This window comes from Uniformispora flossi, from assembly GCF_049534875.1.
GTDB lineage: Bacteria > Actinomycetota > Actinomycetes > Streptomycetales > Streptomycetaceae > Yinghuangia > Yinghuangia aomiensis.
The window spans coordinates 1-56240 of the sequence record NZ_JBMULZ010000012.1 but is presented as its reverse complement, the minus strand read 5'-3'; the positions used below and the strand labels follow the sequence as shown (position 1 = coordinate 56240).

The window sequence follows — 56240 nt, the reverse complement described above, 5'->3', positions numbered from 1 at the left end:
CGCCGGCTCGGCCCGCTCGGCGGACGAGGCGGCCACCACGACGATGTACCAGGTCAAGGGCGTGAAGGTCGCGCACCTGGCCTGGACGTACGGCACCAACGGGCTCCCGCTGCCCGACGGCAAGCCGTGGACGGTGAACGTCGTCGACGTGCCGCGCATCGTCGCGCAGGCGCGGGCGGCCCGGGACGCGGGCGCGGAGGTCGTGCTGCTGAGCCTGCACTGGGGCTCCGAATGGCAGCGGCAGCCGGACGCCGACCAGGTCCGCTGGGCGCAGGAGTTGACCGCCTCGAAAGACCCGTCCGGGCACAAGGACATCGATCTGATCCTGGGCACGCACAACCACGTGCCGCAGCCGTACGCCAAGGTCAACGGCACCTGGGTGGTCTACGGCATGGGCGATCAGATGGCGAACTTCCCCGGTGCGGACAAGCTCCAGGGCAACTACAGCTCGATCGCGCGCTTCACGTTCACCCGCGGGCCCGCCGGATGGGCGGTCGACCGCGCCGAGTTCCTGCCGCAGTACTCCGACCCGGGGCCGCCGTTCCGGGTGGTGAACCTCAACGCGGCGCTCGCGGGCGGGACCGCGCGGGCGGACGCCTACCGGACGCCGCTGGAGACCATCCGCGCCGCGGTGCTGTCCGAAGGCGCGGCCGCGGACGGGCTCGTCGAGTCGACCGATGGCCGGTGAGCCCCGACCCTGCCGACGCCTGACCGAATTGCCCCGTTCGGCCAGGTTGTTCGCTTCCGCTTACCCGGGATTTACCGCCCGGATCTGGGCATGGACGCGCGTAGACCCTAGGGTGCACGCCATGACTGGGACACGACGTCGCAGCCGCCGCTTGATGGCGCTCACGGCCTTCGTGGCCGCGAGCCTGGTCAGCAGCGCGGCCACCATCGGCACCGCCGCCGCAGCGTCCGGCCGGGGCCCCGCCCCGGACCCGACGATGAACGTCCAACTCCTCGCCCTCAACGACCTGCACGGCAACCTGGAAGACCCGCAGGGCAGCGCCGCGAACATCACCACCGGCATCGACCCGGCCACCGGCAAGCCGGTGACGGTGCCCGCGGGCGGGGTCGCCCGGCTGGCCACGCAGCTGCGCGAGGCCCGCGCGAAGAACCCGAACTCGCTCACCGTCGCGGCCGGCGACATGATCGGCGCCAGCCCGCTGCTGTCCGGCCTGTTCCACGACGAGCCGACCATCGAGGCGCTCAACGAGATCGGCCTCGACGTGACGTCCGTCGGCAACCACGAGTTCGACGAGGGCCGCGCCGAGCTGCTGCGCATGCAGAACGGCGGCTGCCACCCCACGGACGGCTGCTACGCGCCCGGCCGCACGTTCTCCGGCGCCAAGTTCCCGTACCTCGCCGCCAACGTGCTCGACGAGAAGACCGGCTGGCCGATCATGGCCCCGGTCAGCATCAAGTACGTCAACGGCGCCTGGATCGGCTTCATCGGCATGACCCTCGAGGGCACGCCCGACGTCGTCACCGCCGAGGGCGTGAAGGGCCTCAAGTTCGAGGACGAGGTCAAGACCGCCAACCTGTACACCAAGCTCCTCAAGGCGGTCGGCGTGAAGTCGATCGTCGTGCTGCTGCACGAAGGCGGCATGCCGACGAGCGGCATCTACAACTACGACTGCAACGCGGGTGGTTCGCTCGGGCTGAGCGGCCCGGTCGTGGACATCGCGAAGAACCTCGACCCGGAGATCGACGCGGTCGTCACCGGCCACACGCACCAGTCGTACGTGTGCAACATCCCCGACCCGAAGGGGCAGCCGCGGCTGGTCACGTCCGGCGCGTCGTTCGGGCGGCTCTACACCGAGATCAACCTGACCTACGACAAGCGCACCCGCGACATCGTGCGCACGCAGGTCAGCGCGGTGAACCGGATCGTCAGCCGGAACACCACCCCGGCGGACGACGTCCGGACGCTGATCGAGAACTGGCAGAAGCTCGCCGCACCGGTCGGGAACCGCAAGGTCGGCTACATCCAGGGCGACATCCTCGGCCGCGGCGCCCCCACATCGGAATCCCCGATGGGCGACCTGATCTCCGACGCGCAATTGGAGGCGACCGCTGCTGCGGACAAGGGCGCGGCGCAGATCGCGTTCATGAACCCGGGCGGGATCCGCTCGGACTTCCAGTTCAAGCAGGCGAACGGCGAGGGCGACGGCGTGGTCACCTACGCCGAGGCGTTCACCGTGCAGCCGTTCACCAACATGATGGTGACCCAGACGCTGACCGGGCAGGCGGTGCTCGACGTCCTCGCCCAGCAGGTGTCCGGCGGCAACGAGGCGAGCCCGCGCTATCTGCAGATCTCGAAGGGGCTGACGTACACCGTCGACCTCAAGCAGACAGGTGCGGCGCGGATCGTCGCGGGCAGCGTGAAGCTGAACGGCGAGCCGATCGACCCGGCGAGGACGTACCGGGTGTCCGCGAACGAGTTCCTCGCGGCGGGCGGCGACGGGTTCCCGGCGTTCAAGACCGGCACGGCGAAGCTCAACGGCGTGTCCGACCTGGACGCGCTGACCGCCTACCTGGCCGCGCACTCGTCGCCGGACGCGCCGCTCGCGGTCCCGGTGGCCGACCGGATCACCTTCCTGCGCTGAGCCCCCTCCGTCACTCCGGGCATGCCGAGGCCCCGCACACTCGTGGTGTGCGGGGCCTCGGCGGGGGTGTGCCGCGGGGTGCGCGGGCGCTGGGGGCGCGCCTTAGGCCGCTCGGCGCAGGGCCGCGGTGACGCGCGTGGTGGCGACGGACCGGGCATACCGGCGGCGGCGCGCGATGATCGCGAGCAGCGGGCCGTGGGCGTACCCGGCGGGGGCGTCGTCGTGGCTGCGGGTCGGGGCGGCGTCGGTCCGGGCGGCGCTGGTCGCGCTGGTCGTCATGGCACATCTCGATTCGTTCGGTGCCGCTCTTTTTCGGGAGCGGCTCGCACTACCCCCACGTTATGTGCCGCCTCGGACAGCGGCGTCCGCCGCAGGTCGGCGATCTCGAGGCCTTCCCTGGGCGGCCGCCGGCACATCGCCTACGACCTGAGGAGGAGGCCGAAAGGGTGCGCGTCTCGGGGTCGTCCCGGGGTGCCGGGCGCACCGGGAGGCGGGGGTCCGGCTTGAACCGGACGGGTGCGGACGGTATCTCTGTTCGCGGGCGCGTTCGAACGACGGGAGCAGGGGAGTCTCAATGAGCGTGGATCCGCGTACACCGGTACTGGTCGGAGTGGCGGCGGTCCGGCAGCGGGTCGACGAGCCCGGCGGCGGCCGGGACGCCCTCGAACTGATGGCGGACGCGGCCGAGGCCGCCGGCCACGACAGCGGCGCCGCGGACCTCCTCGGCGCCTTGGACATGGTCCTGATACCCCGCGGCATGTGGGGGCAGGGCGACCCGGGGCGGCGGATCGCCGACCGGTTCGGCGCCTCGAAGGCCCGCACGCTGGTCGCGGAACTCGGGGTGCTGCAGCAGACGCTGCTGACGCGCGCGGCGGCCGGCATCGCGGCGGGCAACGAGGACGTCGTCCTGGTCGTCGGCGCCGAGGCGGCCTACCGCGACCGCCGGCTGCGCGGCACCGGCCTCCCGCCGATCCACCAGCCGCTGCCGCCGATCGAGCCGGACGTGTCGCTGCGGCCGACCGGCGACATCCTGCACCGCGTCGAGATCGACCGCGGACTCCCGGTCCCGGTGCGGCAGTACGCCATCCTCGAATCGGCGCTGCGGCACGACGAGGGCCGGTCGCTCGACGAGCACGCCGCCGACGTCGCCGCGCTGTGGTCGAAGTTCGCCGACCGTGCCGTCGGAAACCCGGACGCGTGGCACCGCCGCGCCGTCGCGCCCGAGGCGATCGCCGAGGCGTCCCCGGCGAACCCGATGCTGTCCCGCCCCTACACGCGCTCGCACTGCTCGCGCGCAGGGGTCGACCAGGGCGCCGCGCTGATCCTGTGCTCGGCGGAAGCCGCCGAGCGGTTCGGGGTGCCGCGCGACCGCTGGGTGTTCCCGTGGGCCGCCGCCGAGTCGAACCTGATGGTGCCGATCGTCGCGCGGGCGCAGCTGCACCGGTCGCCGGGGTTCGCCGCGGTGGGGTCGTGGCTGTCCGCGTACACCGGCGTCGCGCCCGCCGACGCGAAGTACCTCGACCTGTACAGCTGCTTCCCGGCGGCCGTGCGCATCCAGCGGGCCGAACTCGGGCTCGGGGACCGCGACGACCTGACGGTGACCGGCGGCATGTCGTTCGCGGGCGGTCCCCTCAACAGCTATGTGCTGCACTCGACGGTGTCGATGGCCAAGACGCTGCGTGAGGACCCGGACGCGGTCGGCGTGGTGACGTGCATCTCCGGGATGGTCACCAAGCAGGCGGGCATGGTGTGGTCGGGCACGCCGACCGCCACGCCGTTCCACGGCGAGGACCTGTCGTCGCGGACCGCGGAAGCCGCCACGACGTGCGAGGTCACCCCCGATTACAAGGGTGTCGGCGTGGTCGACGGCTACACCGTGGTGGAAGGCGCGAGCGGGCCGTCGAAGGCGATCGCCGTGGTCGGCGTGCCGGGCGGCGGTCGCACGGTGGCCGCGTCCGAGGACATGGGCGTGGTGGCGGCGTTCTGCACCGGCGAGTGGGTCGGCAAGCACGTGCATGTGGACGGGGCCGCGCTGGCGCTGTGAGAGGGCGGAGGCAGTCGGAGGCAGCCGGAGGCCAGTGTCCGGTTAGCGCAGGCCCGGGCGGCCCGGCCGGGGCCCTGCTAGCCTCCTTCCTTCCTGCGGCCCGTCTTTCGGGCCGCTGTGCTTTCGGGATCCCGAAAGTCTCCGGAGACTCCGACCGTGAGCCTCCGCACCACCGCGAGATCCCGAAGCACCGCCTTGCCTCCGACCCGCAGAACGGATCGCGATGCCAGCCTCCGCTCGGACCCGCCGGACCCGGCGGGGTCCCCTCCCGAGCACCCCGGCCCCGCTGCTCGACACCACCCTCGACCAACTCCGCACCCTGCTCGCGGTGCACGCCACCGGCACCGCGCTCGGCGCGGCGCGCTACCTGCGGCGCGAACAGTCCAGCGTGCAGAAGCAGCTCGACACGCTGAACCGCAACTTCCAGGAGATGTGCGGCGAACCGCTGGTCCTCAAGCAAGGCCGCGGCAAGGATGTGCTGTTCACCGGCACCGGCGAAGTCCTCGTGGAGATGGCCGAGGCGACGCTCGGCGAATGGTCCGACACCATCCGGGACTTGCGCAGCAAATCCGCGGGCACCCTCACCGTCGGCGCGACCCGCTACACGCTGGGCATCGTCGCCGACGCCATCGCCGACATCGAAGACGAGCTGGCGGACCGCGGCATCGACCTGAAGGTCGACCACATCCGCACCCGCGACCTGCTGTCCCGGCTCGCCGGGAACCAGGTCGACCTGGTCTGCGGCAGCGTCGCCATCCGGGCCGGGGGAGACGCCGCACCGGACGGCTGCGACGTCCTCGAACTCGCCCGCGGCGGCCTGAGCCTGCTCACCAACCTGCCGGCGGACCGGCTCCCCGACGGGCCGATCCCGGTCGGCGCTTTGCCCGACGTCCCGCTCGTCGTCCCGTCCGACGGGCTGATCGCCGACTTCCTGCGCGGCTGGTTCGGCCCCGGCTACGCCGAGCGTCTCACCATCGCCGCGGAGATCGACGCGGTGCCGTTCGGCCTCGAACTCCTGCGCTCCCGGCTGCCGCTGCACGGCGCGATGCTGGTCACCGAAGGCATCGCCGACGCGGTCCGGGACGGCCGCCTCGGCGGCGGGACACCGCTGCGCGCCGTCGACATCGCCGATTCCGACTGGGAGGTCCTGGTCGGGGTTTTCGCCCGAAAAGGCGAAATCGACCGGCTGCCGGCCGGTCATCCCCTGCATTTGCTGTGGCATGCGGCCGCCCGCCGGGCCGACCGCGGATATCCTGCGAGGGATATCCGGGAAAGCCCGACGGGCGGAATTTGACAAACGGACGAATACACGGGGACGAGTCCGTGCGGGGCGGTGCTGCCGTGCGGCGTTGCGGTGCCGCGCGGTGTCAGCCGCGGCCGCGGAGGTAGGCGAGGACGCCGCCCGCGACGGTGACGAGCGCGCCGATCAGCACGATGTAGATGCCGTAGCTGTTGGACAGGTCGAGGCTCTGCAGGGCCTCCTTGATCGTGTCCGAATCCGCGCCCTTGTCCTCCGCCTGCTGGGTCGGCAGCCGCTCCTTGTCGACCATGTTCAGCACCGCGAACACCAGCGCCACCAGGCCCGGAAGGGCGCCGGCCGCGCTCACGGCCGCCTTGCGCATCGCCACGCCGACACCGAACAGCACGATGGCCGCGATGGCCGCGACGAGCGTGATGATGCCGTCGCCGTCGTTGCCCTTGACCGTCTCGGACAGCCCCTCCGTGGACAGTTTCACCCACGGGAGGAACGAGCCGACGAGGACGAGGACCGCCCCGAGTACGCCGATGTACGAGGGGTTGGCGTGCCCCTGCCCGGCCCCGGCGACCGGGGGCGAGCCGTGCTGGGCACCATAAACCGGTGAAGTCATGGCATCGGACTTTAGTGGTCCGCGGCTATGCGGATAAACCCCTTCGGAAACATATTCCGGAGAATATTTGAAATGTCCGCGGGGTTATTTTCCCGGGGTTCCCCGGGGCCTGAACCGCCGCCCCCTTCCCGGGGCTTCGCGGGGCGGGCGGCTCCGGTCCGGCCGTGGTTCAGTGGCCGAGGTCCGCCGGATAGCGGACCTGGACCTGCCAGCCGGCGGCCGGTGCGGCACCGGCCGCGGTCAGCCGCTGCTCGGCCATCCGCCGGGTGATCTCGGCCGGCACCAGGCACTCGGCGCACGCGCCGTCGAGTGCCACGACGGTGAGCGTCACCGCGAAGTCGCCGTCGCGCGCCACGTCCAGGCGGTAGTCGTCGGCCGCCAGGGCGTCCGACAGCGGGCGCAGCGCCGCGGCGACGTCCGCGTCGGTGAGCGAGCTCATGCCGGGACCTCCGGGTTCGCCGCCGTGCCGGTGAACAGGCCCAACGTACGCTCGACGGCGTCCGCCGCCATCGCGTCCAACTGCGCGTCGCTGGAACCGCCCAGGGGGCCCGGCACGCTGAGGATGCGCGCCTCCGGCAGTCCGTACAACGCGCACACCTGCTCCGCGAGTTCCGTGAACCCGGCGGTGGACAGCAGCACCGTCGGGATGCCGAGCTGCTCCAGCTCCACCGTGTCGTGCGCGCTCCACGACGTGCACGAGCCGCAGTCCGCGGAACCGGTGATCACCAGATCGGCCTCGGCCAGGATGCGTTCGACGACCTCGGGTTCCGCGGGCAGCGCCGCCGACACCTTGGGGATCTCCAGCGTGACGGTCGCGCCGGTGCGTTCGGCCACGAGGCGGGCGATGGCACCTTGGATCTGGCCCGCGTGCGGCTTCAGGTTGTCCAGGACGGCGATGCGCTTGCCCGCCAACAGCTCGGGGGACGGTGCCAGGTGCTTGGACGGCGCGCCGACCCGGCCTTCCGGGGACAGGATCTCGATCATGCTGCTGCCTTTCTGCTGCCGTTCCGGTCCTTTTCGCGGGTGGCCGCTCACGCGACGGGGACGGTGACGCTGCGGGTGCGGCCCCAACTGGGCAGCACGAACGATTGCTTGCCCGGACCGCCGGACACCAGCACGCGGATGTTCTCCGGGTGGTCGGTCATCGGCTGGAGGTCGTCGTCGCGGAGCGCCTTCATCCACGGCCGCCACAGGTTGGACTGGAAGTGCGCGCGGAAGTCGCCGGCGGGGCGGCGGGCCTTCTCGAACAGGTACGACTGCACGTCCTGCCGGGCCCAGCCCGCGCCCGCGATCGTCGCGGCGTGCTCGGGGCCGAGGACGACGAAGTACTCGGCGTCGGAGACCACGGCGTTGTTGGTGCCGAACGTCGCCATGACGGTGGCCGCCTTGTCGAGGATCCCGGCGGGGTCGCGGCTCTCCATGTCGTGGAAGTTGTGCGGGTTCTCCATGCCGGCCACGGTGACCGCGCTCGGCGCGTCGATGCCGAGGCTGCGCGGGTAGGCGGGCCACGGGCTCGCGGCGGTGTTCTCGGCGAAGCAGAAGGTGTACTTGGACGGCTGGCCTTGCGTGGCCGCGTCGCCCAGGCCGCCGCCGTCGTGGCCCTTCGCGGTGCCGCCGGCGACGTGCATCATGACGAACCGGACGGCGCGGCCGAGCGTCGCGTTGGCACGGTTGCCGGGTCCGAGCGTGCCCGTGCCCGCGTTGAAGCCGTGGCGTTCCACCGCTTCGCCGTGCACGAGGACCATCGCGGAGACCGGGTGGGTCGTGGAGTTGACGCCCCGCAGGTTGAACTCGGGAGCGACGAGGCCGCGCACCGCGGCGACGAGGACGGGCAGCAGGTCGGCGGGACAGCCGGCCATGACGGCGTTGACCGCGAGGATGCGCGGGGTGGCTTCGCCGAGGCGGGGGGCGAGGGTGCCGATGACCTCGTCGGGGTCGCCGGAGTACCCGGCCAGCATCGCGTCGACGCGGGCACGGGTCGGGGCGACGATCGGCAGGCCGTCGCCCCAGCCGCGGTCGGCGAGGAGGGCGTAGAGCGCTTCGGGGGATTCGTCGGGGAGGGTGAGCGGCTCTTTGTCCGCTGCTGTGTCTGCCGTCTGCTGGTCGGTGTCGGCCACGACCGCCCCTTTCGGTTTCGCTGTCGCCCGCGGGGGTTCGCCGCGGCGGGTGCCGGGCTTTGCCTCTCGGTGCTTCACGCTGCCTCTCGCTGACTTGCGGGCATGAAGCTAGCCTGACGGCTCGTCAGAAGCAAGGGGTGAGTTCGAAAGTTCGAACCAGGTATGGTCAATTTTCGAACGACTGGGTGTGTGGGAGGTTGACGTGGCGATCGGCATCGACTTGAGCGGCCGGACGGCGCTGGTGACGGGCGGCGGCGCGGGCATCGGCCGGGCGATCTGCCTGCGGCTCGCCCGGGCGGGAGCGGATGTCGCGGTGGCGGATCTGCGGGAGGAAGCGGCGGAGGAGACGGCCGAGCTGGTGAAGGGCGAAGGCGTGCGGTCCCTCGCCGTGCGGGCCGATGCGACGGACGCGGGGGCCGTGGCGGGGATGGTGGAAGCGGTGGTGGCCGGTCTCGGGAGTCTGGACATTGCCGTCAACAACGTGGGGATGACCGCGGGGCACGGGGCGGCGGCGTTCGTCGACTGGACGCCGGACGCGGTGCGCGACGTTGTGGGAGTCAACCTGCTGGCGACCGCGTACTCGTGCCAGGCGGAGGCGCGGGCGATGATCGCGGCGGGCGGTGGAGGATGCATCGTCAACGTGAGTTCGGGGGAGACGACCCGGCCGGCGCCGGGCCTGGCGCCTTACGGAGCGGCCAAGGCGGGAATCAACCACCTGACGCAGACCCTGGCGGTGGAACTCGCACCGCACCGGATCCGGGTGAACGCGGTGGCGCCGGGAACGACACTGACCGCGCAGGTGGCGGCGACACTGTCGGAGGAGTTCCAGGCGGGGCTGCTGAAGGCGATTCCGCTGGGGGCGCTGTCGGAGCCGGACGACATGGCGAAGGTGGTGCTGTTCTTGTGCTCGGACCTGGCGGGGCATACGACGGGGCAGTTCGTACTGAGCGACAACGGGGCGTTCTTGTCGCGGAGCCGGCCGACTTACGAACTCTGAAGCCCTGTTTGTCGGATGTTCACCGCCGGGTCGGCAACGGATCGCGCTTCCCGCGCGTCGACACAGCTGTGCACACCTCGGCAAAGACCCGGCGATGCCGCGTTTCCGGCGCCGCGCTCGCCGCCCTCCTCGTCGCCGCCCTCCTGGCCGGCTGCGGGGGTGACGGGAGCGGCGGCGGGGGCGGCGCGGCTGCCCGGTCGCCCGCATCTCCCTCGGCCGGTTCGGCCTCGGCGGGCGGTGCGCCGCCCGCCGCCGCCCCAGCGCCGACCCCGCGGACCGGACCGCCGTCCCCGACCGGCCCGCCCGCGGCGTTCACGCAGGTGCTGACGCAGGCCGGCCGTCCCGTGATGAAGACCTCCCTGCACGGTCCCGAGTCCGACGTCACGATGAACGTCTGGACGTGGACCCCGCCCGAGTACGACGACCCCACATACGCCGGCTCGGGCTTCCCCGTGCTCGTCCTTTTCCCCGGCGGCGAGGGCAACAACTACAACACCTGGGTCGACAACGCCCAGCTCGGGCTCCAGACCGCGCTCACCGACATGGCCAAGACCGGCAAGTCCCATCCGTTCATCCTGGTCATGCCATCGATGCAGCTCTCCAAGGGCCTGGAGACCGAGTGCTCCGACATCCCCGGGCAGCCGAAGGTCGGCACGTGGATCACCGAGGACGTGCGCGACATGGTCCTCGCCAACTTCCGTGCGAACCCCGACCCGAAGGCGTGGGGCATCATGGGCGGCTCGTCCGGCGGCTTCTGCGCCGCCAAGCTCGCCTTGCAGCGACCGGACCGCTTCGCCGCGGCGGTGCCGATCGGGGCGTACTTCATCCCCGACTCGAAGCTCTGGCACGGCAAGGGGCCCGAGTGGGAGGCGAACAACCCCAGCCTGCTCGCGGGGAAAGCCGGCGGCCCGACCAAGCTCCTGCTCGTCGTCGGCGGCAACGAACCCGAGGAACGACGCGTCGCCGACAACTTCGCGCCTCTCGTCAAGCCGCCGGCCATCGTCGAACGCTGGGACAACCCCGGCGGCCGGCATTTGACCAGGGACTTCAAGAAAGCGGTGCCGTTGGCGTTGGAGTTCTTCACCAGGAACCTCCCGGGCCCGACCCCGCCTCCGGCGAACTGAGCTGCCCGGCCGGCGGGCTCCCCCGGCGAACTGACGTTTTCGGCAAGCAGGTTCCCCGTCGACCCGGCTGCGCTCACGGTCCGTGACGCAGCATCATGAAGTCTGTGCCGCCCGCCCGTCAGCTCCCGTACGGGCGGGCGGCGCGAGCGGCGTTACGCCGCGACGACCTCGGCCGCCGGGTAGTCGACGTATCCCTCGGCGCCTCCGCCGTACACGCCCTGTGTTGCGGTCGGTGCCAGCGGAGTTCCGGACGCCAGCCGCGCGGGCAGGTCCGGGTTGCTGAGGAACAGCCGTCCGAACGCGAACAAGTCCGCATGTCCCGCCTCGATGAGCCGTGCGGCCGCCTGCGGGTCGCTGGGTGTGGGGCCGTTGTGGTTGGCGACCAGCGTCCCCGACCACCGCGGACGCAGATCTTCGATCGCGCGGTAGCGGCCGCGCTCGAGGACGTGGAGGTACGCGAGGCCCAGCGGGTCGATCGCGTCCACGAGTGCTCGGTATGTCTCCTGGGGGTCCGCCTCGGCGAGCTGGTTCTCGTCGTTGTCCGGCGAGATCCGCAGCGCCACGCGGTCGGCGCCGACGGCGGCGACGACCGCCTCGACGACCTCGATCGGGAAGCGGAGCCGGCCCTGCAGCGAGCCGCCGTAGCCGTCCGTGCGCCGGTTGGTGTTGTCGGCGAGGAACTGCTGGATCAAGTAGCCGTTCGCGCCATGGATCTCGACACCGTCGAAGCCCGCGGCTACGGCATTCTCGGCGGCTCGGGCGAAGTCCCGGACGGTCTGGTCGATTTCGCCCGCCGTCAAGGCGCGCGGCGTGACGTGATCGACCCACCCGTCCTGCGTGAAGATCGACGCCCCGTCGATGCGTACCGCGGACGGTGCTACGGGGAGTTCCCCGTCGGGCAGGACGCGCGGGTGGCTCATGCGCCCGACGTGCCAGAGCTGGGCGAAGATCGTCCCACCCTCGGCATGCACCGCGTCCGGGACGGCGCGCCATCCGTCGGTCTGTGCGTCCGTATGGATGCCGGGGATGCCCGGCCCGCCCTTTGCGAGGGGGTTCACGTAAGCCCCCTCGGTGATCAGCAACCCGGCCCCGGCGCGCTGCCGGTAGTACGTCGGCGCGAGCGGGCTCGGCACGCCGGTGGCGTCGTCGGCTCGCCCGCGCGTCATGGGCGCCATCGCGATGCGGTTGCGGAGGTCGAGACGGTGGGAGCGGTGGGGGCGGAAGAGGGGGGCGAGGGAGGTGAGGGAGGTCATCGGGAGTCTCCGTTGCTGCTGCGTGTGGTGGGTGTGCGACGTCAGGTCAGGCTGCGGTGTGGTGGCCCCCGCCGTGCCCGTCGCCGCTTCCCCCGTGGAGGTATCCGCGGTCGAGCGCCAACGCGTCGATCTCGATCAGCCAGTCCGGCTGCGCCAGCGACACCACTTCCATGAGCGTGTCGGCCGGATACGGGTGATCCAGGAACTCCCCGCGTAGCTGGATCACTTCGTCCAGATGATCGGCCATGCCGCGGACCAGGATCGTCACCTTCACGACGTCCGCAAGCGATGCCCCCGCCGCGGCCAGCACCCGCTCGATGTTCGCGAACGCCTGGCGTCCCTGCGCCAGGAACCCACCCTCGACCGTCCGCCCCTGCTCGTCGATACCTGCCTGTCCGGAGACGTGCACGAATCCGCCGGCGCGGACGGCCTGGGAGATCTTGTACGGCTCGTACCAGTCGGGGGTGGTCGCGACCTGGCGGATGGCGGTGTCGGGGGTGCTGGTGCTGGTGCTGGTGCTCGTGCCGGCGGCGGCGCTGGCGGTGTTGGTGGTGACGGACATGGTGGGTTCCTCCTCGGAATCGGTCGCTGTGCGGTGCTGCGGGGTGCCCGGGCCTGCATGCCGGGAATATGCATCCGCATCAATTGCTTGCACATGCATATGTTGCTCACGCACGTAAGATCTTGTCAACAGCACGTGAAGGAGGACCGGCCATGGACCCGGAATGTTGGGACCGCCTGGTCACACTGCACGCCCGCGTCGAGAACGACCTCTCCAGAGCTCTCCAGCGCGCCCACCACCTGGGGCTGTCCGAGTACCGGGCGCTCTGCCACCTCGCCACCGCGGCCGACGGCGAACTGCGCATGCAGGAACTCGCCGACCGGCTCGGCCTCAACCAGAGTTCGGTAAGCCGCCTGGTCGCCCGCCTGGAAGCCGACGGCCTGACCCGCCGCGACCTCTGCGCCAACGACCGCCGCGGCGTCTACTCCGTCATCACCGACACCGGCCGCGCCCGCCAGACCGAATCCGCCCCCACCTACCGCGAGGCCCTGACCCGCTCGCTGGCGGCAGCCGCTACTGAGCCGGACTTGGCGCAGTTGGTGGGGGCGCTGACGGGGACAGCGCGAGTCTGACGGGCGGTGCGGGTTTGGCCGGCGGCACGGGTCTGACCGGCGGCCGGGCGAAACGTTCAAATCCGGTGGGGATTCCAACCCTTTCGGGTGGAACTCGGCTCGTCCGCTGAGGCTCCCCGTACCCTGCCGCCCACCGGCATCGTTGGGTATTCCGGCGGCACGGGGGACGCGGCCGACACTCGCGGTGATCAGGGGAAGGCCACCGGGGAGGCGAGCCGCCGCAGCCGCCACCGGTGCGCCTCGGGCCCGACGGGAGACGGTCCGAGGCACACCGGTGACAGGCGGCAGAGGGCGTGTTGGTGCGCGAGTTGCCTACTGACTGCTACTTCGCCAACCCACTACTTCGCGACTGCTCGCACTGCTTCGGTACTTCGGGACTGCTTCCCTACTCCCCCACTCCCCTACTTCGCGACCCAGCGATTCACGCTTCCGTCGCGGACGCAGGTGATCCACTCGCCATCCCGGTCGTGAGTGGAGCGGCCGATGTCGGCCTTACGGCAGAACTGCCCGTCGTTATAACAGTTCCCGGCGTTGGACACGATCTCGCACGCGCCGACTTTAGCGGTGGCTGCCTGGGGTGCGGTGGTCCTGGGCGCGGTGGTTTTCGGGGCGACGGGCTTGGTCGTGGCCGGCTTGGCCGTCGCCGGACGGGTCGGCGCGGTGGACTGCGCGGCGTCGGTGCCCGGGGGCGTCGTCGATGCCGTTGTCGGCGGCGATGTCAGCGGTGTTGCCGATGGGGGTGCGGTCAAGGCCGAGCTTGCGGAGGGCGTCGCCGTGTCCGATGCCGTCGGCGTTGCGGAGGGCGACGTCGAGGCGGTTGCCGCTACGCCGCCTTTCCCGTCGGCCCGGCCGTTGGTGTCCGTCGGCTCGCAGCCAACCACCCCCAGGAGTACGACTATTGCTGCCGCGGCCACGCGTATGTGCTTCATGCTCCCCACCCCCGACATCCCGGTTTGCCGGACGCCGAAGCAGACGCTTCGCGTCGTAGTGCCGCGAGGCCGATCCCCACCCGCCGTCGCGTAGGCCCATCGACGTGGCACGTGGCCCCGCCGATGAGCGGCTTACGGTAGCCGCTCCGGGAGTGACACGGAACCGCCTCAACGAAATCGTTTCTCGGGGCGCCCGCCTCGGCCGTGCGCGGCCTCTGGATCGCGCCTCAGTCCGCAGTGCTCCCCGCATCCGCCCGAACCGGCACCGGCAGCTGATTGAACGCGTAGTACACCGCCAGCACTCCGTGCAGAATCAACGTCCCCACCGCCGACACGAACGCCAGCCCCACCGTGCACGGGTACAGCAGCATGCCCAACGCGAACCGGCCGCGGGTGGCGCGGGCGCCCTCGGTGTCGACGTAGTCGTGGAACAGATGCCCGCGACGCGTCACGTACCACCAGAACAGCGAGAACGCGGCGGAGAACAGCACCATGAACCCGCCGTACACGGCCATCGCGATCTTCGCGTCGTCCCCGTCACGCAGATACGCCGCCACCACCGACGTCGGCCACGGCAACGCCGAAACCGTCATCAGCAGCAGCAAGTTGAGGAACAACGCCACCCGGTCCACCCGAGCCAAATGCGTCAGGAACTGGTGGTGATTCATCCAGATGATCCCAATAACCAGAAAGCTCACCACGTAGGCCGCATACGACGGCCACAGATGCCCCAGAGCCCCCCACAGCGACTGCCCCGGCTCCACTTCGGGCACCTTGATCTCCAGAATCAACAGCGTGATCGCAATAGCGAACACCCCGTCACTGAAGGCTTCCATCCGCCCGGTCTCATTCACGCCCGACTCCACATCCGCCTCCGCCGTCCACCACGGCGGATAACCGTACAGCGCGATGGAGTTCGGATCGGCGAACCTCAGTGCGGCGCAGGCACCGCCCGCAGGGTGTTGAGCACCGAGTCTTCAGCCGTGTGGAACTCGGGATAGACCCTTTCCGGGTCGGTGTGGAGCCGGTAGTCCCAGATGATGCCGTAAATCCCCAGGGTGACGATCGCCAGCAGGAAATGCATCCAGAAGCTGCGTCGCAGTTGCTCGTCGGGCTCGAACGTCAGCGGATACCTGACGAGGTCCAGGCGCATCCACACCATGCTGATCTTCTCGTCGAAGTCCTGCTCGGTGAGCTGGATCTCCCACCAGAAGCGCATCAGGCGATGGATGGCGTACCAGCCGTAGATCCCGAGTGTGACAATCGCGAGCACGAACGACAGTCCGGCGTTGATGGGCTTGTGTTCGTCTTCGAAGCGTTCCCGGGTGTAACGGTCAAGGTCCGCCAAGTCGTTGTGGACGGAATCTCCCTTCCCTGTCTGCTCAGCGTACTGGCGCGTTGCATCCACAACTGCGTCGTAGTAGTGGGCCTTGCGGTTCCGAAAGAGATCGGCGCGATTAAGGCGCCGATAGAAGATCACGCACACGTAGATGCCGAGGGTGATCCAGCTGAGCAAGAAGAAGTAGATCGGCCAGCTCACGAACTTCTGGTCCGTGTAGCGCCGTTGATGTACGTACCGGTCGACCTGCTGGATTGCTGGTAGATGTTCCATAGCCACCACAGCCGTTGGGCAGTGCTTCACTGCGCTGCGTCGGTGCCGCCGCGCAGTCGGGTTTCGTCGTGCGGGCTGTACCTTTCATCGTCGCTCGGATCTGCCGCCGTCGCACCGCGGCGCAAGGGGCCGGACGACGATTGCAGGTGTAACGCAGTGGTTCGCGTCCGGATGCCTCGAGCTGGTCGACGCGGTAGCCCCTTGCGTGGTTGGGGATGGTGGCGTCCTGGGCGTGGAGTCGACCGACTACCGCTGACGCCGTCGGCCATTTGTTCGGTTGCGGCGACGTGCCCGCGCTTAGACTTCCCGAGAAGAGCATCGCGGTTGCCCGCCAGGCCGCTGCGCCTGGCAGCCGGGATGCGCCGGCTTCGGGGGAAGTGGGGTTTCATGGCCGGGGGTTTTCAGGTGAGTCCGGTGGATCTCCAGGTGGTGAAGACGCAACTGGCCGAGGCTTCGTCGCATGTGCGTGCTGCCGGTGTCGGAGTGGCGGGGGTCGGGCGGCCGAAGGCCGGGACCGCGCGGGTGCAGACGACGATCGAGCGGGAGCTGCACCGGCTGAGCGAGGCGTAACGTACGGCGGCTACGCAACTGGACGGCGCCGCAGGGCAGGTGGACACGAACAGTCAGGCGTACGTCGACGCGGACGAGATAAGCCGCAAGACGTCGCAGCTCATCCGAGATGCCCTGGGCTGACCGTGACGGACGTACAAGAGGTCATCCCGGGCGACCCGGCCGGAATCCGCGCCGCCGCGCAGCAGGTCCTGACCGAGACGATACGCACCGGCCGTTCCGCGCAGCTCCTCGACACGGTCGCTTCATCCAGCGCGAACTGGCAAGGCGACGCCGCCAACGGCTTCCGCCAAACGGTCGCCGGATCGCGCACCCGCATCCACGAACTCGCGTCACAGATACAACACTTCGTGACCACGATGAACACCTACGCCGACGGCCTCGACTCGGCGCACCAGCAGGTGCGCCGGTGCCTCGACATCGCGGCGGGATTCGGCGTTCCGTGGGGCGACGTGCAGCGCGCCGCGTTCGATCCGGCCGCGTTGGAACTGCTTCCGCCAGGCAAGGGGCCCGCGACGGAATCCGACCTGCGACGCAGGGCGGAACTGGTGGAAGAGTTCAACTCCGTGATGATCCGGGCCCGGCTGACCGCCCACGCCGCGGACAACGCGTTCATGCAGGCGATGCGCCTTTCGCCCGCCGAGATCATGCTGAGCTACCAAGTGGGAGACGATCCTCGGCAGAAGGAGCCGTTCCACGCCAACTGGATCGAGGACCGCATCCCGCAGCTCAACGGCTATCGGGTCGGGACAGAGCAGGACTTGTTCACGGCGCTGAGCACCGAGGAACGTGCCGAGTTCATGCTCATCTCGAACAAGGCGTGGGAAGAGTGCCGCAAACGCTTCCCGAACCAAGGCGAACTAGACGGCCACGGCGACGCGTTTCGGCACGCCTTCTGGAACGCGATGCTCACCCGCCGGTTCGGCCCCGAGTGGGCCGCGAAGTACACGACGGCGCATGAAATGAACGCGGACACCAAGCCGTACACCCAGACTTTCGAGTCGATGGACCTCTACAACAACGAGGTAGGGCGCAACGTGGCCCAGGAGACGTCCGGCCAGTCACTCGACCAGGTGGCGGACGCGATCGAGCGCGCGGTCCGCCAAGGCCGCACGGTGGTCGTGGATGCGCAAGGCAACCTGCAGTACAGCGACCAGGTCGCGGGTGACCAGACGATCCACCCGGATATGAAGGGCACCACGCCCTCGTCGGACCTGCCGTGAGTGCGTCCGAAGAGGGGCGGACGGCGGGCCCGTTGCCCACACCCGGCGGCCGACGGGTCAAAAGCGCGTGGCGCACCCTGCTCGCGGTCATGGGCGTGCTTGTGGGCGTCCCCTTGGTGTTCTTTTCGCTGCTGTACGGGGTGTCCGACGGCTTCCGGACGTTCGTCCACCAATGGATCAACGACGACACCCCGTCGGCCTTCCACGACCGTGCCTACGACGAACTCTGCAAGGACGGTTCGCTGCTGCTGGCCGACGCGACCCGGTTCGACTGGGACACGGTCTACCTCGACGCCGACACGGACATGCTGGTGCGCAAGTTCGGCCAGGCAGCCCGCGCGCCGTCGTACGACGACGACCCCGGGCCGGCCTTTGTGTTCGTCGCCGACGGCAAGGTCGTGCGGGTGGTCCTGGTCTCGGGCGCGCTCATGGTCGAAGGCGGCAACCGCGCGTGGCCGCACGACGTACGCATAGAGTTCACCGAACCCCCGACCGCGGCCCGAGCAGCGGCAAAGGTCAGCGCGGCGGTGGGACCGCAGCACCTGGTCGACCCGGCGTTGGTGCGAGCAGGCTGCACCGCACTCGACAGCTACCGTTGACGAACCAGGATGACGGCGGCTGTCTGGACCACGACGCGCCACACGATGCCTCCGAGCACATCACGAGTGACAGGTCATCCGGGCCGCAGCCACAAGGAGGCAGCATGTTTGAACGGCTGTACCGATGGACCTGCTTCTGGCTCGACAAGCTCCAAGCCGACGGCCGGGCTCTGGAACTCCCGCACGACACGCTGAGCTGAAGGCGCGGGCGGTTTTGTCTCGTCCGCTCCGGCCCGGCCCGTCCTGCCCCCGCGGCGGGCATCACCGGGGCCTCGCGGCGCGCATCGCGACCCATGACCGCAGCCTGGAAGGCCTGGAAAGGATGTCGTGATCACGGACGACTCACCCTTGGGCCGGTGCTCCTGCCGCGCGCGCCGTAGAGCGTGCAACCGAGCGCGTAGGGGGCGCTGCGGTAGTCCACACCGGAGTTGAGTTCCTGTTCCGGAGCCATGTAGGCCAGGAGGCACCGGTCGAGGGTTGTGTCGTAGCGGCTCCTCCACATGTGGCTCATGCCGCCTTGGCCGATGATCTGGATGAGCCGGTAGCGGTGGCCCAGAGCTTCCACGGCCGTGGCTGTGCCCCTCGTTGAGCGTGACCCGTCGGCTGCCGGTCTCACCGAGTCCGCGACTGGTCCGCGGATGCCCCAGGGGCCAGGGCCAGTTGCAGAGATGGACCGCGATGCCCGCTGCGAGTCACCCGGTCCAGCGGGACCGGCGGGCGCACTCGACGGTGAATACCGATACGTGACTGATTCCGCGCCTCCCGTCCATCCGTAGCTTTGCGGTCAGCGGAGCACAGGCAAAACAGACAGAGCAGAGAAGCCAGAAAGACCACGCCGCCACCGCGGCACGGCCGCGACTCCGACCACCAGCCCCGGGTCCCGAAACCGCCGGGACACCACGGCGGCCCGCCCTCACGGAAGAAGCACGCCATGCCGGCCTACGTCATCGCCCACCTGCAGGACGCCGCCCCGCACGCCGATATCGCCGCGTACATCGAACGGCTCCCCGACACGATGCGACCCTTCGGCGGCCGCTACCTCGTCCACTTCACCCCGCACGAGGTGAAGGAAGGAACCTGGGCTGGAAACGTCGTGATGCTCGGCTTCCCCGGCATCGAAGAGGCCCGCGCCTGGTGGGACTCACCCGCCTACCGGGAGATTGCACCGCTGCGGTCGCGGCACATCAGCGGCGACATCGTCATGATCGACGGCGTGCCCGACGACTACACCCCCACCGCGGCCGCCACCGCAATCCGCCACAAAGCCAGCAGTCACTGAACCGAAAAGCCCACGGGCCCGGGCTCTCCGTATACGGCTGTGACGACGCATCATCATCTATGCCAACACGCCGAAATGGCTAACCAGCCACCTGCGGGTACCCGATGCGGGTGATGGCAGGCAGCAATTGAGTCAGAGAGGCCATCGGGTTGATTCCGGAGGCGGTTCGCTCGGTGAGCGGACGCAACGCGCACACTTCGCGGACCGCTTCCAAGCTCACGTCGACCCCGCAGTCAAATTCGGCGTATTGCTGATAGGCCGCGGGTGAGAATCCCAGCAAGCGGTCGACAAACCCGTCGGCCCCGTCCGGGTTGTCCACACCCCGAGGGAGGTCGACCGCACCGTGGTACCACGGGTCGTCCGTTGGTTCACGCACAGGGCACACGCTCACCATGGCGGCGCCCTCGGGGTACAGGATCTCGTCGGCGTGGCGACCAACTTGAGCTGCAGCTCCACCGGTATGTCCTCGATCAGGCCCGGCCAGAAGCCGCGTTCGTCGCCCCAACGCGCCACCATCGTGACTCGGTGCTCGTAGCCGTGGATCACGGACCCGACCGGTGTGAAGACGATCGAGCACTGCCCGACACCGTCCGCACCGTCGATGCGGGCGAGGTCGCAGCCCGGAATCCACTGCGTCTCGACGCTCGCGACCTCGTAGCCGTCGGCATAGCCCACAGACGAAATCTCTTCCGGTATCGCGAGTACGCCACAGACATCGCGGAGCTCCGAAACCCCGGGGAGCCGCGGCGCAGTCTCGTAAACAATCATGCGCCCCATCCCACCGACCAGCGGGGACAGCCGGCACCGGCTACATCCCGAAGTCGCATGGTGATCCGCAGGAGGAGCGGCAGAGGCGTAGTTGACGCGGCGATCGGCGACCACGGTGCATGGAGTGCCGGTGCGGTCGTAGACACGCCGGGTGGGAGGCTCGCGACGGCCGGCCATGCACGCACCGTGTCGATCTTGCCGTCCACGCCATCAATGCAGTGGTTCAGCTGCGATCCATCCTGCCGCGGTCAACGTCCACTGCCCCCGCTGGGCAGCCCCCGCGTGGTACGGCTCCAGCAGACCTTCTTCCACCAAGCGGCGACGTTCCCAGGCGGTCCGGTTTTCCCATTTCGTTTCCTGGTTGGACGGCTGAGGAAGTCGATCATCGTCCGTCAGCCGCGAACCGTGAGTCCTTTCCATATGCCGTAGCGCCTCCTGCTTCGACAGGCTGCCGCCACGCTCGCGGAGTGCTTCAAGCAGCCACTTGCGCAGTGTCGCGTGAGGTGTCAGGTTCACGACTCAGGAGCGTAGGTCATATCAACCGCTCTATGCAGCAATGCTGTTGCTCGGAATCCGATCGACGTTGCGCGCCCTTCATGCAGCTCCGGAGCAGACCGCTTGCCGAGATGCGACTGGCCTTTGACCCGCGTCTCAACAGGCCCTGGGGGCGCCCGTCTGGCTCGTGAGCTGCGGTCACTATTACCGCCACACGACAATCGCATCGTCGGCTTGAGCTGCTGCCTGCACGAAGGCCACCAAGGCGCTGTAACGGCCGACGACATAGCTCATCGGCCTCAGCGTGCTCCTCGAAGGCGCGTCGACTGGTGCCCTCAGTCACAGGACAGCTCCTGGCAAAGAGAGCTGAGACCGGGTCGGTGCCCAACTGGCGCAGCGCTTCGGCTGCTTCGCGGACGTTTTCGGCGGTGAGGTACCCGAGCGGTCCCCAGCTGTCAGGTGCGGGGAGAAGGTTCTCACCGCGGACGATGTCAACGGGGAAGTCATACTCGGCCGGGACGAAGCCGACCCATGCCTTGTCGACGCTGAGGAAGCGCGCGCCTGACGGGTCCGCCTTTCGTGCCCCCCTCTGACGTACGCAGCGCACGGGCGACGTGCCTGATCCACGTCAACTCCTGGACCAAGACACCCAGTTCGGCCGCCGTCAGCCGTGCGCAGTACGCGATCACGCCCATGGCCCGAGGCTACAGACGAGCCGTGAAACTAGGGCGATGACCGACACCGCCGCGTGCCTCCACAACGGCACCGCGGGGCCTGGACGGAGCCGCGGCACACACGGTTCGGAGCATATGCGCGGCCCTGCCCACAGCTCCGAAAGGCACATGCCTCTTCTGGCTCACCGCAGACCACTCCCAACTGGCGGCCTGCAGCCCCCGCCCAAGACCTCGACCGCAGACCGGAACGCAGACCTGCGCAGACCGGAATGCGCCGAGCGTCCGTGAGGAACATGGCCGTCGTCGGGCCCGGCTGCGGACCTGCGGCGAAACCGGATGCAAGATCGCATCGCCAGACGGCGCTTCGCGCCTGTTTCGCGATCATGGAGGGTGCCGCGGCGCGTACCCCACGGCGGAATCCGGTGGCTGTCCCCTCCGCAGCGTCCGTAGCGTTTGCACAATGACACACACCAATCGGGAACCCGCTTGGATCACACCGGAGATGGCTGCCCAGATCCGCGTGTGGCGAGTGGATGAGGACTACAGCTATCGTGCCGTCGCCCAGGCGGCGACCGACCTCTGGGGATCCGATTGGGGCAGTAACCAGGGGTACGGCGCAGCGCTCTGCGAGGCCGCAGCGGAGATGCTGGGCGAGGACTTCAACCAGGAACTGTGGAACTGACCGGCGTCAGGCGGACGCTCCACCGTGCGACAGCGTTGCGTCGGTTGCAGTCCTCGCGGTCGAGGGCTGGTGAACGACTTCCCTGGCGACCTGTCTAGGCAACAACGATGCACCGCACTCCGGGTCTCAAGCACCCGTCGATACACACGCATCCACTCATCCCGCGTCGGCACAGGGCGCTCAGTTACGCAAGCGATCGTGACATCAGGACCCCTGCCCGGGCCAGCCTCCAGGCCATACCGTGCATATACCGACCCGAGCCGGCGCAGGTGATCAGCTGACTACAGCACAACAGCCCGGCGCTGACAGATCAGCCGCCAGGTGTTGCGGAGTCCGCTTCGTCTACTCGTAGTCGGCAGCGGCCTTGAGCGCTCGGGCAAAGAATGCCCAGTCTCCGCGCTCGGGGACTTCTTCGCCGCGCGCGGCGTACCAGCCGTCTGCATCGCTGATCCATGCCGCCGACAAGGCGTCGAGGAACCGGTCAACGGTCGGGTTCTCCCACGTGCTGCCGTTCCCGATGAATTCGTCGCGTAGATCGCGTATGAAATCGGCTAGTTCAGCGCGGCCGATCGCGCCTTCCGTTGGTTCCACCACGAACTGCCATGCTACGACTGCGGTCTGCGGAACAGCACCACGAACCACGGCCCATGGCATGCCGGGGACCGGGTGGCATGCCGTGGGTTTCGCGCGCAGGGCAGCGCAACGTCACCACCAAGGTGCGCTGTACGCGGCGTAGGCCGGCGGCGGATGGTGAGTCGTCGACGCCACCACCCTGGAACGAGCGCGCCCCGGTCACGGCCGTCAGGCCGTGGGGCGCCCCAAGGCCCCTCGCAGCTGCCGACTGAGCCAAGTCGTCACCTGGCCTCGGCCCGGACCCGATGGCCTTCCACCATGAATTGGCAGGTGCAAAACTCGTGTTCGCTGCTCCCCAAGGGGGGCCTGACTGCGTTCGGGATCGCATTGGGTCATGGCTGAACGGTATAAATGATCTCCAAGTCGCCGCCCGGGAGCTTGAACTCTTCGAGCACGAGTCGCCGTTCGTTCTGGTTGTACGTCACGCGCATGATCTGGAACAGCGGTACGCCCTCGGCGAGTCGGAGCGTCGCCGCCTCGTCCGGCATCGGCATGCGCGTGCGGACGTGCTCTGTCCAGTGCAGCTCGTGGCCCATGGCCTCCAGCTCGGCGAAGAGTGCAGGCGCCGGGGGAGGGGCTGTTTCCTCGAACTTAGTCCCGACGAGGATCGAGAACGGGACGTAGGTACGGTGCGTCTCGCGCAGGCGGCCGTGCTCGGCGGTGTGGACTTCGTCGAAGGTGAACATCGGCTCGCCCGGCGGGATGCGAAGCATCTCGGCCCGGGAATCGCTCCTCGAGCACCGGCCGTGCGACCTCCGCCACGCGGGCATCTCGTTCGGCCTGCGGGCCACCCGGGACCCGGCGCGTATCGCGGAACGCACCGGCCACAGCGTCGACGTGATGATGACGCGCTATTCGTGGGTCCTGGACGAACACGACGCAAGCGCGAACAAGGTCATGGATGACGCCCTTCGCGCGTACGGCACGGACGTACCGGACACCGAGGACGACGACGGCGACACAGCCACCCAGGGCGAGGGATGACCATCCGTTCCACCACGCACCACGAGCCTCCGGCAAGCCTTCCGGCCGCGCTGGGGGCTCGTTGGCGTTCATACCGCGGCGATCCAGGAAAACCGGCTCTGACCTGCGGAAACGGCGACGAAGATCATACCGTGCCCATACCGGGAACGCTTGATTAGCAGCTACTCAGGCCGGCATACGGCTGCATATGGTCTGGACCCTACAAACAGTAATGGCCCCTGGTGAGGGGCCGTTTTACCTGGTCAAACTGGGTGCCCCCGGCAGGATTTGAACCTGCGCACACGGCTCCGGAGGGGATCGCTCATCCTGCACCGAAATGTGCGCTGACCAGCAGGGGAACACGGTCACGGGCCACCGTGGCGCAAGATCATTGCACGGATACTGCACAACTCGGTCGACGGCGTCGCGGAGCGTCCCGCCGTGCACCGCTCGGATGAATGCGATCGTCTGGACGGCAGTCCACCGTGTGCGTGCATGAAGCGACGGAACTCGTCGCCACCGTGCCTGCGTTCCCACACCGGACCAGCCTCGCTGACCCACTGGGCAACCGTGCTGACTCGTCGGAATGATCCGAGGTGGCGGCATCCATGAAGTCACCGTGCCATGCCCAGGCGCATCGGGTCACGGTTCCGGAGGGGCATTGATGCCGTTGCCCGGCCGCGCCTCTGACTGCGGCGGAACCCCCAAAAGGGGGCGCGGGTGGGGAGGGGCTCTGCGCCAGTGTCGTGATCACGGTTTGAGCGTCCACCACCCAACTGCCCTTGCTGGAGCCTTGTCTGCCCTCGGACGGGCTTCGAGAATGGGGCGTCATGGGTGCCTGGGGGGACTTCGTGCTACAGGCGGCAGGGAGGGGGGAGTCGTACCGCAGCCTCGTCGTAGACGTGCGGGTCCTTGGCGCCGTCACCGAACGACAGCTTCTGCCGGTTGGTTGCCCCCCGCGTGCCCCTCTGAAGTACGCCGCTGGCAACATGCCGTCGAGGCTGGTGAGTTGCTCGTGCCAGGCGCGGCAAATGCCAGCCGAGGTGGTGAAAGTCCAAGGGCGCGAAGAGGACCGCGCGCATCGAGTCGCCAGGCAACTCGGTGACTTCGCCTCGACCGTGGCTCCAAGCGGTCACAGCCCGAGAGGTGATCAGGAGGCTGGCAAGTCCTGGCGAGGCCGTCGGGCCGTGCTGCATCATGACATTCGGACTAAAGCTATGGTTGGAAAGAAGTGCATGTCTGAGACTGCGGTCGTTCCTGCAAGCGTTACCGTTCGCCACCCCTCCCTCTTATTGATGAGGAACACGTCCGCCCGGCTGGCGAGCGTGGAGTTGTTCGCTGGCGCGGGCGGGCTGGCCCTGGGTTGTCAGGAGGCTGGGTTCGACCCGTTGGTGACCCTTGAGTTGGACAAGTGGGCCTGCGACACCGTGCGACAGAACCAGGCCCGGGGGAACGCGCTCGTCGCGAACTGGCACGTTGAGGAGGGCGACGTACGGGACTTCAATTGGTCCCGCATCACCGACGAAGTGGATCTCGTCGCCGGCGGCCCACCGTGCCAGCCGTTCTCCATTGGCGGCCGCGGTAAGGCGGACGACGACGAACGTGACATGTTCCCGGCTACGGCGGAGGCGATCGCCCACCTGAGGCCCCGCGCGTTCATCATTGAGAACGTGAGAGGTCTGGCGCGCCCGAGGTTCGCCGAGTACTTCCAGTACATCCAAGCCAGGCTCTCGCTGCCCCTCCTCGCCGCGAAGCCCGACGAACTGTGGGGAGATCACCTGCGGCGGCTCCGGGCGGCAGGTCAGGACGTCAGCAACCAAGAGTTGGCCTATCGGGTCATCCCTGCCTTCGCTAACGCGGCGGACTACGGCGTGCCTCAGCAGCGGCAACGCGTCTTCCTGGTCGGCTTCCGAAATGACCTGGACGTGACCTGGGAATTTCCGTCTGCCACCCACTCCAGACGCGCGCTTCTGCATGCCCAGTGGACAACTGGTGAGTACTGGCAGGAACATGAAGTGCCCAAGGCGAAGCGCCCGGAACGGCCAAACTTCCCTATACCTGAGGAACTGCGGCCGGATGAGACTCAGACGCGATGGCGCACCATACGCGACGCGCTGACCGGTCTGCCCGAGCCGACGCTGGCAGGTACCGCGGGCGTCCTCAACCACATCCTTCAACCGGGAGCCCGTTCCTACCCCGGTCACACCGGTAGTCCGGTGGACTGGCCCGCGAAGACGCTGAAAGCAGGGCGTCACGGAGTCCCCGGCGGCGAGAACATGCTGCGTGAGACGGACGGCTCCATACGCTACTTCACGGTCAGGGAAAGTGCCCGCTTGCAGACCTTCCCGGACGACTACGAGCTGCATGGCCCTTGGGGCAAGGCGATGCGCCAGCTCGGCAACGCGGTCCCAGTCGAGTTGGCGCGGGTCGTGGCCGACAGCGTCCACGCCGCCCTGCGCGCGGAGGGATCCAAGGGATGACGGAGACGGAGACGCGACCCAGCACCCTCAACCTGACGCCCTCTCCCCGGATCTTGGAGATGATCGCGGAGGTCGATCTCCAACTTCACCAGTGCCTGTGCGAGTTGATCGACAACTGTCTCGACGAACTCGTCGAGGCCGCCCGTGTCGATGAAACGTTGGAACCTCGAATAGACATCACTCTGCCCACGGCGGGCAAGGTAAACCGGAGTGCCAAGGTCGTCGTGAGCGACAACGGCCGGGGGATGTCTCAGGAGGAGCTTCGGTACGCCCTGAGTGCTGGCACGTCGGGTAAGCAACGGTTCGGCAGCCTCGGACTGTTCGGCATGGGCTTCAACATCGCTACGGCCCGCCTTGGCACGATAACTGAGGTCCGTACGGGACGACGTGGCGACGATCAGTGGATCATCGCGACCATCGACCTTAGAGAGATGCAGCGGCAGTCGTCGTACGAAGTGCCCCTTCGTTACGAGCGGAAGGATCCGGACGAGCATGGCACTCTCGTCTCGGTGACGAACCTCCGCGAAGACGTGGTCGTCAAGTTGAAGTCTGCGAGTTCGATCCGGGAGGTCAGCAAGAACCTCGGGCGGATCTACACCTACATGCTGCGTGACCCCAACGGCCCTCACTCGGGCGCGCAGCTGATGGGCGGTCTGAACCAGCGCCTATACGTCAACGCTCGCCAGGTGCCCCCTCTCGTGCCGTGCATCTGGGACCCGACCCGGTCTGTCATGTACAAGGCAGCGGAAGCGCCTGCTGCGGAAGTAATCCACGTGCCACTCACCAACGCCTTTGCCTGCATGAACTGCGGGCACTGGTACGCCTCAAGGCACGAACAGTGCGTCGATTGCGAGAGCACCGATATCCAGGAGCGCGAGCGCCGGATCGTGGGATGGCTGGGCGTGCAGAGGTTCGCAGATAAGTCCGACTTCGGGCTGACGTTCCTCCGAAGCGGGCGTGCGATTACAACCAGGGACAGGTCCCTGTTCGACTGGGAGGGGCCAGACGGAGACATTGAGCTGGAGTATCCGATCGAACTCGGTATGGGCCGTATCGTCGGCGAGATCCACCTCGACCACGCACCGGTCAACGTCCGCAAGACCAATTTCGACACATCGTCGCCGGAGTGGCGATACATGGTTGAGAAGGTGCGAGGCGACCTGCCCCTGCGGCCGCAGCTCGCCAAACGCCTGTTCAATCGCGAGAACGACTCTCCGATGAGTCGGTTCTTCAATGCCTTCCGAGAGAACAAACCGGGCCTCCGGTACCTCATGCCGGGCAACGGCAGCACCGCCGTCCACAATGAGGCGAAGAGGTGGGCACAGAAGTTCCGCAGCGGGGATCCGGAGTATCAGACCGACGAGAAATGGTACGAGGCCGCCGCCGATCATGATCGGGTCAAGCACGGACCACCGCCGGAGCCGGTACCGCCCTCTGACGAGGATGACTGGCTCAAGGGGGAGGGGCTTGGGCATCTGGGGATGGGGTCGGAGGACGGCCGCTCACCGTCCCAAGATCAGAAGCAGCCGGAGCCGACCTCGGAGACACGGCCAGAGACTGAAGACCAGCGCTTCGCGAGGTACAGAGAGCATGCGACGCTGCTTCCCGACACTGACCGCGAAGTTCGCCTTGGTACCGCTCAGGCGATCCTTCGCGTCTACGTCACCTCCGGAGTCGAACTGGTCAAGGACGGCCAGCGGCAGCCTTCCGTGGTTCGGATCGTAGCTGGCGAGGTAGAGATCTACGTGGACTCCGGTACCACGCTGATCGCGCGGTACGGGTGGGCCCCGCTGAACGTCGCCCTCGTTTGCGCGGCACCGCAGTTGAAGAGCGTGTACTCGGTATCGGGCTCCATCTACGGGTTGGTGACCTCGATCCTCGAGCAATTCCCCGATCGGCGTGTGGACTCCAGCGCGGTGCGGAATCGCGCGGAGATGCTGCTGGAGGCCTTGCGAGATCGGCTCGCGGACCTCACCTCGAAGGACGCGGCCGTGTTTTGGTCCGTCCTGTCCGGTCAGTCGAAGCGAGCCGCCGAGTCGTACGCCATCGCGGTGGCACCGGACGTCGATTGGAAGGCAGCCGTCGAGAGCGGCGAGTTCGCGCGCTACCTGGGAGTCGAAGGTATCCTCGACCTCGTTGCGGGCGGTCCCGAACTGGTACTGGACGGCGGGTTGTTCCGCACTACTTACGCTGCGCTCGGCGAGGAGACACAGGCCGACCAAGTGGCCCGTGTTACCGCCTTCCTCACCGACCTTAAGCGGATGGTGGTGGGCCCGCCCCTGCAGAACACCTTGGAACTGTCCCGCTTGCTCCTTACCGCGGACCTACTGGACGCGGAGATCGTCCAGGCATGAACAGATCGTTCCTAGAGCCGGCCTTCCTTGTCGAGGAAGGCCCGAAGGGCTTCACCCGTCAGCTGGAGCGATTGCTCGGCCTAATCTCGTTCACGGATTTGGTCAACATCGATGGTCCCGGGGACAAGGGGGCCGACCTCCTCGGTCGGCTGAACGGTGAGGATTGGGTCTTCCAGTCAAAATGGAAGAAGTCTGGCAATGTGGATCGCGAGGCCGTGGATGAAACCCACGCGGCGATGCGGCATTACGCGATACACCGAGCGGTAGTGGTCACCAATCAACTGTTCACCCGGAAGGCAAAGGAGCGGGCGGACGCGCTGAGGGGCGTTGGAGTCAACGTGACTCTCTGGGACGGCCGACGGCTGGCGACGATTTACGATCGCGCTCCGGAGCGAGTCACGCCGTTCGACCTCCACCCCTATCAGGACCGTGCCGTGGAAGCGGCCTGGGCCGCCCTAGAGAACGCTGGCGAGGCGCTTATCTACCTCGCCACGGGCCTCGGCAAGACGGTCGTCGCCGGCCGATTGCTGCGACGATTCCTTCTCGCCAATCCGGGGGCCAAGGTGCTGGTCACCGCGCACATGATCGACCTTGTGGAGCAACTTGAACGGGCGATGTGGCGGGACATTCCCAAGGGCGTACCGACCCGTCTGCTGCACGGCGACTCGAAACCCGATTCCCTCCCAGGCGTAGCCTTCGGTGTATCGAAAACGGCGCGTGATTACATCCAATCCGGCTACGCCCCCGAGCTGGTGATCGTGGACGAGGCACACCACGTGGGAGAGACCGGGAACTACGCCACCATGATGGGCCTGTTGCCAAAATCTAAACGGCTGGGAGTGACGGCCACGCCGTGGCGAGGCGACCGGTACGACATTGAGCGGACCTTCGGCGAACCAGTTGAGCGGGTGTCCATCTCGGAGGGGATGAGGCTGGGCTACCTCGCTGACGTGAAGTACCGCGTCTTCGCCGACAACATTGACTGGGACTTCGTCCGCCATGCCTCCGAGCACGGCTACTCCATCAAGGACCTGAACAAGCGTCTCTTCATCCCCGAGCGAGACGAGTCGGTTCGGGGACACCTTGAGAAGGTCTGGGACCAGACCACCAACCCGCGAGCCATTGTCTTCTGCCAGACGATCGAGCACGCCGAGCGTATGCGCGACCTGCTCGCCCGACGGCCCGGTTGGGAGAGGGCCGAGACGTTGCACGCCAAACTGAAGTCGCGGGAGCGGCGGGCACGACTGCTCGGCTTCCGTACAGGAGACGTGCCCATCCTCGTCGCCGTCGACATCCTCAACGAGGGTGTCGACGTACCCGACGTCAACATTCTCTGCTTCGCCCGGGTGACCCACAGCCGACGCATCTTCGTACAGCAGCTTGGCCGCGGACTCCGTCTGCGCAAGGGAAAGACGCACGTGGAGGTACTGGACTTCGTCAGCGACATCCGACGGTTGGCCGAGGTATACGACATGCGAGAACAGGTTTCCGAGGGCGAGATCGAGCAGGTATCAGTCGGGCGGAACCAGTTCGAGTTCGAGGACCTGAGGGTGAAGGGGCTCCTGGATCAATGGATGGCCGACGTGGGTGACCTTGGGGGAGCGGACGACAGCGTCCGTTTGGAGTTCCCGCCCATCGAGGGGGGCTGATGGCCACCCTTCCTGAACCGATTCGCCTGGAGATCTTCGCGGAGCTAGCCCGCCATTTCGACGCCCTGCGGTGGGAGGAGGTCTCTTCGCCCGCGGCGACGGAGATGTACGACCGGTTCGTCAAGGATCCCAAGATCGGGGGGCGACTCGCTAGGTTCATGCCCACGGAGAAGATACGCCCGTGGATCAAGGACGGGCCGGCGAAGCAGTACCGTCGGGCGCTCGAAGGTGTCGGGCCGATGGCTCAGATGACGGCACGCGAGTACCCCGGTCCGCAGTCGGTCGTTCGGCTCGCCCTGGGCTCGGGATGGACCCTTCGTGCGCAGACACTCGACGTGAAACCGATGCGTTGCCTTGCCGATGGACCCGATGGTGAGTCGGCCTTCATCACCTGGGGTCCGATGAGTGGCCTGCAGGGTATGGTCTGGCACGCCTGCCTACGCCGGGCGGAGTCCGAGTCGCAATTGATCGTCATCGCCGTCACCAAGCCCAACACCGCACCACTGCCCGACGACGATTGGCACCTCGCGCTCTCGCTGGCCACCACATTGAGAGCCCGATGCGAGCAGGTCACCTACACGGTTTCTCGGAAGGCGACTGTCGGCTTGCGGACCGTTTGATCACTTCGGCCTCGATCTTGTCGGCTACCTCGACCGGGGCAATATGCTCCCAAAACCGGAGAACGGTCCAACCCGCCAACGTGAACGCCTTGGTGGAGTCCTGATCGCGGCGTTGGTTTTCCGCGACCTTGGCCGCCCAGAACTCCTTCCGATCCCCCTTTGCCGGCCGAAAGTGATCTGGACAGCCATGCCAGAAACACCCGTCGATCAGGACGGCCACTCGTTGCCTTGTGAAAGCGATATCGACCGTCCGCCGCAACGTGGGCACGGGCTTGAAGTTCACCCTGTACCGGAGACCCCGGCGATGCAACTCCTGGCGCACCCTTATCTCGGGCATTGTGTCACGCCCTCGGATTCGGGACATACGCGTGCTGACAATCGGGTCGACACCCGTAGACATCAGGCCTCCTTACCCCAGCGCTTTGACTCCAGCGGCGACTGCGACAGTCCACGCCTCCGTCAAGATGCCGACGGATCCACCAGAATGAAGTCCGCGACGAGGTCGACAATAGACACCCCAGCACTAGACGTTTGGGGCGCAGCGAGGACCTGTCGTCAGGCTAGCACCGACTTCGGCCCCTCTCCCGGCACCGAATCCTTCACGACCCTGTTTGGACGGAAAAGAAGGTCTCCGTGAGCATCATTTCGCGTAAGCGGCGGTGCTGTACAACGCACTCGAATGCGCGGGTTTCATCATCGGTCGGCACCGGCCAACGTTCACGACCAACAGACGGCCCAAAAATGATCACGATACGTGCCGTTCACCCACCTCCGCCGGCGCCCGGCCGGGTCACCCTGCTCCTGCATGCGCTCCTCGTGGTGGCTTGGAAACGATCCCCACTCTCGCAGGCGTAGACCGGAAGGGGTGCATCGATCAAGCACGTCTGCCGGGCGCGGAGCACGGCTCCGGAGCGGATCGCTTGTCCGTTGTCGAGGGGAGCTCCGACCTGCACGGGAGCGGAGATGGACCGTGTGTGAGCCAAAGATCATCGCACCAATACGGCCCAATGTCTGGGTAGGTGTGGGCGCTACCGTGCCGGCGCCAAGGCTCTGAACTTGGGGAAAGCCTATGGCGCCCGCTGACTGCCCCTCACCTGCGTGAGTATCTGGCATCGGAAGTAGTCGGGTACCCTCAGTCACTGGGCATAACCGGTGCGTTGCCCGACATGGCCCACGCCAGAGGCGCGCGGTAACTCAGGCTCGACCTCGCCATCCGGAGAACGAATCGAGCACGCGTCGATCCGTTCACACGGTCTGATGGTCTCGATGCATCTAGAATCGAACCGTTGGGTTTCGTGGTACAGACGGGGACGGGGTATGTCCGAATCATTCGATGAATCCGGCAGCGAATTTGAGTTGCGGGCACTCAACGTTGCCCGAGCAATCCATGACCCTTTCGGCCTGCAGGGCGCGATCATGCACCGCGGCCAGGAGCGAGATGGCGTTTTTGTCTCAGAAGAGGCAATTCACGTTTATGAGTTCACGGTCGACCGAAAGAAGGAAAAATCACGCAAGGATGCATCTAAGGTTAGAGAGATTCTTGGGGACCTCCAGAACGATCCAAAGAATCGGTACAAGGCGCTGGTGGGATGGTGCGTCTCGAAGGAGGAGCCGACCGCTGAGCAGCGTGGCGCAGTTCAATCAGAGGCCAAAGCCGGCGGGTTTACCATCCATGCAATCAGTATTTCAGTTCTCCAGGCCCGCCTGTGTAACTCTGAGGCGTACTTGCGTTGTCGGGACAATGCGCCCTTCGGGAGTCTTTCTTATACAAGTGGTCAAATTCTTCCTAATGTAGACGTCCCGATTCGAATTCCTGTCGAGGGCCAGGATATCGGAGTGAGGGAGATTGCTGATCGGATCATCTCGGGCAGAAAGCTCCTCCTGGTCGGAGAATTTGGTGTCGGTAAGAGCTACACGATGCGAAAGGTCTATGAGGAAGCGCGTAGGCTGCACTTCAGGAAGAATAAACTGACACCGTTTCCGGTACACATTAATCTGCGTGACTGTGTCGGATTGAAAACGCCAGCCGAGATTCTTCGACGCCACTCGGAGGAGATCGGGTTCTCTGATGACAAGAGCCTTATCTCGGCGTGGCGCTCCGGTGCATGCGTCCTGTTGCTAGATGGCTTCGACGAGGTTGTGCCTACTCGGTGGCTTGGCAGCGCAGCCGATCTGAAGCAGGTGCGCTGGGAAGCACTCGCCCCGGTGCGGAGGCTAGTCCAGGAAGCGCCTGGTCAGACGGGAATTGCGGTCTGTGGGAGGGCGCACTACTTTTCGTCTCAGAATGAGATGGCCGGAGCCCTAGGATTTTCTTCGTCGGCTTCGGTTGTCACGATGAACGATTTCAGTGATTCGCAAGTCGCAGAATATCTGAACGAGGTCGGCATTGATTGGTCATTGCCGGAGTGGCTGCCGACTCGACCGCTGCTGATCGGTTACCTCGTGGGCATGGGGGCATTCACGGACCTGGCATCGGCAGGCATGGCGGACCAAGCTTCGGCTTGGAGAAACCTGTTTGATGCGATCTGCACTAGAGAATCCCGAATGTTCAGTGCTGTGCGCCCTGAAACAGTCAAGATGATCGTTTCCCGTGTAGCCACGCTTGCCCGTTCAACTGGGGATGAGACCGGTCCTGTCGGAATGGAGACGCTGCGGAACGCCTTTATCGAGGTCAACGGTCGACAGCCTGATGAAGAAGGGATTCAGATACTGCTCCGGCTGCCAGGGCTGGCGATCCCAGATGCGCATACTGCTGCGGCGGGCGTTGAAGAGCAGAGGGTATTTGTGGACCGAGACCTCGCGGATACCGCGTACGGTGAGGATCTTGCGAGTTACGTGATTGATCCGTATGACGCGCATCCGCTGTCTCGCGTTTCGTCATGGGCAAATGCTGCAAGCGACCTGGGGACTGACGTTGCAACCCAGTTCCTTGAATCGCAAGGCATCGGGTGTCGCGCAGCCCTTGCTGCCGCCAGCCGTCGGCAAAACAGCCACCAATTCGATGCAGTGCTTTCTGATACGCTGAGGGTCGCATCCAATTTGCAGGACCCTCAGACAGTATTGCGTGAGAGCTATCACGTCGAAGGTGTGATCTTCGATAGCTTCTCTGTAGCGGCTGGTGACAAGGTTGGGTCCAGCGTTACCTACAAGGACTGCGTAATCCAGTCGATGGACATATCCGGGGCCGAAGAAGGGCGGGAATTGCCGCACTTTCAAAACTGCCTCATTGGATTCCTGGACGGCGCTTCGGTGATTCCCGGTTGGCTGTCTGGGAATTTTATTGAATGTGAGATTGAGAGATTCTCGACACAATCTCAAACTACTGCGGGAATTATGCAGCTGCCTGTATCTGCCGAGAACAGAGTGGCACTAACAATACTGAAGAAGATATATGGACAGCGTGGATCGGGGCGAAAGGAAGGGGCCCTTTCTCGGGGATTGGATCCGTCAATTCGTTTGCTTGTTCCCCGTGTCTTGTCTGAGCTTCTGTCATCGGGCTGGGTCCACAAGGTGACCTCGGGGCGTTCTGTCATTTATCTCCCGGTCAAAGGGCGGAGAGCCGACGCGCTGAGGGCGTTGGAGAAGCCGGGCGACTTCGCCCTGTAGGTGTGGACGACGGCGACACGCACACCACCCGGTCCACGGCATGCCGGGGACCGGGTGGCATGCCGTGGGTTTCGCGCGCAGGGCAGCGCAACGTCACTACCAAGGTGGGCCCTACGCGGCGTAGGCCGGCGGCGGATGGTGAGTCGTCGACGTCACCACGCTGGAACGAGCGCGCCCCGGTCACGGCCGTCAGGTCGTGTGGGCGCCCCCAGGCGCCTCGCAGCTCCGCTGCGATCGCGAGAACCTTGCTGGAACCGGGCTTCGCCTGATGATGCGTTCGTTCGCCGCTGCGGACGTCGGGCCGCGGTGGGACCGGCGTCCGCGCCGCACGCCCGCCGCGGCCCGCGCGGCCGCGGCGGCGGCGCGCCCGCTCGCGGGCGCGCCCTTGATCCAGTAGAGACTAATTCGGCAATGATCTTTGGCCGCAGGCAGGTTGCGGCTGACCGCGTATTCGTTTGGATACGCGCCCTTGTGTCCCTAAGCTGTTTGCGGTGCCTTCTCGTTGGGTCTGTTGGGGTCGAACAGTCGGAGATCTTCGGGCTGTTCGTCTCCAGCAGACGGACGAAGGGGTTCCATGGTGGATCGGAGTGACAAGCAGCCCAGCAAGATCGGGCGTCATGTGTGGCCGCTGCTCGTGGCGTTGTTGAACGTCGTCGCAGCGGTGGTCAACCTCGCCGGACGCAACTAAGCCCCGGACCGTCCAAGTGTCCGGGGCTAGTTGAAGGGGCGAGGCGACGCACCCCCAACCGTGCCAGCGGTTTGGGGGTGTTGTCGTTTGGCGCTTCGGGTACGAAGCTACACACCCCGTGTAGCAAGCTCCACGTTAGCATGTGTATATACGCGATGAAAATTAAATTGGCAACATGATCATGCCTCTGACCTGCAGAAATGCCGTCGCAGCGGCGTGTTTGGCAGCCGATTGCAGCGAGATTTTCGTTGACGCTGGAAGACTCGGGGCTTCGCGCAGCGGGGCTGCGGTTGGCGCGGATTCGGGGCTGGGTTGACTGGCGGACTGCAGCATCGGGCTGGGATCAGGCCGATGAAGCAGACACCGAAGCGCAGGGTGCCGCGTGTGCCAACGCATCAACCGTTGGTAGCTTCGCTGGTATGGCGGACAGCGGGGAGTCAGGGGCCGGGTTCACGGCGGAGACTGCGGCCGGCCTCTTGGCCGAGGCCTGTGCGGATGCGGGGTTAAGCGCGGTCGGGGCATCGATGTTGCGGCTGGGGGAGAACGCAGTCTTCCGCCTCGCTGATCCGATAGTCGTACGGATTGGGCGCTCCGCCGATCGACTCGACGAAGCACAGCGCACGGTCGGCGTGGCCCGATGGCTGACGGAGATGGACTACCCCGCGGTTCGGCTGGTGCCGGGAGTTCGGCAACCGGCGGTTGTCGATGGGCGGGTCGCGACCTTCTGGCAGCTGGTGGCAGCGGAGGAGCGGTACGCGGATGTGGTGCAGTTCGCGGAGCTGATGCGCCGCCTGCATTGGCTTGCGGAACCCCCGTCGCTGGGGCTCCCATACGTTGATCCGCTCGGGCCGACGCTGCGGCGACTGGGGGAGCTGGGGCACCTTGCCGATGACGACCGGCAGTTCCTGCGGCAGCGGGCGGAGTCGTTGGGCAAGCGGTACGACGGGCTTGAGTTCGTGTTGCCGTTCGGCATGATCCACGGGGATGCGAACGTGGGTAATGCGTTGCTCGATGAGTCTGGTCGGGCGGTGCTGATCGACCTGGATGGCTTCGAGCTGGGGCCGCGTGAGTGGGACCTGACGCAGACCGCGATGTACTACGAGCGGTATGGCTGGCACACGCGGACCGAGTACGAGTCATTCGTCAGGGTGTACGGCTTCGACGTCATGAACTGGTATGGGTACCCGGTCCTTGCAGACATTCGTGAGCTGTCCATGGTCGTCTGGCTGGCGCAGAACGCTGACCACGATGAGCGGGCGGCGACTGAGCTGCGGCGGCGGATCTCCGACTTGCGGACCGGTGGCGACCGGCACGGTTGGTCCCCGTTCTAGATGTCGCTGTCCGGCTGCGACAGAATCGGCCGGTGATTGCGATCTGTGCCAAGTGCCAGCAGCCGCTGACTGGGAACCTTGAAAAGGCGGAGTCGCTGGGAAAGCCGCCGGAACGCACCAGTCCCCATGCGATTGCACCATCATGGGTATCTCTGGGCACATATGTCGTCAACTTCGACGGCTCGCACCTGATCCTGCACCCTGACGATGTCCCAGGAACTGCCAAGCACCATGATTGGCGGCGCATGACTGGATGTTGTGGGCCGTCCGGCCTCGATGGTCCGAACCTGGTCTGTGTGGGTTGCGGGACTGAGGTAGGCACGAAGGAAGCTGACTGTTGGACCCACAACTTCGTTGCGCTGACGACGTCCGCGGTTGTTGAGGTGCCTAGTTCTGCCTAGCCGTGGTCAGGCCGACAACTGCCAGAGCCTGTGCGAGTGTGCTTGGTCAAGGAAGTCGACGACGGTCGCGTTGCCGTCGAATCGGTCGAGCCGGGTTCTGAATTCGCCGAGATAGGTGACGCAACGCGCCGACTTGAGTTGGCGTCCCAGCGTGAGTGCCTGCATGGCGGCCTGACATGCCTGTTCGGGCTCGCCGCGGTCGAGTAGCGAGTCGGCAAGCACCATCGTCGCGAAGAAGTCGGAGCGGACGTACTTGCCGTCCGTGCCGCCTAGACAGAGTTCGGCGTACGAGGTTGCCTGGCCGGCCTGTGACAGGTCGCGGAAGCAGTGGCCGAACTCAGCGGATAGCTCCGCCTCGTCGAAGTAGCCGATGAAATCCGGATCTTCGCCGGGGTTGTGGCGGTCGAACGTCGACATGGCGGCGGAGAGTGCGGCGGAACAGCCGGCGTCGTCGCCGAGTCGGGCCAGGGCGCGGGCTTCCATGGCGTGGAACTGGGCGGACATGGTGGCGGTGCCGTGGCGTTGGGTGCCGAGCAAGGCGGCGCGGGCAAGGTTGGCGGCTTCGGCATAGCGGCCGAGGAAGGTTGCCTGGTGGCTCATGGCGGAGAGGATGCTCCCGGCCAAGCGGCGATCGTCGGCGGTCTGGGCAAGGCGGAGCGCCTGGACGAAGTAGCGCTGAGCCAGGCCGTGATGGCCGGAGTCGTAGCTCATCCATGCGGCCAAGAGGGTGCCTTCGGCGACGGTGGCGAACAGCGCGCGGCCTACCTGCTCGGTCGAGCGGGCGTTCAGCAACTCGCGGCCGTCGGAGTTCAGGTACTGAACTAGCGCGCGGCGGCCGTGTCCGCCCCCGAACCGGTTGTCCATGTCGACGAACATGTCGACGGTGGCCCGGATCGCCTCGACGTCGGACATGCCGACCTCGGTTCGCTCGCGGGGCTGGGGGAGTACCACTCCCGACGGGGCGACAAGCCAGGCGAACGGCGCTGACTGCCAGGCGGCGAGATCGGGTGCTGCGGTTAGCAGCTCTCCGGAGTCTTGGAGGTCGGCGCGCCACAAGCGGCTGATCTCGTCCACGCTGTCGTCGGCGGTCGTTGGGTATGCGACGGGCGAAAGATCAGCGCCTGACGGTGGGGCGCCGAGTCCGAGCACATGGGCGGGCTTGCCGTACGCCTTGACCAGATACGACACGTACTCCGTCGGGTAGGCGTGGCCGTTCTCCCAACGCGCGATGTTCCGCTTGAGCGTTTCGTCTGCGGGGATCGTGCGGTGTTCCTCAGCTGCGGCCTGGCGCAGGGCGTAGATCAGACGCGTCTTTGACCATTCGCGCCGTTCGCGCTCGGCGCGTAAGAGTTCCGGACGGTACGTCGGTGCGTTCGTCACTGTGCATCGCCTCCCCCGAAGCGGCGTCCTGTGGCGTGCTGGCCACGTGTGGGCCATCTTCGCTATGCCGTAGCAAACCAGTCAAAGGGGTGGGGGTGACACGGGCATGTCATCCCCTGTCAGCCCTTGTCATCTGTGGGTGTCCTGGGTCGGGAGCTGATGGTGGAGGGGACCGGTCGGAAGGTCCGCCGGCACTCGGGGAGAACTCAGATGACGAAGCGTCATATCACCCGGGCCCCCAGCATTTCCGGTGGTCCGCCTCGGTGGCTGACGGCGGCCGCGGACAGTCCGGCGAAAGTTCGGGCCGACTGGCGCGACGAACCGGCGGAACCGCGGTTGATGTCGACGGGGCGGACGTTCGATGCCGTGGTGGTGGCCGATGACTTGGGCGTGCGGACGCTGGAGGGGTATCGGGCGTTCGCCGCTCCGCCGCTGCCGACGGTGATCGACCACAGGACGCGCAAGGTCGCGTTCTTGATCGCGCCGTACGGCCTCGACTTCTGGGCGTCGACCATTGGTTACCTGAGGGGAAAACCTTCGTACCGGTACTTGAGCGCGGGTGATTTCCTGCTCGTGCCGGGGCCCTCGCCGGAGGTCGGAGCGCGTCATCAGTGGCTGTGTCCGCCGACCGCGCGGCCCGACCTGAGCGCGGGCGCGATCGTCATGTTGGCCGGGCAAGTTGTTTCCGCGTCTCGGCGCTTGGCTCGGGAGGCGATGCAGCATGCCGAGTGACGACTTCACCTCCGACGCGGCCACCTGGTCGCCGATCGACACGGGCGCCTGGTACGAGGCTCGGGAGGCAACGGCACTGCTGCGTGACGTCCTGCTCGCGGCTGGCTTGGCGGAAGACCTGCCGTACTTGCGGGCCGACGTCAACGCGTTCGGGCACGGCTTCGTCGAGCTGGGGCGCACCTCGCCGGCGGCGGCGAAGCGCCTAGCGGCGCTGATCGCGTTGGGCTTGTCGGACGGCCGTCCGCTTCGTTCCATCGACAACGAAAACGACTGAGGAAAGGTCGAGTTGATGCGCATCGCTGCCGACAACGAACGCACCTGCGCGCCGCGGGCCGAAGTGTTCCACGACGGTATTCCGTACGTCAGCGGCTGGCGGGACGCGGACGCGGCCACCCGCGAACTCGCGGACGTGCTGATGGCGGCCGGGCTCGCGGTCGGCTTCGGTGCGCTTAAGGCGGATGTGAACGTCCACGGTGACGGCCTGGTCAACCTTGGCGCCGTACCGGCGGATGTCGTCGCCCGACTTGCCGACCTGGTTACGCGCGGGCTCTGCGCCGAAATGGCGCGCCTCGCTGCGTAGCCGCACCCGGACTCCGGCTCGCCTCGCGTTCCCCCCGTGCGCGACGTGCTGAGCCGGAAACAGCGGACCCCCTCCCATGCCGCCATGCGGGAGGGGGTCCGCCTTTGCGTGTCATGGGTACCGGTAGGTGATTTCAAGGTCGTCCCCCGGGAGCTTGAACTCCTCCAGCACAAGCGGGCGTTCGTCCTGGTTCAGAGTGATGCGCAAGACCTGGAACAGCGGTACGCCCTCGGCGAGTCGGAGCGTGGTTGCCTCGTCAGGCATCGGCATGCGGGTGCGGACGTGCTCCGTCCAATGGAGCGTATGGCCGGCCGACTCCAGCGCGGTGAACAGCGCGGGCGCTGGCGGTGGGGCCGTGTCCTCGTACGGGGTGCCGATCAGCACGGAGAACGGCACGTAGGTGCGGTGTGTCTGCCGCAGTCGGCCATGTTCGGCGGTGTGTAGCTCGTCGTAGGTGAACATCGGCTCGCCGGGCGGGACGCGCAACAGGTCGGCCAGGGCTAGCGGGGCGTCGGTGCGCGTGGCGGTCGGTTCGCCGTGGACGGTCCAGCGGATTGCGTCGATCTCGACGTACCGGCCGTCCGGCTCGCGCCGGAGTCCGCGCGGGCGCGTGATGTTCGGGCGGGCGTGGGGGGAGCGTACGAAGGTCCCGCGGCCCATCGATGCCTCGACCAACCCGGCGGCGCGGAGTTCGCTGATGCCCTGGCGGACGGTCGGGCGGGTCACGCCGAACTCCTTCGCCAAGACCTCCTCGCCAGGCAGGGCCTGGCCGGCCAAGTACGTCCCGTCCAAGATCCGTTCGCGCAGGTGATCGGCAATCTCGCGGTACTTCGGCTTCTTTCCCGCCTGTGGCATTGCCGCCTCCGTCGACTCGCCCCGTGCCTGGCTCGATGCCGGTAAGCATCTCGCGCGCCAAGCCACTTGACAACCTGTACTACAGGTGCGCATCCTGAATTGCACCTGTAGTACAGGTGGACGCCCGGTCGGTCCGGGCGTTGTCGAGCTGAGGGAGATCAGCGGGTTATGGCGATCAAGGGTGCGATTCCGGTGGCGTTCGGCGATGTGTTCCCGGTGGGGGCGTTCGCGACGAAGGTCGAGCCGGTGTCCGACTTCGAAGCGTCGAAGGGTGGTCAGCAGGTGCAGGCGCGGGACAAGGCGTCGGGCCTGCCGATGTGGGCGGTCACGGTGTCCGACCCGGACCCGGAAGCGCGCGAGGGCTCGGTGAAGGTGAAGATCCCGGCGACTGTGGCGCCGGTGCTGCCGGACGAGTTGCCGGGGCTGCCGTTCCGGCCGGTGGAGTTCGAGGGGCTGACGGTCACGCCGTGGGTGAACGGGGCGGGGCGCCTCGCGTACTCGTTCCGCGCGGCCGGGCTGCGGGCGCCGATGGCGGCGGTGGCCAAGACGGGGCCCAAGGCGGGCTGACTGCCCGCAGGTTCATGCGCGATCCCGGTGCCTGGTGACTTGGCGGTCCGGCACCGGGATCGCTCCCACTCAAGAGACCTGACGATCTTTGAAGGGGTGTTCCCATAATGCACAAGTCCACGGGGGTGGACTGGCGGAAGCCTGCGTATGTCGCGGGCGTGATCTTCGTTGTCTACCTGATGGCGGATCTGAAGTTCGGGCCGCGGGGCTCGTTCCTCGTCGCGGTGGCGTTCATCTTCGCTGTCGTCGCGTTGGCCTGGTGGTGGTTCTTCTCGTTCGCCGGTCGGGTGCGGCGCGGGTGGCCGATGCTGGCCAAGGCGATTGGGCTGTGGCAGCAGGATCCGATCAAGCGGATCAACGAGGAATTCTCGTACGCGTGGCCGGTGATCAGCCGGATCAAGCGGGAGCCCAACGGCTACAGCGTGCGCGTCCTGTTGCTGCCGGGGCAGACGCCCGACAACATCGCGGACCACACGGAAGGGATCGCGCACACCTGGCGCGTGTTCCGTGTCGATGCCTCGTCCCCGAGTCGGGGCGCCGTGCTGCTGCGGGTCTGGGTGTCCGACCCGTTGGATAAGCCGTTCGGGCCCGTCGCGATGGGCATGCCGGGCCTGCCTGGGCTCCGTGATCGCGAACCGGTCGAGAAGCCGGAGACGCGGTACGACTCGGTTGACCTCGGCCGGTGCGACGACGGAACCCCATGGGTGCTGCGGCTCCACGGGACGCACGTGATGGTCGCGGGCGTCACGGGCGCCGACAAGGGCTCGATCCTGTGGGGCGTCACACGCGGGCTCCTCCCAGCGGCGCGGGCGGGGCTGGTCGAGTTGTGGGCTCTGGACCCGAAGCGGATGGAACTCTCGTACGGTCGCGCCCTTTTCCAGCGGTACTCGTCCGATCCCGAAGAGATGGTCGAAATGCTGGAAGACGCGGTCGCGGAGATGTCCGCGCGGGCGGACCGGTTCGCGGGCAAGGTCCGCAAGCACGAACCCTCCGCGGACTGCCCGTTCGTGGTCGTCATCGTCGACGAGTTGGCGTTCCTGACGGCCTACCAGCCGGACAAGAAACTCCGTGTCCGCGCCGAAGCTGCGATCGCCACCTTGACGAGTCAGGGGCGGTCTGTCGGGTTCTGCGTCCTCGGCGCGCTCCAGGACCCCCGCAAAGAGGTCATGAACCTGCGGAACCTGTTTCCGGACCGGATCGCGCTCCGTCTGGACGAACCGGCGCAGGTGGACATGGTGCTCGGCCTCGGTGCCCGGGGCCGCGGGGCCACTGCGGATCTCATCTCGCCTCTCCCCGAAGTCGGCGCCGGCGTCGGCTACGTGAAGCGGGAGACCCACCCGGAACCGGTGCGGGTGCGGGCGGCGTTCGTCTCGGATTCGGACATTGACGCGATGGTGCGGGACTACGCGCTCGGGGGTGCGGCATGACCAGCAACGACAACCGGGCCGATGTCGCCCGCGGCGTGATCGTGCTGCGCTGTCTGGCCGACTTCCTCGCCGCGCGCCGCGGCCTGCCGGACGTGATCGGCGTGCAGGTGACGTGGTCGCACGCGGATCGGGTCTGGGGCGTCCTGGCACAGCTTGCGGTCGACGCGGGCCTGTCGGACGTCGAGCGGTGGGCCCTGGCGCTCGATGACGCGGTGATCACCTCTCAGGAGGTCGATGGCCCGCGGGGGCCCTACACGTCCCACGAAGCGGCCGGAACCGTACACGGGCACCCGGTGACGGTGTGGACGCACGTCCGCCACAAGGAAGCACGGTGAGCCCGAGCACTCGGGCGGAGCGGGCCCGCATGCCTCTCGCGAAAGAGGTCGTGCGGGCCGCTGCGCTCGAACACGGGGTGTGCATCCGGCCGATCGCGCTGCGGCGCACGGACATGGTGACCGGTCAGACGGAGATCATTGACGTGCCTTGTGGGGCGACGCTGGCGAGCGTCTGCCCGACCTGTGCGGAGCGGAAGCGGCAGCTTCGGATGGCGCAGTGCCGCGAGGGATGGCACCTGACCGAGGAACCGGCCCTCGACGCGGACGAACCCAACGACTGGCAGCGCGCCTTGGTCGAGATCCGCGCGGATGTGACCAAGGCGCACGACATGGCCAGCGGAGACGAGCGTGAACAGCTCGGCGCGGACCTGGTGGCGCTGGACGACGAGATCACCCGGGCCGGGGTGCGCGGCAACGTTGACCCGGACAAGCCCAACCGGCGGACCCGTTCCACCCGGCGGCGCCAGGACGTGGCCGATCTGCCCCGGCGTCCGGTTGAGGCACGGACGGTCGGGAAGGCGTATACGGGCCCGGATGGGAAGACCTTCCGGCCGTCCCTGTTCGTCACGCTCACCCTGCCGTCATATGGGCGGGTCCGCTCGGACGGGACACCGGTGGACCCGGCGACGTACGACTACCGGCGGGCGGCGCGTGATGCGCTGCACTTTTCCAAGCTGGTGGACCGGTTCATTCAGAACCTGCGGCGCTTGGTCGGCTTCGACGTCCAGTACTTCGCCGCGGTCGAACCGCAGCGACGCTTGGCGCCGCATGTCCACTTGGCGATCCGGGGCACGGTCTCGCGTACCGAACTGCGGCAGGTCGCGGCGGCCACCTATCAACAGGTCTGGTGGCCGCAGTGCGACAAACCCGCCTTCGGCGACGACGCGGCGCCGGTGTGGGACGCGGACCTCGGCATCTACGTCAACCCGGACACCGGGGCCGCGCTGCCGACGTGGGATGAGGCCCTGGATGACCTCGACGCGGACCCGGTGCACGTCGTCCGGTTCGGCGTCCAGGTCGACGCGAAAGGTGTCCTCGTCGGCTCCGACGACGCCAAGCGCTGCATCCGGTACTTGGCGAAGTACCTCAACAAGTCCGCGCACGAGTGCCACGAACCGGTGAGCGACGCCGAACGGGCGCACGTGGACCGGCTGATGGATGAACTGCGGTACGAACCGTGCTCCCCGATGTGCGCGAACTGGCTCCGCTACGGCGTGCAGCCCAAGAACGCCCGTGACGGCATGCGGCCGGGCCACTGCAAGGCCAAGGCGCACCGACGTACCCACCTCGGCTACGGCGGCCGGCGCGTCCTCGTCTCCCGCAAGTGGTCCGGCAAGACCTTGGCGGACCACAAGCACGAACGGCGGGCCTGGGTCCTCGATCTCCTCGGCGAGATGGACGGCGGCCCGGACTCGGACCGCTACCTGTGGGAGCACGTCAGACCGAGCGACCCGGACGTGCCCTCGATCTCCCATCGCCTCCTCCGGGCGGTCGCTGAACGGGTCCGCTGGCGCGGGGCCCTCGACGCGGCCAAGGCACGCGCAGACGGACAGCTCGGCGATTCGGCAATCACGGGGAGGGCGGCATGACCACAACGAAACCGGGTCGCCGGTCCGCCGACCTGATGACTGTTCCGGAAGTTCTGGAAGAACTGGGCGACGTCTCGCGCCGGACGTTCTACCGGTGGCGCGAACTCGGCATCGCTCCCGCCTGCCTCAAACTCCCGAACGGCGAATTACGCGTGCGGCGAGTCGATTTCTTGCAGTGGCTGGACACCTTGTCGGAGGGGGCGGCATGAAGTCATACAAGGTCCGGATGTGGGACCTGGCGCATTGGGCGCACCGCAAGAAGAGTCCGTACGGCGTGCGGTGGACGGTCGACGGCAAGCCCTTCTCCAGCTGGTTCGCCAACAAGACTCCGGCGGACCGGTACCGCGGCAAGCTGCTGACCGCCATGGAGAAGGGCGAACCCTTCGACACGGAGACTGGCCTCCCGGACTCGCTGGCGGCCGGCAAGGGGTCGATGACCTGGTACGAGCTGGCCGTGAAGTACGTGGATGCCAAGTGGTCGTTAGCAGCCGCGAACAGCCGCGTCAGCATCGCTGAGACGATGACCGCGGTCACGATGGCGTACTTGAACAAGGTCAGCGGTCGACCGGATGACGCGACGCTACGTCGGGCCTTGCGCGGATGGGCGTTCAACCCGAACAAGCGGGATACGCCGCAACCGGCGGACGTTGCCGCGGCGCTGAAATGGGTCACGAAGGCGTCTCGGTCGCTGCGGGCGATGGCCCAGGACTCGCAAGAGGCCGCGAGGATTCTGGATTCGTTCACGCTGCTTCTGGATGGCAAGAAGGCGTCCGCAAGCACCATTTCGCGTAAGCGGCGGGTGCTTTACAACGCGCTCGAATACGCGGTGTCGATCAAGAAGCTTCCGGCGAACCCGCTGCCTTCGCTGGACTGGAAGGCACCCAAGGCGAGCGGCAACATTGATCGCCGGGTCGTCGTGAGTCCGGCACAGATGCGGGAGCTGCTGACGGCTGTCTCGTACGTCGGCAGCTACCACCGTGCCCGCGGTCGGCGGCTCGTCGCGTTCTTCGCCTGCTTCTACTTCGCGATGATGCGCCCGGCCGAACTCGTCGGCCTGAAAGAGGAGAACTGCCACCTGCCCGATGAAGGGTGGGGCCTGCTGCTCCTGTCCGACACCCGGCCCTCGGCGGGCAAGGCTTGGACGGACAGCGGGCAGACCCACGATGAGCGGGGCCTCAAACAGCGCGACGAAGGGGACACCCGGCCCGTCCCCATCCCGCCTGAGCTGGTCAAGATCCTCAAAGCACACATCGAAGAGTTCGGGACGGCCGACGACGGGCGGATCTTCACGAACGAGCGCGGCGGTCTGGTCGGCTCGTCGACCTACTACCGGGTGTGGGCTGAGGCTCGGACGTACGCGTTCCCGCCGGAAAAGGTGGCGTCCAAGCTCGCCGCTCGCCCGTACGACCTGCGCCACGGCGGCGTCTCCCTCGGCCTCAACGGGACGGCGGACCCGACCGACGTCGCCGAACGCGCCGGGCACAGCGTGGAGACCCTGCTCCGCGTCTACGCCAAGTGCATCGACGGACGCCGCGACGCCAACAACAAGCTCATCGAAGACCGGTTGAACGAGGGGACAGCCAAGGCCGAGCAACCGCCGGCGACCAGAAAGACCGGCGACGTACGGCGTCGACGCAAGCCCAAGGGCTACGATCGGCCCTCCTGACCTGCACAAACACAGCAGCCCGCGGTCCTCACGGACTCGCGGGCTGTTTCGCACCTGTTTCGCAGACAGCGACAAACAGCGGCTCAGAGCCGCCTACAGCTGCATATGGTCTGGACCCTACAAACAGTAATGGCCCCTGGTGAGGGGCCGTTTTACCTGGTCAATCTGGGTGCCCCCGGCAGGATTCGAACCTGCGCACACGGCTCCGGAGGCCGTTGCTCTATCCCCTGAGCTACGGGGGCTCGGTGGGGCAGGTGGAACATTACCAGGGTGGGGGGTGTGCTCGCGCCAGGGTTTCGGGGGCGGGGAGGGGCCGCTGGGGGTGGGTGGGGCGAGGGGAGGGCTTCGGTGTCGGGCTGGGGAGTGGTGCGTTGCCGGTGGGGGTGGCAGGGCGGCGCGTTTGGGGGCGCTTGTGGTGAAGGGGAGGCTGGTTCGGGGGAATGCGGGGCGGGGGATCGGCGGGCGTCCTAGGGTCCTCGGTATGGGCGGTCTCGGGCGGGTTTTGGTGGTGGATGACGACGAGGTCATCCGGCGGTTGATTTCGGTGAACCTCCGGTTGGAGGGGTACGAGATCACGACCGCGGTGGACGGCGAGGAGTGCCTGGAGCTGGTGCACGAGGTGCAGCCGGACCTGGTGACGCTGGACGTCGTGATGCCGCGGCTCGACGGGATCCGGACCGCGGCGCGGTTGAAGGGCGACCCGCGGACGGCGCATTTGAAGATCGTGATGATAAGCGCCTGTGCGCAGAGCGAGGACATTGCGAGGGCGCGCGAGGCCGGCGTTGACGCCTACCTGACGAAGCCGTTCGACCCCGATCACCTGGTCCGCGTCGTCCGGAACCTCGACAAGCGCAACCCGAATCGCTAGCGGGAAGCGCGAAGGACGGGCCACTGCAGAGGAGAGGCCAAGGAGCGATAGAGAGGAGGAGGGGAAAGGGATCGAGGAGTCGAGGAGAGGCCGCGAGTCGTCGGCCTGTTGTCCGGTCGCGCGCGACGGCGCCCCCACCATGGTGTTGTGGTCGGGGCGTCGTCGTATGTGTGGGGCAGGGGCGGGACTCCCGGTTCGGGATGGCGCGTGGTCTGGGAAACGGCTCGTGGTCCGGGATCGCTCCTGGCCTGGGACGGCTCGTGGTTGGGGATGGCCCGCGCTCTGGGGTGGCCGGTGGTTCGGGATGGTTTGTGCGCGTGTGCCGACGCGCCCCCACCTCGGTGTTGTGGTCAGGTCGCCCGACTCGCCTGGCGGTGGCTTGGCCGCCCGGGGCGGGGATGGGTGCGGACGAGGGAATGGAGCGCCACGGGTGGCGTGAGTGGTGGGGGCGGGGGCGTGGCGCAGGCTGCGAGTCGGTTCCTCGACCGGGCCGTCCCGTTCCCGTCCCTGGGGCCGTGACTGTCGGCCGCCCCCAGGACCGAAGGTTCTCCAGGGCCAGCGGTTTCCAAGGGCCGGCGGTTCTCCAGGACAGACGGTTCCCCAAGACCGCGAGCGTCCGCCGCAGCTCCGCAGCTCCGCAGCTCGGTCGCCGCGAGCGCCGGCGCTCGAGTGCCGCCCCGCCCCCCGCTCGCGTCCGCCGCCGGAGTGACCCGAGCCCACCGGGGTGGAGAAGCCGGTGGGGTGGAGAAGCCGTAAGGACGGACAAGCCGTCGTCGAGACGCCCCCCAACCGAGTGACCCCCCACCCCACCCCCCGCCTCCCCCCGCCCCCCGTCGCATACCCTTACACCCGTGACCCCCGTTGAACTTTCCCAGGCTGTGTTGTCCGCTGTGCGCGCGTGTGTCGAGGCCGGTGAGCTGGCTGTCGCGGTGCCCGAGTCCGTCACGGTGGAGCGATCGAAGAACAAGGACTTCGGGGACTACGCGACGAACGTGGCGCTGCAGCTGGCGAAGCCTGCCGGGAAGCCGCCGCGGGAGGTGGCCGGGCTGGTCGCGCCGCGGCTGGCCGACACCGCGGGCATCAGCAAGGTGGACATCGCCGGCCCCGGGTTCCTCAACATCACGCTCGATGCGGCGAGTGCCGGGGAACTGGCGCGGGTGGTCGTCGAGGCCGGTGAGTCTTACGGGCGGAGTGACAGCTTCAAGGGGTTGAAGATCAACCTCGAGTTCGTGTCCGCGAACCCGACCGGGCCGATCCACATCGGCGGTGTCCGGTGGGCGGCGGTGGGCGACTCGCTGGGGCGGATCCTCAAGGCCGCCGGTGCCGACGTGAGCACCGAGTACTACATCAACGACGCCGGTGTGCAGATCGACAAGTTCGGGTCGTCGCTGATGGCCGCGGCCAACGGGCGGCCGGTGCCGGAGGACGGCTACGTCGGCGCGTACATCAACGACATCGCGGCGGAGATCGTCGCCGCCGAGCCGGGGATCGTCGACCGGCCCGAGGCGGAGCAGAAGCAGGTCTTCACGGACACCGGGCTGCGGCTGATGGTGGCCGAGATCCAGCGGTCGATGGAGGAGTTCGGGACGCACTTCGACGTGTGGTTCTCGGAGAAGAGCCTGCACGACTCGGGTGCCGTCGAGAAGGCGATCGAGCGGCTGCGCGCGCAGGGCCACGTCTACGACGACAACGGCGCGATCTGGCTGCGCACCACCGACTTCGGCGACGACAAGGACCGCGTCCTCATCAAGGGCGACGGCGAGACGACGTACTTCGCGTCGGATGCCGCCTACTACCTCGACAAGCGCGACCGCGGCAACGAGGTCTGCGTCTACATGCTCGGCGCCGACCACCACGGCTACGTCGGCCGCCTGAAGGCCATCGTGGCGTGTGCGGGCGACGACCCGGAGCACAACATCGAGGTGCTGATCGGCCAGTTCGTGAAGATGCTGCGTGACGGCGAAGAGATCCGCATGTCGAAGCGGGCCGGGAACATCATCACGATCGACGATGTCGTCGAGTGGATCGGTGTCGACGCCGCGCGGTACTCGCTGGCGCGGTCGTCCACCGACTCGACGATCACGCTCGACGTCGACGTGCTCACCAGCGCGACGAACGAGAACCCGGTCTACTACGTGCAGTACGCCCACACGCGGATGTGCGGCGTCAAACGCAAGGCTGCCGAACTCGGCATCTCGCGCGGCGAGTTCAAGCCGGAGCTGCTCACCAGCGAGTACGAGTCCGCGCTGCTCAGCATGATCGGCGAGTTCCCGCGGATCGTCGCCAAGGCCGCCGAGCTGCGCGAGCCGCACCACGTGGCGCGCTACCTCGAGGAGCTGGCGGGCGTGTTCCACCGGTTCTACGACAACTGCCGGATCATGCCGATGGGCGACGAGCCGGCCGGCGACCTGACGTACGCCCGCATGTGGCTCGCCGAGGCCGCGCAGACGGTGGTCGCGAACGGCCTGAACCTGCTGGGAGTTTCGGCCCCCGAGCGGATGTAGTCCAAGCGGATGTCGGCCGAGGGGACCCAGTCCACGCGGATGTAGTCCGCGCGGACGCGGAGCACGCGGAGCACGCGGAGCACCCGGGCGACCGGGTGCCGGCGACGCGACCGATCCGGCGGCGGGGTGCACCAAGCCCGCCGCCGATCGTGCATTGTCGGGCCGCCGGCATGGACCACGAGGGGCCACAAGCCCCAGGAACCACAAAGCCGGCAAATCCCGCAAAGCCTGCAAAGCTCACAAAGCCCACCAGGCCCGCAGACGACACCCCGCACCCCGCACCCCGCACCCCGCCCGCACACCGCCCCCCGCACCACCCCACCACACGACAAAGCCCACCCGGTACCTGGGGAGATCACCGCACCATGAGCAGGTCCGCACACCCCGCCGGTCCCCGGCACGCCGACGTCCTTCCCGAGGGCCACCAGCTGCCGGTGCCCGACGACCTCAACGTCCTGGACCCCAAGGTGTGGTCCGCCACCACCGAGCGCCGTGCCGACGGGGTTGCCGCGGTCGCCGGGATCGACGTGCGGGACCTCGCCGCGCGGTTCGGGACGCCGCTGTACGTGATGGACGAGGACGATCTGCGCGCCCGCTGCCGCGACTGGCGGGCCGCGTTCCACAATCAGGAGACCGATGCCGACGTCTTCTACGCCGGCAAGGCCTTCCTGTGCCGCGCCCTCGTGCGCTGGATCGCCGACGAGGGCCTGAACCTCGACGTGTGCTCCGGCGGCGAGCTGGCCGTCGCGCTGTCCGCGGGCATGGATCCGGCGCGGATCGGGTTCCACGGCAACAACAAGTCGACGGCGGAGATCGAGCGCGCGGTCGAGGTGGGCGTCGGCCGGATCATCGTCGACTCGTTCGAGGAGATCACCCGTGTCGCGTTCGCCGCGGAGCGGCGCGGTGTGACGCAGAAGGTGATGATCCGTGTCACGGTCGGCGTCGAGGCGCACACTCACGAGTTCATCGCGACCGCGCACGAGGACCAGAAGTTCGGCATGTCCGTCGCGGACGGGACCGCGGCCGAGGCGGTGCGCCGCATCCTCAAGCTGTCGCACCTCGAACTCCTGGGCCTGCACTCGCACATCGGCTCGCAGATCTTCGACACGTCGGGCTTCGAGGTGTCCGCGCGGCGTGTCGTGGGGCTACTGGCGCAGATCCGCGACGAGCACGGCGTACAGCTTCCGGAGATCGACCTGGGCGGCGGCCTCGGCATCGCGTACACCGGCGCCGACGACCCGAAGACGCCCGCCGACATCGCGCGCGAGCTGACCGCGATCGTGCGCCGCGAGTGCGAGGTCGCGGACCTGCGGGTGCCGCGGCTGAGCGTCGAGCCGGGCCGCGCCATCGTCGGGCCGAGCACGTTCACGCTGTACGAGGTCGGCACCGTCAAGCCGCTGCCCGGTCTGCGCACCTACGTCAGCGTCGACGGCGGCATGTCCGACAACATCCGCACCGCGCTGTACGACGCCGAGTACTCGGTCGCGCTCGTGTCCCGTGCCAGTGACGCGGAGCCGATGCTGGCGCGCGTGGTCGGCAAGCACTGTGAGTCCGGCGACATCGTCGTGCGCGATGCGTACCTGCCCGCCGACGTGACCGCCGGCGACCTGATCGCGGTGCCCGCGACCGGCGCCTACTGCCGGTCGATGGCCAGCAACTACAACCACGTCGCCCGGCCCGCGGTCGTCGCGGTCAAGGACGGCAACGCCCGCGTCATCGTGCGGCGCGAGACGGAAGAGGATCTGCTCCGGCTCGACGTGGGATGACCAGTGGGGTGACCGGTGGAATGACCAGTGGGATGACCGGTGGGATGACCAGTGGGATGACGGGCGGGACGACCGCAGGTGGGATCGCGGGCGCGATGACAGGCGGGACGCCGGTGGGATGACCGCCCGACCACCCCGTCCTCCCCCCGGCGGAAGCCCGCTCCGGCCGGAGAAAATCCCGTCCGGGCCGGGTCCGCGCCGCAAGAATTCCCGCCCGGAACCCACCCCGGACCCGTCTCGGATCCTGGACGGGCGTGGGATCGCACGGTGATCCCGGCGAAACTGGCCGGGTGCCGTGCGCCCGGGAGCGCGTCCGCGGACAGGCCGCCGGGACCCGGGACAGAGCTGCACCTAACGAGAAGTCGTTGACGAAGCGAGGTCGGATGATGCGTACGCAGCCGCTCAAGGTGGCGCTGCTCGGTTGTGGTGTGGTGGGTTCCGAAGTGGCCCGCATCATGACGACGCACGCCACGGACCTCGCCCAGCGCATCGGCGCCCCCGTCGAGCTGGCCGGCGTGGCCGTGCGCCGCCCCGGCCGGGTCCGCGAGGGCATCGACCCCGCGCTGCTCACCACGGATGCCGAGGGCCTGGTCAAACGCGGCGACATCGACGTGGTCGTCGAGGTCATCGGCGGGATCGAACCGGCCCGCTCGCTGATCCTCGCCGCGATGGAGAACGGCGCGTCCGTCGTCTCCGCGAACAAGGCGCTGCTCGCCGAGGACGGTGCGACGCTGCACGCCGCGGCCGCCAAGCACGGCGTCGACCTGTACTACGAGGCGTCCGTCGCGGGTGCGATCCCGCTGCTCCGGCCGCTGCGCGAGAGCCTCGCGGGCGACAAGGTCAACCGCGTGCTGGGCATCGTCAACGGCACGACGAACTTCATCCTCGACCGGATGGACTCCACCGGCGCCGGGTTCGCCGAGGCGCTCGACGAGGCGACCCAGCTCGGCTACGCCGAGGCGGACCCGACCGCGGACATCGAAGGCTTCGACGCCGCCGCGAAGGCCGCGATCCTCGCCGGGCTCGCGTTCCACACCCGGGTGACCGCCGCGGACGTGTACCGCGAAGGAATCACCGAAGTCACCGCCGCGGATGTCGCGAGTGCGCGCACCATGGATTGTGTGGTGAAGCTGCTGGCCATCTGCGAGCGCGGCGCCGACGGCACGTCGGTGAGCGCCCGCGTGCACCCCGCGATGATTCCGCGGTCGCACCCGCTCGCGTCGGTGCGCGAGGCGTACAACGCGGTCTTCGTGGAGTCCGAGGCGGCCGGCAGCCTGATGTTCTACGGCCCGGGCGCCGGCGGTGCGCCGACGGCTTCCGCGGTGCTCGGCGACTTGGTCGCGGTGTGCCGCAACAAGCTGTCGGAGACCACGGGCCCGGGTGAATCGGCGTACGCGAACCTTTCCGTGCGCCCGGTCGGCGAGGCGGTGACCCGGTACCACCTCAATCTGGACGTGGCCGACAAGCCGGGTGTGCTGGCCTCGGTCGCGACGGTGTTCGCGAAGCACGATGTGTCGATCGACACCGTGCGGCAGCAAGGCCGCGACGGTGATGCGACACTCGTCATCGTCACGCACAGCGCCACCGACGCCGCGCTGTCGGCGACCGTGGCGGAGCTGCGCGGGCTGGAGATCGTCCGCGACATCGCCGGGATCATGCGCGTGGAAACCCAGGGCTAGCCAAGAGGGAGAATGACCATCGTGAGCGCGGTGAACGAGGCCGTTCGCGCCAAGCAGACCCACCAGTGGCGCGGGGTCATCGAGGAGTACCGGGACCGCCTGCCGGTCTCCGCGACGACTCCGGTGGTCACGCTCCGCGAGGGCGGCACGCCGCTCGTCCCGGCCCAGGTGCTGTCCGAGCGCACCGGCTGTGAGGTGTATCTCAAGGTCGAGGGCGCCAACCCGACCGGGTCCTTCAAGGACCGCGGCATGACCATGGCGATCTCGAGGGCCAAGGAGGAGGGCGCGCAGGCGGTCATCTGCGCGTCGACCGGCAACACGAGCGCGTCGGCGGCCGCCTATGCGGTGCGCGCGGGCATGGTGTGCGCCGTTCTGGTGCCGTCCGGCAAGATCGCGCTGGGCAAGATGGGCCAGGCGCTCGTGCACGGCGCGCGCATCCTGCAGGTCGACGGCAACTTCGACGACTGCCTGACGCTCGCCCGCGACCTGGCCGACAAGTACCCGGTCGCGCTGGTGAACTCGGTCAACCCGGTGCGCATCGAGGGCCAGAAGACGGCGGCGTTCGAGATCGTCGACATGCTCGGCGACGCCCCCGACATCCACGTCCTGCCGGTCGGCAACGCGGGCAACATCACGGCCTACTGGAAGGGCTACCGCGAGTACGCCGACGACGGCCTGGCCACCCGCCGCCCCCGTATGTGGGGCTACCAGGCGGCCGGCTCGGCGCCGATCGTCAACGGCGCGCCGGTGACCTCGCCGCAGACGATCGCCACCGCGATCCGCATCGGCAACCCGGCGTCGTGGGACTTCGCGCTCGCCGCGCGCGACGAGTCCGGCGGCCGGATCGACGCTGTGACGGACCGTCAAATCCTGTCCGCCTACCGCTTGTTGGCGTCGCAGGAGGGTGTGTTCGTGGAGCCGTCGTCGGCGGCGAGCGTGGCCGGTCTGCTGAAGGCCGCCGAAGCCGGCCTCGTCGACCCGGGCCAGCGGATCGTCTGCACGGTGACCGGCAACGGCCTGAAGGACCCGGACTGGGCGGTCGCGGGCGCGCCCAAGCCCATCGTCGTCCCGGTGGACGCGGGCGCCGCGGCGGCGCAGCTCGGCCTCGACGGCTGACCCGCCCTGCCGGCATTCAGCGGATCGGCGCGGCCGGGGACGGAGCTTCCGTTCCCGGCCGCGCCGCGTTCTCCGGCAGGACACGCGGAAGACACGCGGGTGACGCGCGGGAGACGCGTCGCGGATACGCGGCGGGCCGCTTCCGGGGGAGAATCGGGGAGAAACCCGGGGGATTCGGCGGATCCCGGGGGAGTCGATACGGCGACAGGGCAAGAAATCGAGAGATTCCCCCGGGCGCGGCGTGCCGCCGGGGAACGTCCTTTCGCTACGCTGAACCCCTGACGCGGCAGCGTGACCGTCCCAGGGTCCGAGCCCGTCAGTTCTTGCCGTTCCCCAGCGCCGGACGCGGCCACCGTTCCGCCCGGGCAGCACGCCCGGCCACGGCCACGTCGTTCCAAGGCGCCCGGTGGGACTCCACGAGGAGGAGTGTCCGCAGCCCATGGCCGGTCCTGCTTTCCGCGCCGCCCCGGTGCGCGTCCGCGTACCCGCGACGAGCGCCAATCTCGGCCCCGGTTTCGACGCGCTCGGGCTCGCGCTCGGGCTCTACGACGACGTCGTCGTCCGGGTCGCCGACCGAGGCCTGGCGATCGACATCGCCGGCGAAGGCGCCGACACGCTCGGGCGCGACGAGAACCATCTCGTCGTGCGCGCCCTGTACGCCGCGTTCGAGGCCCTCGGCGGCCGCCCGGGCGGCCTCGAAATCGTCTGCGCGAACCGCATCCCGCACGGCCGCGGCCTCGGTTCGTCGGCCGCCGCGATCTGCGCGGGCGTCGTCGCCGCACGCGCGCTGACCATAGGCGGCGCCGAGCGCCTCGACGACGCGGCCGCACTGGCCGTCGCCACCGCGCTCGAAGGCCACCCGGACAACGTCGCGGCCTGCCTGTACGGCGGGTTCACCACGGCGTGGACCGACGAGGACGGCCCGCACGCGGTGCGGAGCATGCCGCACGCCGACATAGCCCCGGTCGTCTTCGTGCCGTCGACCCCGCTGTCCACCGAGGTCGCCCGCGGGCTGCTGCCCGCGCAGGTGCCGCACGCCGAGGCCGCGGTCAACGCCGGCCGCGCCGCGCTGCTGGTCACCGCCCTGACCGAGCGCCCCGACCTGCTGCTGCCCGCCACCGACGACCGGCTGCACCAGGACTACCGCGCCCCCGCGATGCCGCACAGCGCGGAACTCGTCGCGAAACTGCGCGGCCAGGGCCATGCCGCGGTCATTTCCGGCGCAGGCCCCACCGTTCTGGCCCTCGTCACCGCGGACCACGTGGACGAGGTGATCGGCGCCGCCGACACCAATTGGGTGGCGACCAGGCTCGACGTCGACACCGAAGGTGCGGGCGTCTTGCCGCTGGGGTAACCCACGAGACGGTTGCTCGTTGGCAGGGTGCATGATCGCGCGACGAAACCACACCCACCGGCGGAACCGGCGAAATCCCGCCGACCCTCCGCCGACCAGGGCCGGAGCAGCCGACACACCGACTCGGAGGCGTTGCGGGGTGGGGGAATGTCGTGGGGGTCCGGTAGTGTTAATGTCACCGCACCAGGAGACCTGCCCTTATGGGGCGGGACCAGTTCGGTGCCCGGTTTCGTTTTCCGTGGCCATGGTCCTATGGGAGCTTCCCCTCCTGCCTGTCCCAGGCACCACGACTGGTGACGAGACGTGGCTCCCCGAAGCCGATAGGCGCCTCCCGGGCGTCGTATCGCCAGACTTCCCGGGGCCCCGAGGACGAATCTCCACGCCGACACGCCCGATCATCCCGACCGCCGCGCTGGACGCAGTTTGACGATCCCCGCCGATTGGCGGACCACCGCACCGGATTCGGATCCGGGCCACCAGGGCCCGGAGTCCGGGCCGGACAGCACAACCGGTCGCCGTGCCGTATCAAGGCCGACGCCCGCTCCAGGGAAGGACCCTTCGTGAGCGACACCACCGATCTCATGGATCAGGCCGCAGAGGCCGGGTCCACCGCCAGTGACGCCACCGCGGCCGCGCCGCGGCGCCGTCGTGCCGCCGGAAGCGGCCTGAACGGCATGGTGCTGGCGGAGTTGCAGCAGGTCGCCGCCGGTCTCGGGATCAGCGGCACCGGGCGGATGCGCAAGAGCCAGCTCATCGAGGCGATCGAGGCCAAGCAGGCGGGCGGCGGCAAGTCCGCCGACGAGAAGCCCGCCGAGGCCGCGCCGCGTGCCGCGCGTGCCGCGAAGACGGCCGCCGCCGCGCCCGCCGAGGAGCCCGCCGCCGACAGCGCCGCGCAGGCCCCCGCCGAGCCCGCCGCCCGCCCGCGCCGTGCCGCGCGCCGTGGCGTCACCGACGTCTCGCAGAGCGCCCCGAGCACCGCCGCGCAGACCACCGCGGCGGGGGGCCGGCCCGCCGGGGGGCGCGCCACCCACGCAATACCCCAGCCCGCCGCCCGGGGGGCCGCCCCCCCCCGCCCCCGCGCGGGCCCCCGCCCCCCCCCACCCCCCCCCCCGGGCCGCGC

Annotated in this window: 54 protein-coding genes, 1 tRNA gene and 1 pseudogene (1 of these 56 running past the window's edge); 36 read left to right on the top strand and 20 right to left on the bottom strand. The window is 68.0% G+C overall.

Going from position 1 to position 56240, the window contains the following annotated elements; translation table 11 throughout:
* Together ACPA54_RS24570 and ACPA54_RS24565 are read left to right on the top strand one after the other, a co-directional pair.
* On the top strand, positions 1–688 hold the 3' portion of the coding sequence (locus ACPA54_RS24570) for a CapA family protein (RefSeq protein WP_423533171.1). 533 nt of this gene lie to the left of the window's left edge; 688 of the gene's 1221 nt are visible here — the last part of the coding sequence; its start codon lies beyond the left edge, outside the window; the stop codon is at positions 686–688.
* 121 nt (positions 689–809) lie between these two features.
* Positions 810–2609: a bifunctional metallophosphatase/5'-nucleotidase gene (locus ACPA54_RS24565; RefSeq protein ID WP_423533169.1), complete on the top strand. Its 1800-nt coding sequence runs from the start codon at positions 810–812 to the stop codon at positions 2607–2609.
* Positions 2610–2711: 102 nt separating this feature from the next.
* Here ACPA54_RS24565 and ACPA54_RS24560 read toward each other — a convergent pair whose 3' ends face one another.
* Positions 2712–2888, bottom strand: coding sequence for a hypothetical protein (locus ACPA54_RS24560; protein ID WP_423533168.1), 177 nt, complete (start codon positions 2886–2888; stop codon positions 2712–2714).
* A gap of 295 nt (positions 2889–3183) precedes the next feature.
* Between ACPA54_RS24560 and ACPA54_RS24555 the strand changes: the two genes are divergently transcribed.
* Together ACPA54_RS24555 and ACPA54_RS24550 are read left to right on the top strand one after the other, a co-directional pair.
* Positions 3184–4653, top strand: a complete 1470-nt coding sequence (locus ACPA54_RS24555) for a hypothetical protein (protein ID WP_423533166.1) — start codon at positions 3184–3186, stop codon at positions 4651–4653.
* A 223-nt stretch (positions 4654–4876) separates the two neighbouring features.
* Positions 4877–5947: a LysR family transcriptional regulator gene (locus ACPA54_RS24550; RefSeq protein ID WP_423533164.1), complete on the top strand. Its 1071-nt coding sequence runs from the start codon at positions 4877–4879 to the stop codon at positions 5945–5947.
* Positions 5948–6020: 73 nt separating this feature from the next.
* On the opposite strand, the gene ACPA54_RS24545 is transcribed toward ACPA54_RS24550, so the two are convergent.
* From ACPA54_RS24545 to ACPA54_RS24530, 4 genes are all read right to left on the bottom strand, one after another.
* Positions 6021–6521 carry a Trp biosynthesis-associated membrane protein gene (locus tag ACPA54_RS24545; RefSeq protein WP_423533163.1) on the bottom strand — a complete coding sequence of 167 codons (501 nt, stop codon included), beginning with the start codon at positions 6519–6521 and terminating at the stop codon, positions 6021–6023.
* Positions 6522–6690: 169 nt separating this feature from the next.
* The gene (locus tag ACPA54_RS24540; RefSeq protein WP_423533161.1) at positions 6691–6960 is read right to left on the bottom strand and encodes a hypothetical protein; all 270 of its coding nucleotides are present in this window, start codon (positions 6958–6960) and stop codon (positions 6691–6693) included.
* Complete coding sequence (locus tag ACPA54_RS24535; protein WP_345680858.1) at positions 6957–7505, bottom strand: UGSC family (seleno)protein; 549 nt, start codon at positions 7503–7505, stop codon at positions 6957–6959. The genes ACPA54_RS24540 and ACPA54_RS24535 overlap by 4 nt, the downstream gene beginning before the upstream one ends.
* 47 nt (positions 7506–7552) lie before the next feature.
* Positions 7553–8638 carry a hypothetical protein gene (locus ACPA54_RS24530; RefSeq protein WP_423533159.1) on the bottom strand — a complete coding sequence of 362 codons (1086 nt, stop codon included), beginning with the start codon at positions 8636–8638 and terminating at the stop codon, positions 7553–7555.
* A 202-nt stretch (positions 8639–8840) separates the two neighbouring features.
* On the opposite strand from ACPA54_RS24530, the gene ACPA54_RS24525 reads away from it, so the two are divergent.
* The gene (locus tag ACPA54_RS24525) at positions 8841–9635 is read left to right on the top strand and encodes an SDR family NAD(P)-dependent oxidoreductase (RefSeq protein ID WP_423533157.1); all 795 of its coding nucleotides are present in this window, start codon (positions 8841–8843) and stop codon (positions 9633–9635) included.
* Between the two features lie 347 nt (positions 9636–9982).
* Positions 9983–10759 carry an alpha/beta hydrolase gene (locus ACPA54_RS24520; protein ID WP_423533155.1) on the top strand — a complete coding sequence of 259 codons (777 nt, stop codon included), beginning with the start codon at positions 9983–9985 and terminating at the stop codon, positions 10757–10759.
* A 152-nt stretch (positions 10760–10911) separates the two neighbouring features.
* Here ACPA54_RS24520 and ACPA54_RS24515 read toward each other — a convergent pair whose 3' ends face one another.
* On the bottom strand, positions 10912–12012 hold the full coding sequence (locus tag ACPA54_RS24515; RefSeq protein ID WP_423533153.1) for an alkene reductase: 1101 nt from the start codon (positions 12010–12012) through the stop codon (positions 10912–10914).
* 46 nt (positions 12013–12058) lie between these two features.
* Positions 12059–12574, bottom strand: a complete 516-nt coding sequence (locus ACPA54_RS24510) for a RidA family protein (protein WP_423533151.1) — start codon at positions 12572–12574, stop codon at positions 12059–12061.
* A gap of 152 nt (positions 12575–12726) precedes the next feature.
* On the opposite strand from ACPA54_RS24510, the gene ACPA54_RS24505 reads away from it, so the two are divergent.
* The gene (locus ACPA54_RS24505) at positions 12727–13146 is read left to right on the top strand and encodes a MarR family winged helix-turn-helix transcriptional regulator (RefSeq protein ID WP_423533149.1); all 420 of its coding nucleotides are present in this window, start codon (positions 12727–12729) and stop codon (positions 13144–13146) included.
* A 531-nt stretch (positions 13147–13677) separates the two neighbouring features.
* Positions 13678–14169, top strand: coding sequence for a hypothetical protein (locus ACPA54_RS24500; protein WP_423533147.1), 492 nt, complete (start codon positions 13678–13680; stop codon positions 14167–14169).
* 133 nt (positions 14170–14302) lie between these two features.
* Here ACPA54_RS24500 and ACPA54_RS24495 read toward each other — a convergent pair whose 3' ends face one another.
* Together ACPA54_RS24495 and ACPA54_RS24490 are read right to left on the bottom strand one after the other, a co-directional pair.
* Entirely contained in the window at positions 14303–14911 is a 609-nt protein-coding gene (locus tag ACPA54_RS24495) for a TMEM175 family protein (RefSeq protein WP_423533146.1), read from the bottom strand.
* Positions 14912–15006: 95 nt separating this feature from the next.
* Entirely contained in the window at positions 15007–15615 is a 609-nt protein-coding gene (locus tag ACPA54_RS24490; protein WP_423533144.1) for a DUF4234 domain-containing protein, read from the bottom strand.
* A 486-nt stretch (positions 15616–16101) separates the two neighbouring features.
* Between ACPA54_RS24490 and ACPA54_RS24485 the strand changes: the two genes are divergently transcribed.
* The 3 genes from ACPA54_RS24485 (at position 16102) to ACPA54_RS24475 (ending at position 18079) form a co-directional block, all read left to right on the top strand.
* Positions 16102–16257: a hypothetical protein gene (locus tag ACPA54_RS24485; RefSeq protein ID WP_423533142.1), complete on the top strand. Its 156-nt coding sequence runs from the start codon at positions 16102–16104 to the stop codon at positions 16255–16257.
* Between the two features lie 125 nt (positions 16258–16382).
* On the top strand, positions 16383–17480 hold the full coding sequence (locus tag ACPA54_RS24480) for a WXG100 family type VII secretion target (RefSeq protein WP_423533140.1): 1098 nt from the start codon (positions 16383–16385) through the stop codon (positions 17478–17480).
* On the top strand, positions 17477–18079 hold the full coding sequence (locus ACPA54_RS24475) for a hypothetical protein (protein ID WP_423533138.1): 603 nt from the start codon (positions 17477–17479) through the stop codon (positions 18077–18079). The genes ACPA54_RS24480 and ACPA54_RS24475 overlap by 4 nt, the downstream gene beginning before the upstream one ends.
* A 331-nt stretch (positions 18080–18410) precedes the next feature.
* Here the strand turns inward: ACPA54_RS24475 and ACPA54_RS24470 are convergent, their stop codons facing one another.
* Positions 18411–18644 (bottom strand): hypothetical protein, encoded by a 234-nt coding sequence (locus tag ACPA54_RS24470; protein ID WP_423533137.1) that lies wholly within the window; start codon positions 18642–18644, stop codon positions 18411–18413.
* Positions 18645–19010: 366 nt separating this feature from the next.
* Here ACPA54_RS24470 and ACPA54_RS24465 point away from each other — a divergent pair, with 366 nt between their 5' ends.
* Complete coding sequence (locus ACPA54_RS24465; protein WP_423533135.1) at positions 19011–19358, top strand: DUF1330 domain-containing protein; 348 nt, start codon at positions 19011–19013, stop codon at positions 19356–19358.
* A gap of 79 nt (positions 19359–19437) precedes the next feature.
* On the opposite strand, the gene ACPA54_RS24460 is transcribed toward ACPA54_RS24465, so the two are convergent.
* The 4 genes and pseudogenes from ACPA54_RS24460 to ACPA54_RS24445 all read right to left on the bottom strand — a co-directional run.
* Positions 19438–19677: a hypothetical protein gene (locus ACPA54_RS24460; protein ID WP_423533133.1), complete on the bottom strand. Its 240-nt coding sequence runs from the start codon at positions 19675–19677 to the stop codon at positions 19438–19440.
* 68 nt (positions 19678–19745) lie between these two features.
* The gene (locus ACPA54_RS24455) at positions 19746–20033 is read right to left on the bottom strand and encodes a hypothetical protein (protein WP_423533131.1); all 288 of its coding nucleotides are present in this window, start codon (positions 20031–20033) and stop codon (positions 19746–19748) included.
* A 303-nt stretch (positions 20034–20336) separates the two neighbouring features.
* Positions 20337–20642, bottom strand: coding sequence for a winged helix-turn-helix domain-containing protein (locus ACPA54_RS24450; RefSeq protein ID WP_423533129.1), 306 nt, complete (start codon positions 20640–20642; stop codon positions 20337–20339).
* A gap of 361 nt (positions 20643–21003) precedes the next feature.
* Positions 21004–21228 (bottom strand): annotated as a pseudogene (locus tag ACPA54_RS24445) (DUF1877 family protein); the annotation flags it as partial.
* A 569-nt stretch (positions 21229–21797) separates the two neighbouring features.
* Between ACPA54_RS24445 and ACPA54_RS24440 the strand changes: the two are divergent.
* Positions 21798–21977 (top strand): hypothetical protein, encoded by a 180-nt coding sequence (locus tag ACPA54_RS24440; protein ID WP_423533127.1) that lies wholly within the window; start codon positions 21798–21800, stop codon positions 21975–21977.
* 342 nt (positions 21978–22319) lie between these two features.
* Here ACPA54_RS24440 and ACPA54_RS24435 read toward each other — a convergent pair whose 3' ends face one another.
* Together ACPA54_RS24435 and ACPA54_RS24430 are read right to left on the bottom strand one after the other, a co-directional pair.
* A complete protein-coding gene (locus ACPA54_RS24435; protein WP_423533125.1) occupies positions 22320–22571 on the bottom strand; it encodes a DUF7660 family protein in 252 nt (83 codons plus the stop codon).
* 371 nt (positions 22572–22942) lie between these two features.
* Positions 22943–23323: a UTRA domain-containing protein gene (locus tag ACPA54_RS24430; protein WP_423533123.1), complete on the bottom strand. Its 381-nt coding sequence runs from the start codon at positions 23321–23323 to the stop codon at positions 22943–22945.
* Here ACPA54_RS24430 and ACPA54_RS24425 point away from each other — a divergent pair.
* The 5 genes from ACPA54_RS24425 (at position 23313) to ACPA54_RS24405 (ending at position 30676) form a co-directional block, all read left to right on the top strand.
* On the top strand, positions 23313–23594 hold the full coding sequence (locus tag ACPA54_RS24425) for a hypothetical protein (protein ID WP_423533121.1): 282 nt from the start codon (positions 23313–23315) through the stop codon (positions 23592–23594). The genes ACPA54_RS24430 and ACPA54_RS24425 overlap by 11 nt on opposite strands.
* Positions 23595–24868: 1274 nt before the next feature.
* Positions 24869–26053, top strand: a complete 1185-nt coding sequence (locus ACPA54_RS24420; protein ID WP_423533119.1) for a DNA cytosine methyltransferase — start codon at positions 24869–24871, stop codon at positions 26051–26053.
* Positions 26050–28407 (top strand): ATP-binding protein, encoded by a 2358-nt coding sequence (locus tag ACPA54_RS24415; protein ID WP_423533117.1) that lies wholly within the window; start codon positions 26050–26052, stop codon positions 28405–28407. The genes ACPA54_RS24420 and ACPA54_RS24415 overlap by 4 nt, the downstream gene beginning before the upstream one ends.
* Positions 28404–30056: a helicase-related protein gene (locus ACPA54_RS24410; protein ID WP_423533115.1), complete on the top strand. Its 1653-nt coding sequence runs from the start codon at positions 28404–28406 to the stop codon at positions 30054–30056. Before ACPA54_RS24415 ends, ACPA54_RS24410 begins: the two co-directional genes overlap by 4 nt.
* Positions 30056–30676, top strand: a complete 621-nt coding sequence (locus ACPA54_RS24405; RefSeq protein ID WP_423533113.1) for a hypothetical protein — start codon at positions 30056–30058, stop codon at positions 30674–30676. The genes ACPA54_RS24410 and ACPA54_RS24405 overlap by 1 nt, the downstream gene beginning before the upstream one ends.
* Here the strand turns inward: ACPA54_RS24405 and ACPA54_RS24400 are convergent.
* Positions 30627–31040 carry a very short patch repair endonuclease gene (locus tag ACPA54_RS24400; protein ID WP_423533454.1) on the bottom strand — a complete coding sequence of 138 codons (414 nt, stop codon included), beginning with the start codon at positions 31038–31040 and terminating at the stop codon, positions 30627–30629. The genes ACPA54_RS24405 and ACPA54_RS24400 overlap by 50 nt on opposite strands.
* A gap of 953 nt (positions 31041–31993) precedes the next feature.
* On the opposite strand from ACPA54_RS24400, the gene ACPA54_RS24395 reads away from it, so the two are divergent.
* Positions 31994–34282, top strand: a complete 2289-nt coding sequence (locus ACPA54_RS24395; protein ID WP_423533111.1) for an NACHT domain-containing protein — start codon at positions 31994–31996, stop codon at positions 34280–34282.
* A gap of 936 nt (positions 34283–35218) precedes the next feature.
* The gene (locus ACPA54_RS24390; protein WP_423533109.1) at positions 35219–36301 is read left to right on the top strand and encodes a phosphotransferase; all 1083 of its coding nucleotides are present in this window, start codon (positions 35219–35221) and stop codon (positions 36299–36301) included.
* Positions 36302–36708: 407 nt separating this feature from the next.
* On the opposite strand, the gene ACPA54_RS24385 is transcribed toward ACPA54_RS24390, so the two are convergent.
* Positions 36709–38082 (bottom strand): NsdA family TPR-like regulatory protein, encoded by a 1374-nt coding sequence (locus ACPA54_RS24385; protein WP_423533108.1) that lies wholly within the window; start codon positions 38080–38082, stop codon positions 36709–36711.
* A gap of 210 nt (positions 38083–38292) precedes the next feature.
* On the opposite strand from ACPA54_RS24385, the gene ACPA54_RS24380 reads away from it, so the two are divergent.
* Genes ACPA54_RS24380 through ACPA54_RS24370 form a run of 3 tightly spaced genes read left to right on the top strand, consistent with a single transcriptional unit; the run spans position 38293 to position 39394 of the window.
* A complete protein-coding gene (locus tag ACPA54_RS24380; protein ID WP_423533106.1) occupies positions 38293–38814 on the top strand; it encodes a bifunctional DNA primase/polymerase in 522 nt (173 codons plus the stop codon).
* Positions 38804–39088: a hypothetical protein gene (locus ACPA54_RS24375; RefSeq protein WP_423533104.1), complete on the top strand. Its 285-nt coding sequence runs from the start codon at positions 38804–38806 to the stop codon at positions 39086–39088. Before ACPA54_RS24380 ends, ACPA54_RS24375 begins: the two co-directional genes overlap by 11 nt.
* Positions 39089–39103: 15 nt before the next feature.
* A complete protein-coding gene (locus ACPA54_RS24370) occupies positions 39104–39394 on the top strand; it encodes a hypothetical protein (RefSeq protein ID WP_423533102.1) in 291 nt (96 codons plus the stop codon).
* A gap of 111 nt (positions 39395–39505) precedes the next feature.
* On the opposite strand, the gene ACPA54_RS24365 is transcribed toward ACPA54_RS24370, so the two are convergent.
* Positions 39506–40249: a GntR family transcriptional regulator gene (locus tag ACPA54_RS24365; RefSeq protein WP_423533100.1), complete on the bottom strand. Its 744-nt coding sequence runs from the start codon at positions 40247–40249 to the stop codon at positions 39506–39508.
* A 168-nt stretch (positions 40250–40417) separates the two neighbouring features.
* Here ACPA54_RS24365 and ACPA54_RS24360 point away from each other — a divergent pair, with 168 nt between their 5' ends.
* The 6 genes from ACPA54_RS24360 (at position 40418) to ACPA54_RS24335 (ending at position 45833) form a co-directional block, all read left to right on the top strand.
* On the top strand, positions 40418–40816 hold the full coding sequence (locus ACPA54_RS24360) for a plasmid replication, integration and excision activator (RefSeq protein ID WP_423533098.1): 399 nt from the start codon (positions 40418–40420) through the stop codon (positions 40814–40816).
* 107 nt (positions 40817–40923) lie between these two features.
* The gene (locus ACPA54_RS24355) at positions 40924–42243 is read left to right on the top strand and encodes an FtsK/SpoIIIE domain-containing protein (protein ID WP_423533096.1); all 1320 of its coding nucleotides are present in this window, start codon (positions 40924–40926) and stop codon (positions 42241–42243) included.
* Positions 42240–42578 (top strand): hypothetical protein, encoded by a 339-nt coding sequence (locus tag ACPA54_RS24350; RefSeq protein WP_423533094.1) that lies wholly within the window; start codon positions 42240–42242, stop codon positions 42576–42578. Before ACPA54_RS24355 ends, ACPA54_RS24350 begins: the two co-directional genes overlap by 4 nt.
* Positions 42575–44167, top strand: coding sequence for a replication initiator (locus ACPA54_RS24345; RefSeq protein WP_423533093.1), 1593 nt, complete (start codon positions 42575–42577; stop codon positions 44165–44167). Before ACPA54_RS24350 ends, ACPA54_RS24345 begins: the two co-directional genes overlap by 4 nt.
* Positions 44164–44376, top strand: coding sequence for a helix-turn-helix transcriptional regulator (locus ACPA54_RS24340; RefSeq protein ID WP_423533091.1), 213 nt, complete (start codon positions 44164–44166; stop codon positions 44374–44376). Before ACPA54_RS24345 ends, ACPA54_RS24340 begins: the two co-directional genes overlap by 4 nt.
* On the top strand, positions 44373–45833 hold the full coding sequence (locus tag ACPA54_RS24335; protein ID WP_423533089.1) for a tyrosine-type recombinase/integrase: 1461 nt from the start codon (positions 44373–44375) through the stop codon (positions 45831–45833). The genes ACPA54_RS24340 and ACPA54_RS24335 overlap by 4 nt, the downstream gene beginning before the upstream one ends.
* 170 nt (positions 45834–46003) lie before the next feature.
* Here ACPA54_RS24335 and ACPA54_RS24330 read toward each other — a convergent pair.
* A tRNA-Arg gene (locus tag ACPA54_RS24330) sits at positions 46004–46075 on the bottom strand.
* A gap of 239 nt (positions 46076–46314) precedes the next feature.
* On the opposite strand from ACPA54_RS24330, the gene ACPA54_RS24325 reads away from it, so the two are divergent.
* The 7 genes from ACPA54_RS24325 to ACPA54_RS24295 form a co-directional block, all read left to right on the top strand.
* Positions 46315–46701: a response regulator gene (locus tag ACPA54_RS24325; RefSeq protein ID WP_345681138.1), complete on the top strand. Its 387-nt coding sequence runs from the start codon at positions 46315–46317 to the stop codon at positions 46699–46701.
* A gap of 851 nt (positions 46702–47552) precedes the next feature.
* On the top strand, positions 47553–49205 hold the full coding sequence (argS, locus tag ACPA54_RS24320) for an arginine--tRNA ligase (protein ID WP_423533087.1): 1653 nt from the start codon (positions 47553–47555) through the stop codon (positions 49203–49205).
* Positions 49206–49570: 365 nt separating this feature from the next.
* Positions 49571–50971, top strand: a complete 1401-nt coding sequence (gene lysA / locus ACPA54_RS24315; RefSeq protein WP_423533085.1) for a diaminopimelate decarboxylase — start codon at positions 49571–49573, stop codon at positions 50969–50971.
* 383 nt (positions 50972–51354) lie between these two features.
* Positions 51355–52650 (top strand): homoserine dehydrogenase, encoded by a 1296-nt coding sequence (locus ACPA54_RS24310; RefSeq protein ID WP_345681150.1) that lies wholly within the window; start codon positions 51355–51357, stop codon positions 52648–52650.
* A 12-nt stretch (positions 52651–52662) separates the two neighbouring features.
* Positions 52663–53766: a threonine synthase gene (gene thrC / locus ACPA54_RS24305; protein WP_423533083.1), complete on the top strand. Its 1104-nt coding sequence runs from the start codon at positions 52663–52665 to the stop codon at positions 53764–53766.
* A 439-nt stretch (positions 53767–54205) separates the two neighbouring features.
* Positions 54206–55120 (top strand): homoserine kinase, encoded by a 915-nt coding sequence (gene thrB, locus ACPA54_RS24300; protein WP_423533081.1) that lies wholly within the window; start codon positions 54206–54208, stop codon positions 55118–55120.
* Positions 55121–55680: 560 nt separating this feature from the next.
* On the top strand, positions 55681–56240 hold a 560-nt coding region (locus tag ACPA54_RS24295; RefSeq protein ID WP_423533080.1), incomplete at its 3' end, for a Rho termination factor N-terminal domain-containing protein.

Coding starts and splice junctions, on each gene's coding strand:
- ACPA54_RS24565 (WP_423533169.1), top strand. CDS start 810: ATGACTGGGACACGACGTCGCAGCCGCCGCTTGATGGCGCTCACGGCC.
- ACPA54_RS24560 (WP_423533168.1), bottom strand. CDS start 2,888: ATGACGACCAGCGCGACCAGCGCCGCCCGGACCGACGCCGCCCCGACC.
- ACPA54_RS24555 (WP_423533166.1), top strand. CDS start 3,184: ATGAGCGTGGATCCGCGTACACCGGTACTGGTCGGAGTGGCGGCGGTC.
- ACPA54_RS24550 (WP_423533164.1), top strand. CDS start 4,877: ATGCCAGCCTCCGCTCGGACCCGCCGGACCCGGCGGGGTCCCCTCCCG.
- ACPA54_RS24545 (WP_423533163.1), bottom strand. CDS start 6,521: ATGACTTCACCGGTTTATGGTGCCCAGCACGGCTCGCCCCCGGTCGCC.
- ACPA54_RS24540 (WP_423533161.1), bottom strand. CDS start 6,960: ATGAGCTCGCTCACCGACGCGGACGTCGCCGCGGCGCTGCGCCCGCTG.
- ACPA54_RS24535 (WP_345680858.1), bottom strand. CDS start 7,505: ATGATCGAGATCCTGTCCCCGGAAGGCCGGGTCGGCGCGCCGTCCAAG.
- ACPA54_RS24520 (WP_423533155.1), top strand. CDS start 9,983: ATGAAGACCTCCCTGCACGGTCCCGAGTCCGACGTCACGATGAACGTC.
- ACPA54_RS24515 (WP_423533153.1), bottom strand. CDS start 12,012: ATGACCTCCCTCACCTCCCTCGCCCCCCTCTTCCGCCCCCACCGCTCC.
- ACPA54_RS24510 (WP_423533151.1), bottom strand. CDS start 12,574: ATGTCCGTCACCACCAACACCGCCAGCGCCGCCGCCGGCACGAGCACC.
- ACPA54_RS24505 (WP_423533149.1), top strand. CDS start 12,727: ATGGACCCGGAATGTTGGGACCGCCTGGTCACACTGCACGCCCGCGTC.
- ACPA54_RS24495 (WP_423533146.1), bottom strand. CDS start 14,911: ATGGAAGCCTTCAGTGACGGGGTGTTCGCTATTGCGATCACGCTGTTG.
- ACPA54_RS24465 (WP_423533135.1), top strand. CDS start 19,011: ATGCCGGCCTACGTCATCGCCCACCTGCAGGACGCCGCCCCGCACGCC.
- ACPA54_RS24440 (WP_423533127.1), top strand. CDS start 21,798: ATGGCTGCCCAGATCCGCGTGTGGCGAGTGGATGAGGACTACAGCTAT.
- ACPA54_RS24425 (WP_423533121.1), top strand. CDS start 23,313: ATGCGAAGCATCTCGGCCCGGGAATCGCTCCTCGAGCACCGGCCGTGC.
- ACPA54_RS24430 (WP_423533123.1), bottom strand. CDS start 23,323: ATGCTTCGCATCCCGCCGGGCGAGCCGATGTTCACCTTCGACGAAGTC.
- ACPA54_RS24420 (WP_423533119.1), top strand. CDS start 24,869: ATGAGGAACACGTCCGCCCGGCTGGCGAGCGTGGAGTTGTTCGCTGGC.
- ACPA54_RS24415 (WP_423533117.1), top strand. CDS start 26,050: ATGACGGAGACGGAGACGCGACCCAGCACCCTCAACCTGACGCCCTCT.
- ACPA54_RS24410 (WP_423533115.1), top strand. CDS start 28,404: ATGAACAGATCGTTCCTAGAGCCGGCCTTCCTTGTCGAGGAAGGCCCG.
- ACPA54_RS24405 (WP_423533113.1), top strand. CDS start 30,056: ATGGCCACCCTTCCTGAACCGATTCGCCTGGAGATCTTCGCGGAGCTA.
- ACPA54_RS24400 (WP_423533454.1), bottom strand. CDS start 31,040: ATGTCCCGAATCCGAGGGCGTGACACAATGCCCGAGATAAGGGTGCGC.
- ACPA54_RS24395 (WP_423533111.1), top strand. CDS start 31,994: ATGTCCGAATCATTCGATGAATCCGGCAGCGAATTTGAGTTGCGGGCA.
- ACPA54_RS24380 (WP_423533106.1), top strand. CDS start 38,293: ATGACGAAGCGTCATATCACCCGGGCCCCCAGCATTTCCGGTGGTCCG.
- ACPA54_RS24375 (WP_423533104.1), top strand. CDS start 38,804: ATGCCGAGTGACGACTTCACCTCCGACGCGGCCACCTGGTCGCCGATC.
- ACPA54_RS24370 (WP_423533102.1), top strand. CDS start 39,104: ATGCGCATCGCTGCCGACAACGAACGCACCTGCGCGCCGCGGGCCGAA.
- ACPA54_RS24365 (WP_423533100.1), bottom strand. CDS start 40,249: ATGCCACAGGCGGGAAAGAAGCCGAAGTACCGCGAGATTGCCGATCAC.
- ACPA54_RS24360 (WP_423533098.1), top strand. CDS start 40,418: ATGGCGATCAAGGGTGCGATTCCGGTGGCGTTCGGCGATGTGTTCCCG.
- ACPA54_RS24355 (WP_423533096.1), top strand. CDS start 40,924: ATGCACAAGTCCACGGGGGTGGACTGGCGGAAGCCTGCGTATGTCGCG.
- ACPA54_RS24350 (WP_423533094.1), top strand. CDS start 42,240: ATGACCAGCAACGACAACCGGGCCGATGTCGCCCGCGGCGTGATCGTG.
- ACPA54_RS24340 (WP_423533091.1), top strand. CDS start 44,164: ATGACCACAACGAAACCGGGTCGCCGGTCCGCCGACCTGATGACTGTT.
- ACPA54_RS24335 (WP_423533089.1), top strand. CDS start 44,373: ATGAAGTCATACAAGGTCCGGATGTGGGACCTGGCGCATTGGGCGCAC.
- ACPA54_RS24325 (WP_345681138.1), top strand. CDS start 46,315: ATGGGCGGTCTCGGGCGGGTTTTGGTGGTGGATGACGACGAGGTCATC.
- lysA (WP_423533085.1), top strand. CDS start 49,571: ATGAGCAGGTCCGCACACCCCGCCGGTCCCCGGCACGCCGACGTCCTT.
- ACPA54_RS24310 (WP_345681150.1), top strand. CDS start 51,355: ATGATGCGTACGCAGCCGCTCAAGGTGGCGCTGCTCGGTTGTGGTGTG.
- thrC (WP_423533083.1), top strand. CDS start 52,663: ATGACCATCGTGAGCGCGGTGAACGAGGCCGTTCGCGCCAAGCAGACC.
- thrB (WP_423533081.1), top strand. CDS start 54,206: ATGGCCGGTCCTGCTTTCCGCGCCGCCCCGGTGCGCGTCCGCGTACCC.